General features: G+C 73.0%; 40 protein-coding genes and 1 pseudogene (1 of these 41 running past the window's edge). 24 read left to right on the top strand and 17 right to left on the bottom strand.

The genetic code is table 11. The features are described 5' to 3' along the window. Positions 1 to 492 (top strand): cellulose binding domain-containing protein (locus K7640_RS00005; RefSeq protein ID WP_222952551.1); only part of this gene is annotated, 492 nt, incomplete at its 5' end. Positions 493 to 592: 100 nt separating this feature from the next. Here K7640_RS00005 and K7640_RS00010 read toward each other — a convergent pair. The 4 genes from K7640_RS00010 to K7640_RS30920 form a co-directional block, all read right to left on the bottom strand. After that, the gene (locus K7640_RS00010) at positions 593 to 1,030 is read right to left on the bottom strand and encodes a glutaredoxin domain-containing protein (RefSeq protein ID WP_308042364.1); all 438 of its coding nucleotides are present in this window, start codon (positions 1,028 to 1,030) and stop codon (positions 593 to 595) included. Continuing rightward, positions 1,027 to 3,822 carry an FAD-binding and (Fe-S)-binding domain-containing protein gene (locus K7640_RS00015; RefSeq protein ID WP_222952552.1) on the bottom strand — a complete coding sequence of 932 codons (2,796 nt, stop codon included), beginning with the start codon at positions 3,820 to 3,822 and terminating at the stop codon, positions 1,027 to 1,029. The genes K7640_RS00010 and K7640_RS00015 overlap by 4 nt, the downstream gene beginning before the upstream one ends. 96 nt (positions 3,823 to 3,918) lie before the next feature. Beyond that, positions 3,919 to 6,375, bottom strand: coding sequence for a M14 family zinc carboxypeptidase (locus K7640_RS00020; RefSeq protein ID WP_222952553.1), 2,457 nt, complete (start codon positions 6,373 to 6,375; stop codon positions 3,919 to 3,921). Between the two features lie 111 nt (positions 6,376 to 6,486). Next, positions 6,487 to 6,624, bottom strand: coding sequence for a putative leader peptide (locus tag K7640_RS30920; RefSeq protein WP_374198039.1), 138 nt, complete (start codon positions 6,622 to 6,624; stop codon positions 6,487 to 6,489). A 154-nt stretch (positions 6,625 to 6,778) separates the two neighbouring features. Between K7640_RS30920 and K7640_RS00025 the strand changes: the two genes are divergently transcribed. Continuing rightward, positions 6,779 to 8,656 (top strand): Xaa-Pro dipeptidyl-peptidase, encoded by a 1,878-nt coding sequence (locus tag K7640_RS00025; RefSeq protein WP_222952554.1) that lies wholly within the window; start codon positions 6,779 to 6,781, stop codon positions 8,654 to 8,656. Positions 8,657 to 8,762: 106 nt separating this feature from the next. Continuing rightward, complete coding sequence (dinB, locus tag K7640_RS00030; protein ID WP_222952555.1) at positions 8,763 to 9,950, top strand: DNA polymerase IV; 1,188 nt, start codon at positions 8,763 to 8,765, stop codon at positions 9,948 to 9,950. Between the two features lie 106 nt (positions 9,951 to 10,056). Here dinB and K7640_RS00035 read toward each other — a convergent pair whose 3' ends face one another. After that, complete coding sequence (locus K7640_RS00035) at positions 10,057 to 11,280, bottom strand: multidrug effflux MFS transporter (protein WP_222953095.1); 1,224 nt, start codon at positions 11,278 to 11,280, stop codon at positions 10,057 to 10,059. A 196-nt stretch (positions 11,281 to 11,476) separates the two neighbouring features. Between K7640_RS00035 and K7640_RS00040 the strand changes: the two genes are divergently transcribed. Together K7640_RS00040 and K7640_RS00045 are read left to right on the top strand one after the other, a co-directional pair. Next, positions 11,477 to 12,241, top strand: a complete 765-nt coding sequence (locus tag K7640_RS00040; protein WP_222952556.1) for a DUF427 domain-containing protein — start codon at positions 11,477 to 11,479, stop codon at positions 12,239 to 12,241. A gap of 448 nt (positions 12,242 to 12,689) precedes the next feature. After that, entirely contained in the window at positions 12,690 to 13,202 is a 513-nt protein-coding gene (locus K7640_RS00045; RefSeq protein WP_222952557.1) for a winged helix-turn-helix domain-containing protein, read from the top strand. A gap of 107 nt (positions 13,203 to 13,309) precedes the next feature. Here K7640_RS00045 and K7640_RS00050 read toward each other — a convergent pair whose 3' ends face one another. Further along, positions 13,310 to 17,716 (bottom strand): S8 family serine peptidase, encoded by a 4,407-nt coding sequence (locus K7640_RS00050; protein WP_222952558.1) that lies wholly within the window; start codon positions 17,714 to 17,716, stop codon positions 13,310 to 13,312. Positions 17,717 to 17,847: 131 nt separating this feature from the next. On the opposite strand from K7640_RS00050, the gene K7640_RS00055 reads away from it, so the two are divergent. The 6 genes from K7640_RS00055 to K7640_RS00080 all read left to right on the top strand — a co-directional run bounded on the left by K7640_RS00055 (position 17,848) and on the right by K7640_RS00080 (position 23,513). After that, a complete protein-coding gene (locus K7640_RS00055; protein ID WP_255607686.1) occupies positions 17,848 to 18,531 on the top strand; it encodes a winged helix-turn-helix domain-containing protein in 684 nt (227 codons plus the stop codon). A 154-nt stretch (positions 18,532 to 18,685) separates the two neighbouring features. Then, complete coding sequence (gene chvE / locus K7640_RS00060) at positions 18,686 to 19,825, top strand: multiple monosaccharide ABC transporter substrate-binding protein (protein ID WP_222952559.1); 1,140 nt, start codon at positions 18,686 to 18,688, stop codon at positions 19,823 to 19,825. Positions 19,826 to 19,918: 93 nt separating this feature from the next. Further along, positions 19,919 to 21,457, top strand: a complete 1,539-nt coding sequence (gene mmsA / locus K7640_RS00065) for a multiple monosaccharide ABC transporter ATP-binding protein (RefSeq protein ID WP_222952560.1) — start codon at positions 19,919 to 19,921, stop codon at positions 21,455 to 21,457. Further along, complete coding sequence (mmsB, locus tag K7640_RS00070) at positions 21,454 to 22,704, top strand: multiple monosaccharide ABC transporter permease (protein WP_222952561.1); 1,251 nt, start codon at positions 21,454 to 21,456, stop codon at positions 22,702 to 22,704. The genes mmsA and mmsB overlap by 4 nt, the downstream gene beginning before the upstream one ends. A 121-nt stretch (positions 22,705 to 22,825) precedes the next feature. Then, on the top strand, positions 22,826 to 22,987 hold the full coding sequence (locus K7640_RS00075; RefSeq protein WP_222952562.1) for a cadherin-like beta sandwich domain-containing protein: 162 nt from the start codon (positions 22,826 to 22,828) through the stop codon (positions 22,985 to 22,987). A 277-nt stretch (positions 22,988 to 23,264) separates the two neighbouring features. Next, a complete protein-coding gene (locus K7640_RS00080) occupies positions 23,265 to 23,513 on the top strand; it encodes a hypothetical protein (RefSeq protein ID WP_222952563.1) in 249 nt (82 codons plus the stop codon). Here K7640_RS00080 and K7640_RS00085 read toward each other — a convergent pair. Beyond that, positions 23,489 to 25,888: a family 43 glycosylhydrolase gene (locus K7640_RS00085; RefSeq protein WP_222952564.1), complete on the bottom strand. Its 2,400-nt coding sequence runs from the start codon at positions 25,886 to 25,888 to the stop codon at positions 23,489 to 23,491. The two genes, K7640_RS00080 and K7640_RS00085, sit on opposite strands and share 25 nt — an antisense overlap. 881 nt (positions 25,889 to 26,769) lie before the next feature. Here K7640_RS00085 and K7640_RS00090 point away from each other — a divergent pair. Then, the gene (locus tag K7640_RS00090) at positions 26,770 to 28,881 is read left to right on the top strand and encodes a PQQ-dependent sugar dehydrogenase (RefSeq protein WP_255607687.1); all 2,112 of its coding nucleotides are present in this window, start codon (positions 26,770 to 26,772) and stop codon (positions 28,879 to 28,881) included. 17 nt (positions 28,882 to 28,898) lie between these two features. Beyond that, complete coding sequence (locus K7640_RS00095; RefSeq protein ID WP_222952565.1) at positions 28,899 to 29,849, top strand: sugar phosphate isomerase/epimerase; 951 nt, start codon at positions 28,899 to 28,901, stop codon at positions 29,847 to 29,849. A gap of 163 nt (positions 29,850 to 30,012) precedes the next feature. On the opposite strand, the gene K7640_RS00100 is transcribed toward K7640_RS00095, so the two are convergent. Both K7640_RS00100 and K7640_RS00105 read right to left on the bottom strand, forming a co-directional pair. Further along, positions 30,013 to 30,852: an alpha/beta fold hydrolase gene (locus K7640_RS00100; RefSeq protein ID WP_222952566.1), complete on the bottom strand. Its 840-nt coding sequence runs from the start codon at positions 30,850 to 30,852 to the stop codon at positions 30,013 to 30,015. Further along, the gene (locus tag K7640_RS00105) at positions 30,849 to 31,433 is read right to left on the bottom strand and encodes a TetR/AcrR family transcriptional regulator (protein ID WP_222952567.1); all 585 of its coding nucleotides are present in this window, start codon (positions 31,431 to 31,433) and stop codon (positions 30,849 to 30,851) included. Before K7640_RS00105 ends, K7640_RS00100 begins: the two co-directional genes overlap by 4 nt. A gap of 235 nt (positions 31,434 to 31,668) precedes the next feature. On the opposite strand from K7640_RS00105, the gene K7640_RS00110 reads away from it, so the two are divergent. The 5 genes from K7640_RS00110 (at position 31,669) to K7640_RS00130 (ending at position 39,598) form a co-directional block, all read left to right on the top strand. Beyond that, positions 31,669 to 33,507 (top strand): long-chain fatty acid--CoA ligase, encoded by a 1,839-nt coding sequence (locus K7640_RS00110; RefSeq protein WP_222952568.1) that lies wholly within the window; start codon positions 31,669 to 31,671, stop codon positions 33,505 to 33,507. Positions 33,508 to 34,136: 629 nt separating this feature from the next. Then, complete coding sequence (locus K7640_RS00115) at positions 34,137 to 36,854, top strand: arabinofuranosidase catalytic domain-containing protein (protein ID WP_222952569.1); 2,718 nt, start codon at positions 34,137 to 34,139, stop codon at positions 36,852 to 36,854. A gap of 119 nt (positions 36,855 to 36,973) precedes the next feature. Beyond that, on the top strand, positions 36,974 to 37,726 hold the full coding sequence (locus K7640_RS00120) for an N-acetyltransferase (protein WP_308042368.1): 753 nt from the start codon (positions 36,974 to 36,976) through the stop codon (positions 37,724 to 37,726). Positions 37,727 to 37,852: 126 nt separating this feature from the next. Then, positions 37,853 to 39,052 carry a low temperature requirement protein A gene (locus tag K7640_RS00125; protein WP_222952570.1) on the top strand — a complete coding sequence of 400 codons (1,200 nt, stop codon included), beginning with the start codon at positions 37,853 to 37,855 and terminating at the stop codon, positions 39,050 to 39,052. Positions 39,053 to 39,208: 156 nt separating this feature from the next. After that, positions 39,209 to 39,598, top strand: coding sequence for an iron chaperone (locus tag K7640_RS00130; protein WP_255607775.1), 390 nt, complete (start codon positions 39,209 to 39,211; stop codon positions 39,596 to 39,598). 4 nt (positions 39,599 to 39,602) lie between these two features. On the opposite strand, the gene K7640_RS00135 is transcribed toward K7640_RS00130, so the two are convergent. Together K7640_RS00135 and K7640_RS00140 are read right to left on the bottom strand one after the other, a co-directional pair. Next, on the bottom strand, positions 39,603 to 40,328 hold the full coding sequence (locus K7640_RS00135; protein WP_222952572.1) for an MBL fold metallo-hydrolase: 726 nt from the start codon (positions 40,326 to 40,328) through the stop codon (positions 39,603 to 39,605). Positions 40,329 to 40,397: 69 nt separating this feature from the next. Beyond that, positions 40,398 to 40,898, bottom strand: coding sequence for a GNAT family N-acetyltransferase (locus tag K7640_RS00140; RefSeq protein WP_222952573.1), 501 nt, complete (start codon positions 40,896 to 40,898; stop codon positions 40,398 to 40,400). A gap of 60 nt (positions 40,899 to 40,958) precedes the next feature. Here K7640_RS00140 and K7640_RS00145 point away from each other — a divergent pair, with 60 nt between their 5' ends. The 3 genes from K7640_RS00145 to K7640_RS00155 all read left to right on the top strand — a co-directional run bounded on the left by K7640_RS00145 (position 40,959) and on the right by K7640_RS00155 (position 43,247). Beyond that, positions 40,959 to 41,378, top strand: a complete 420-nt coding sequence (locus tag K7640_RS00145) for a MarR family winged helix-turn-helix transcriptional regulator (RefSeq protein WP_222952574.1) — start codon at positions 40,959 to 40,961, stop codon at positions 41,376 to 41,378. Positions 41,379 to 41,412: 34 nt separating this feature from the next. After that, positions 41,413 to 42,243 carry an alpha/beta fold hydrolase gene (locus K7640_RS00150; protein ID WP_222952575.1) on the top strand — a complete coding sequence of 277 codons (831 nt, stop codon included), beginning with the start codon at positions 41,413 to 41,415 and terminating at the stop codon, positions 42,241 to 42,243. A gap of 122 nt (positions 42,244 to 42,365) precedes the next feature. Continuing rightward, positions 42,366 to 43,247: an SGNH/GDSL hydrolase family protein gene (locus K7640_RS00155; RefSeq protein WP_222952576.1), complete on the top strand. Its 882-nt coding sequence runs from the start codon at positions 42,366 to 42,368 to the stop codon at positions 43,245 to 43,247. 58 nt (positions 43,248 to 43,305) lie between these two features. Here the strand turns inward: K7640_RS00155 and K7640_RS00160 are convergent, their stop codons facing one another. After that, positions 43,306 to 44,061: an SDR family NAD(P)-dependent oxidoreductase gene (locus tag K7640_RS00160; protein ID WP_222953099.1), complete on the bottom strand. Its 756-nt coding sequence runs from the start codon at positions 44,059 to 44,061 to the stop codon at positions 43,306 to 43,308. 346 nt (positions 44,062 to 44,407) lie between these two features. On the opposite strand from K7640_RS00160, the gene K7640_RS00165 reads away from it, so the two are divergent. Then, positions 44,408 to 44,815 (top strand): YciI family protein, encoded by a 408-nt coding sequence (locus K7640_RS00165; RefSeq protein ID WP_222952577.1) that lies wholly within the window; start codon positions 44,408 to 44,410, stop codon positions 44,813 to 44,815. 4 nt (positions 44,816 to 44,819) lie between these two features. Here K7640_RS00165 and K7640_RS00170 read toward each other — a convergent pair whose 3' ends face one another. Further along, positions 44,820 to 46,175, bottom strand: a complete 1,356-nt coding sequence (locus K7640_RS00170; RefSeq protein ID WP_308042369.1) for a serine hydrolase domain-containing protein — start codon at positions 46,173 to 46,175, stop codon at positions 44,820 to 44,822. 179 nt (positions 46,176 to 46,354) lie between these two features. Here K7640_RS00170 and K7640_RS00175 point away from each other — a divergent pair, with 179 nt between their 5' ends. Both K7640_RS00175 and K7640_RS00180 read left to right on the top strand, forming a co-directional pair. Next, positions 46,355 to 53,875 (top strand): LamG-like jellyroll fold domain-containing protein, encoded by a 7,521-nt coding sequence (locus tag K7640_RS00175; protein ID WP_222952579.1) that lies wholly within the window; start codon positions 46,355 to 46,357, stop codon positions 53,873 to 53,875. A 68-nt stretch (positions 53,876 to 53,943) separates the two neighbouring features. Then, positions 53,944 to 54,492: a hypothetical protein gene (locus K7640_RS00180; protein WP_222952580.1), complete on the top strand. Its 549-nt coding sequence runs from the start codon at positions 53,944 to 53,946 to the stop codon at positions 54,490 to 54,492. A 12-nt stretch (positions 54,493 to 54,504) separates the two neighbouring features. Here K7640_RS00180 and K7640_RS00185 read toward each other — a convergent pair whose 3' ends face one another. The 4 genes and pseudogenes from K7640_RS00185 to K7640_RS00195 form a co-directional block, all read right to left on the bottom strand. Then, on the bottom strand, positions 54,505 to 55,410 hold the full coding sequence (locus K7640_RS00185; RefSeq protein WP_222952581.1) for a siderophore-interacting protein: 906 nt from the start codon (positions 55,408 to 55,410) through the stop codon (positions 54,505 to 54,507). An 18-nt stretch (positions 55,411 to 55,428) separates the two neighbouring features. Further along, a complete protein-coding gene (locus tag K7640_RS29815) occupies positions 55,429 to 56,406 on the bottom strand; it encodes an iron chelate uptake ABC transporter family permease subunit (RefSeq protein WP_308042370.1) in 978 nt (325 codons plus the stop codon). A 106-nt stretch (positions 56,407 to 56,512) separates the two neighbouring features. Then, a pseudogene (locus K7640_RS29820) lies at positions 56,513 to 57,508 on the bottom strand (iron chelate uptake ABC transporter family permease subunit); the annotation flags it as partial. Continuing rightward, positions 57,505 to 57,671 carry the 3' end of an iron-siderophore ABC transporter substrate-binding protein gene (locus K7640_RS00195; protein ID WP_222952582.1) on the bottom strand. It continues 814 nt past the right edge of the window, so the window shows 167 of its 981 coding nt (coding positions 815-981); its start codon lies off the right edge, out of view; its stop codon occupies positions 57,505 to 57,507. The gene K7640_RS00195 and the pseudogene K7640_RS29820, both read right to left, overlap by 4 nt.

The raw sequence follows: 57,671 nt of genomic DNA on the forward strand, positions 1-57,671 counted from the left end.
ACCTGGGGGGTCCGGGACAGCGACTCGTGGCGCGGCGGGGACAACGCGCTGCTGTTCGACTCCGGCGGCAACAAGAAGGCGGCGTACACCTCGGTGCTCAACGCGCTCAACGCCGGCGGCACCACCACCCCGCCGACCACGACGCCGCCGCCGTCGAGCACCACCCCGCCGCCGCCGACCACCACGCCGCCGCCCTCGGGCACCGGCTGCACCGCCAGCGTGACGACGAACTCGTGGACCGGCGGATTCGTCGCCACCATCAAGATCACGGCGGGCGCCGCAGCGGTCAACGGCTGGACCGTCCGGGTCTCGCTGCCCGGCGGCACCGCGATCACCAACACCTGGAGCGCCCAGGCCAGCGGCACCACCGGCACGGTTGACTTCCGCAACGTGGACTACAACCGGCAGATCCCCGCCGGCGGCAGCACCGAGTTCGGCTACCAGGCCAACGGCGTCGCCCCGTCCGGCACCCCCACCTGCACGGTGGGCTGACCCGTGCGCGGCCCGGTCCCATGACGCGGGGCCGGGCCGCGCCGCCCGGGGGCCGGTCGTCGTCGGCCCGGGGGCCGGACCGTCGGCACGGCCGTCGGCGCTATCCGGTCAGCCGCCGCCGTAGCCAGGCCGGCTCCGGGTTCACCACCGCGTCGCCACCCGCCACGACCGTCGGCACGGTCTCGTCGCCGCCGGTCACCGCCCGGACCGCCGCCGCGCCGGCCGGGTCCCGCCAGATGTCCACCCAGTACGCGCGGTGCGCGAGTCGACCGACCCGCAGCCGCAGCCGCAGGCAGTAGCGGCAACCCGGTCGCCAGTAGACGATCGGCCGACCGTCGGCGGCGCTGCGGCGCTGCGCCTGCGCGGCGGGCAGTGACCTCGGGAAGGCCAGGGGCGAGAACAGGAACCCGAGCACGGCGAAGACCAGAAACTCGACGACGGCCACCCCGGTCCGGTCCGCGCCGGCCGCGACCAGCGCCCCGCAGGCCAGCATCAGGCCGGCCCACGCCCACCGCCGCACCTCGCCGGCCGCGCTCACGCGGTCGCCTCGGCGAGGAGTTCGAGCAGGTGCCGGTACGGCTGGCCGGTGGCCCGGGCCAGGCCGATCTCGCAGGTCCGGTTCACCGAGGCGTACCCGGCGAAGGACCGCTCGGCGACCGCGCGGGCCTCGGCGCGGGTGGCCGAGGCGGTCAGCTCCGGGTGCAGCAGCCCCCGGTCGCCGGCGAACCCGCAGCACTGCCAGCCGTCCGGCACGACCACCTCGTCGGCGACGGCCCGGGCGACGCCGAGCAGCGCGTCGTCCAGCCCCAGCCGGGTCGACGAGCAGGTGGGGTGCAGCGCGAGGGAGGCGAGCCGGCGCCGCACGGTCAGCCGGGGCAGCAACCGGCTGGCGGCGTACGCCACGGCGTCGACGACGGGCGGGCCGCCGGCCTCCGCGGCCAGCTTGGCGAAGCCCTCGGTGCACGAGGCCGCGTCGCTGACCAGCGGCAGCGCGCCGTCGCGGGTGGCCGCCCACAGCGCCGGTGGCACCCGGTCGCGCACCGCCCGGTAGCCGGCGGTCAGGCCCTTCGACGACCAGGGCGTGCCGCAGCACAGGGCGGCCACCCCGTCCGGCACCAGCAGTCGCACCCCGGCCCGGTCGGCGAGGGTGAGCAGCGCGGCGGCGACGCCGGTGCCGCCGGGCGCCGGCGCGAAGAGGGTGCCCAGGCAGGACGGGACGAAGACCGCGTCGGGGTCGTCGACCGGGTGCGGCCGGCGCACCGTCCCACCGCCGGGCAGGTCACGCCGCCACTGCGGGACCCGCTCCGGGCCGAGCAGCGCGCGGGCCGCCCGGGTGGCCGCCTCGGGCAGGGCGGGCGGCAGGGCGCCGGCCAGGTCCAGGCCCCGGGCCATGCCCCGGGTGGTGGCGGCCCAGCGGTGGGCGGCGCCCCGCCACCCGGCCTGCGCGGCCCGGCCGTGGCGCTCGGCGCGCAGCCGTCGTACCAGGTCGCCGGTGTTGATCAGGACGGGGCAGGCGGTGGCGCACATGCCGTCGACGGCGCAGGTGTCCACCGCGTCGTAGTCGTACGCGCGCTCCAGCTCGCCGGCCAGCGCCAGGTCACCGTCGGCGCGGGCGGCGGCGATCTCCCGGCGCAGCACGATCCGCTGCCGGGGCGTGGTGGTCAGGTCGCGGCTGGGGCAGACCGGCTCGCAGTAGCCGCACTCCACGCAGCGGTCCACCTCCTCCTCGACGGTCGGCACCGTCTTCAGGTGTCGCAGGTGGACGGTCGGGTCGTCGGCGAGCAGCACGCCCGGGTTGAGTACCCCGCCCGGGTCGCAGAGCGTCTTCAGCTCCCGCATCACCGCGTACAGCTCGGCGCCGAACTGCCGGCGCACGTACGGGGCCATCACCCGGCCGGTGCCGTGCTCGGCCTTGAGCGTGCCGCCGCGACCGAGCACCAGGTCGACCAACTCCTCGGTGAAGTCGGCGTAGCGGGCCGGCGCCGCGCCGTCGGCGAACCGCTCGTTCAGCATGAAGTGCAGGTTGCCGTCCTTGGCGTGGCCGAAGATGACGCTCTGCTCGTACCGGTGCCGGGCGAACAGGTCGGCCAGCGCCGCGCAGGTGTCGGCGAGGGCGGCGACCGGGACGGCGACGTCCTCCAGCAGCGCGGTGGTGCCGGCCGGGCGGGCGCCGGCGACGGCCGCGTACAGGCCCTTGCGGATGTGCCAGAGCGCGGCCCGGGCGGACGCGTCGCCGGTGAGCCGGGCCGGCCCGGTCAGCGGCAGCTCGGCCAGCGCCGGGCGGGCCTCGGCCAGCCGGGCCGCGAGGGCGTCCGGGTCGGCCTCCTGCCACTCCACCAGCAGCGCGGCGTGTGCGGAGACGGGCAGGCCGCGCAGCGCGGCGTCGGCCTTCGGGTCGGTCTGGGCGACCCGCAGCGCGGCGGCGTCGAGCAGCTCGATCGCCGCCGGCCCGGCGGCCACCAGCGCCGGCATGGCGGCCATCGCGGTGGCCAGGTCGGCGAAGACGAGCAGGCCGGTGGCGGCGTGCCGGTGCGCGGGTACGGTGCGCAGCGTCGCCTCCGCCACGAAGGCGAGGGTGCCCTCGCTGCCCACCACCAGCCGGGTGAGCAGCTCCGCCGGGGTGTCGTGGTCCAGGAACGCGTTCACCCCGTACCCCATGGTGTTCTTCATGGCGTACTGGGCGCGGACCCGGCGCACCGAGTCGGGGTTGCCGCGGACCCGGTCGCGCAGCCGCAGCAGGCCGGCGTGCAGCTCCGGCTCGGCGGCGCGCAACCACTCGTCGGCGTCGGGAGCCCCGGTGTCGAGCACGGTGCCGCTGGGCAGCACCAGTCGCGCCGACTCCAGCGTGCGGTAGGTGTTGAACTCGGTGCCGCAGGTCATCCCGCTGGAGTTGTTGGCGACCACCCCGCCGACGGTGCAGGCCGACTCGCTGGCCGGGTCCGGGCCGAGCTTGCGGCCGTACGGTGCGAGCCGGGCGTTGACCTGCCGCAGCACCACGCCGGGCTGCACCCGCACCCGGCGGCCGTCGTCGAGGACGGTCAGCTCGCGGAAGTGCCGGCGGGTGTCCACCAGCAGCCGGTCGGTGACCGCCTGCCCGCTGAGGCTGGTGCCGCCGGAGCGGAAGGTCAGCGGGGTGCCGGTGCGGCGGCTGTGCCGCAGCAGCGCGCCGACCTGCTCGGCGTCGGTCGGGGTGACCACGGCGCTGGGGTGCAGCAGGTAGTGGGAGGCGTCGTGGGCCAGCCGCAACCGGTCCGCGGCCCCGGTCCGCACCCCGCCGGGCACCGCCGCCTCCAGTGCGGCCAACGCGGCCCCGCTCAGTTCCGGCGTCATCTCACCTCCCCCGGCTCACCCTAGCCAGGTGGGTCGGGGGAGGTGCGGGCCCGGGCGGACGTCCGTCCGGGCCCGCACTCACCTACCGCGTGGCGCTCAGGGCTGGGCGGCCCAGAGCAGCGCCCGGCCCAGCTGCGCCTGCAGGCCCTTGGGGTGCAGGCGGAACGTCGGGTCGGTGCCGAAGAGCACCACGCCGTTGCCGCCGTCGCTCACCCGGCGCACGACGCTTGCCTGGTTCGCGGCGGCGGCCTGTCCGTTGGTCCCCGCACCGGACGCCGCCCACCAACCGGACAGCAGCGGGTCGGCGGCGTACGACTGCTCGATCGTCACGCCGGCGCCGAGGTGGGTGAACCACACCGGCTGGCTGATGAACGAGTGCGGGACGGCCCCGGCGGTGACCGGGCCACCCCGGTTGACGACGTTGGCGACGCCGCTGGCCAGCGACGGGCCGGCGGTGGCGGTGACGGTGAGCAGCGACGCCGCGTTGCCGAAGTTCGCGCCGGCCGTGCCCAGCCCGACCACGCCGCCGCCCCGGGCCAGGAACGCCTCCAGCGCCGCACGGTTCGACGCCGTCAGGGTCGACAGGTTGAGGTTGCTCGCCACCAGCAGCACGTCGACGTCGGCGGTGAGCGTGTCGGCCAGCGTCGTCGGGGTGACGGCCCGGGTCGGGAAGCCGAGGTCGCGCAGCGTGTCGCGCTCCTCGACGGTGCCCAGGTAACCCACGACAATCTCGTCCAGCGGGGTCCCCCGCCAGCCGGCCGGGGCGCGTTCGAACGTCACACCGTGCGCCCGCACCTCGTCCTTGAGCAGCTGGCGGCTGCCCGGCACCGCCGGGATCGCCACCGACCCGTCGGCCAGCCGGTGGACCCGGAGACCCTTGCGGATCAGCGAGTTGACCACCAGCAGGTCGGCGGCGTCCTGGAGGTCCAGCCGCAGGTCGCCGTCGGCGGAGGGCAGGCTGCCGGCGGCCACGCCGTCGTAGACCCGGGTCAGCTGCACGTCCGGCAGGTCGTCCCAGAGGGTGTCCACGGTGGCCCCCCAGGTCAGCCCCTGGCTCCACGCGGCCGGACCGGCGTAGAGGTCGCCCACCCGGTCGGTGATGTCGGCGCCCGGCTCCAGCAGCGAGTTGACCAGGCCCCGCTTGGGTTGGTGCAGGTCGACCACGTATGACCCGGCCGGGTAGGACCGGCCGTCGGCGCGGAAGTCGTGCTTGGCCCGCCACACCCGGCCGCCGCTGCCGATCAGCAGGTCGACCAGCCGGGCGGCCGCCGGCTCCGAGTGCTGTCCTCGTCCACTCGGGATGACGTACGAGCGGGGAAAGACCGTCCGGTAGTTGTCCTCCGGTCCCCAGCCCGGCACGTAGCCGTCGGGGATGTCCCGCAGCGGCTCGCCGGCCCAGCCGCGCCGGTAGACCTCCGCCTGGTCGTGCAGCACCTCGGCCCGGTGGTCCTGGATGTAGCGCAGCGACGTCTTGATCGCCACCTCGTGCACGTCGGTGTTGATCCCGGAACGGCGGACCCGCTCCTGCGGGGTCAGGTTCCCCCCGCGCGGGTTGAGCGGCGCCTCGATGGTGTACGGGATGCTGCTCTGCAGCATCGCGAACGAGGGCACGTAGATCGGTGGGAAGTCGTCCCAGACGCCCGGCGCGTCGTCGCGGAACGGGATCCGGGCCCGCTGGGTCTCGGCGTAACCGAGGGCGCGCAGGTCCTCCTCGATCGCCAGCGCGTTCGGCAGGCCGTGCTTGATGTAGAGGTCGTACTCGTTGTTGACGTTGTGCGGCGGGGTGCTCGGGTGCAGCAACGTCGGGTTGACGTACCCGTGCAGGTCGAGGGTGATGATCGGCTTGGTGTCGACGATGAGTTCGCGGATCAGGTTCGTCTCGGGCTGCGAGACGATGGTGAGATCCCGGTTGAGGTCGTAGCCGGCGTCGTTGGCGCGGGTGCCGGCGACCCGGCCGTCGGGGTTGGCGGTGATGTTGAAGACCAACCGGTTCCGCGCCAGCAACCGGGTGACCGCCGGGTCGGTGCTGGTCGCGTACTCCTCGATGACCCGCAGCGCCGCGTCGGTGCCTTCCCACTCGTTGCCGTGGATGTTGGCGTTGACGAACAGCGGCGTCTTGTAGTCGGCCAGCAGCCGGGGGTCGGTACGGGCCCGGACCGGGTCCTCCTCCAGCAGGCGCTTCCATTCCTCCTGCTGGCGGGCCTCCTGACGGGTTTCGGGGGCGGTGACGGTGACGGCGTACAGGTCGTAGCCACCGCTGGACCGGCCGGCCACCCGGGCGGAGACCCGCTTGCTGGCAGCCTGCAGGCGGTTGAGCTTCGGGGCGATCTCGTCGTAGGGAGTGACGCCGATCGGGATGGATGCGTCGGTGGGGTTGTCGGGCCAGACCGGCAGCACGTTCTGCCGGGGGTAGCCGGTGATCTCGTTGGGGCCGGCGGCAGCCGGCGGCACGGCCGGCAACGCCGAGGCGTGTGCCGGCGCCGTCCAGGCCACCGTGCCCGTCAGGGCGGCCGTGAGCACGGCCGCGGTCAGGCGTACGGATGTCTTGCGCACGAGGAACAGCTCTCCTGTCGGGAGATCGGGGATGCCATGCGTGGCGAGGCCGCCGGGCCGGAGACCGGTGGCGTGGGAACGCCCGCAGCGGGCGGAATCAGGAACCCGGCGTCAGACGCGGGGTCGACAGGCAGCGCTGGCGACGCGCAGGAGGTCGATGTGACCTCGCTTGGTGAGATAGGCGCTTCGCACGACAAGATCCTCATCGAATCGGCCCGCCGTGTCAACAAGTACGCTCCGGCGTCTCACGGGCTGACCGCCGGTGGCCGTCCCGGGCTCTCCGCTCGGGGCGCAGCCAGCCGTTCCACCAGGTCATTCCGCACCACGCGGACCATCGACCCTGGACACCGGCGCCACTAGCATGACGGGCTCGGGGAGATCCCCCACCCTTCGGAGGACATTCATGCGCCAAGGCAGACGCCGTTTGCTTCTCACCGCCACCCTCACCACCACCTCGCTCCTGGCCGTCTCCACGGCACCCGCCGCCGCCGAGCCGGCGCCGACACCGGGGATCGTCGTCCAGAACGGAATGACCCAACCGGTGTTCTCGTTCGCCGACGCCGTCGAGGAACGGGTGTGGGTCGAGACGACCCTCGACACCGACCACGACGGAAAGCTCGACCGGGTCGTGGCCGACATCTCCCGCCCCCGGGAGACCGCCACCGCCGGGCTCAAGGTCCCGGTGGTCTTCGAGCACAGCCCCTACCGCAAGGGCACCTGGGGCAGCGTGCCCTACCCGAGCGTGCTGGTCGACGAGCTGCCGCAGAACGGGCTCAGCCGCTCCGCGCGGGCCCAGGCGGAACAGCAGATCGCGATCCAGCGGGCCAGGCCCAACCTGCCCGGCACCCTGGACGACTACTACGTCCCCCGCGGCTACGCGGTGGTGCTCGGGCAGAGCGTCGGCACCGGCGACTCCGACGGCTGCCCGACCAGCGGCGACATGGCCGAGACGCTCGGCACGAAGGCCATCATCGACTGGCTGGGCGGCCGGGGCAAGGCGTACAACGCCGCCGGCGAGCCGGTCACCGCCGACTGGACCACCGGCGCGGTCGGCATGACCGGGGTGTCCTACAACGGCACGCTGCCCAACATGGTGGCCACCACCGGGGTACCGAACCTGAAGACGATCATCCCGGTCTCCGCGATCAGCAACTGGTACGACTACTACCGGGCCAACGGCCTGGTCGTCGCGCCCGGCGGCTACCAGGGCGAGGACGCCGACATCCTGGCGATGTACACCGCCGGCCAGGCCCGCGCCCAGGGCCGGTGCGCCGACGAGATGGCCCAGATCACCGCGGAGCAGGACCGGGTCACCGGCGACTACACCGACTTCTGGCGGGACCGGGACTACCTGCCCGGAGCGAAGAACGTGACCGCCAGCGTCTTCGTCGTGCACGGCCTCAACGACTGGAACGTCAAGACGGAGAACTTCGCCGGCTGGTGGGACCGGCTCGCCAAGCGGGACGTGCCGCGCAAGATCTGGCTGCACCAGGGCGGGCACGGCGGCCCCGGCAACACCGCGACGGTGGCCCTGCCCGACGGCCAGGCGTGGACCTACAAGCAGACCGAGAACCGCTGGTTCGACTACTGGCTGTGGGGCGTGCAGAACGGCATCATGGACGAGCCCACCGCCGTCGTGCAGCGGGAGAACCGCGCCTACACCACGTACGCCAACTGGCCGGACCCCGCCGCCCGCGAGGTGCCGCTGCGGTTGACCGCGACCAGCCCGACCGAGCCCGGTGGGCTGATCAGCCGCGGCCCGGCCAACCAGCGCACCGAGCAGTCCTTCGTGGACGAGGGGCGCACCATCAGCCCGCGGACGCTGGTGGCCAACCCCGACGCGGCCAGCGAGAACCGGCTGGTCTACCGCTCGCCGGTGCTGACCCAGGACGTGCGCATGTCGGGGCGGCCCGAGATGCGGTTGCGGATGTCGATCGACAATCGCAACGACGCGAACCTGACCGTGCACCTGGTCGACTACGGCGCGCCCGGCGCCACCGCGGCCCCGGTCGTGGTCACCCGGGGCTGGCTGGACCCGCAGAACCGGACCGGCCGGTCGCACACCACCGCGGTCCAGCAGGGCGTCATGTACGACTACACCTGGACCCTGGAGCCGAAGGACTACGTCTTCCCGGCGGGACACCGCATCGGGGTGGTCGTGCTCTCCAGCGACCAGGACTACACCCTGCTGCCGCTGGGTGGCACCCGGCTGACCGTCCAGCCGGGCGCGAGCAGCCTCACCGTGCCGGTGGTCGGCGGCCGGGACGCCCTCGGCTTCTGAGTCTGGTCCGGCCCGGACGGTCTGATGGACCGTCCGGGTCGGCCCGGACCGGCGCGTTCCGCCAGGTCAGTGGCGCCTGGTCGAACACCTGTGCGAAGATGTGGCGGTGCCGCCGGACGCCACGATCCTGCACGCCGACCTCGACGCGTTCTACGCCTCGGTCGAGCAACGCGACGACCCGCGACTGCGCGGCCGGCCGGTGATCGTCGGCGGCGGGGTGGTGCTGGCCGCCAGCTACGAGGCGAAGGCCCGGGGCGTGCGCAGCGCCATGGGTGGCCGGCAGGCCCGCCGGCTCTGCCCGGACGCGATCGTGGTGCGCCCCCGGATGGCGGCCTACACGGCGGCCAGCCGCGCGGTCTTCGAGATCTTCCGCGACACCACCCCGCTGGTCGAGGGGCTCTCCATCGACGAGGCGTTCCTCGACGTCGGGGGCCTGCGCCGGCTCGCCGGCCCCGCGCCGGACATCGCCGACCGGCTGCGCCGGGAGGTCCGCCGGCGGGTCGGCCTGCCGATCACCGTCGGGGTGGCCCGGACGAAGTTCCTCGCCAAGGTGGCCAGCGGGGTGGCCAAGCCGGACGGGCTGCTGGTGGTCGATCCGGGCCGGGAGCTGGAGTTCCTGCACCCGCTGCCGGTCGAGCGGTTGTGGGGCGTCGGCCCGGTGACCGCGACGAAGCTGCGCGAGCGGGGCATCCGCACCGTCGGCCAGGTCGCCCGGCTCGACGAGGCGACGGTGGTGTCGCTGGTCGGCGCGGGCGCCGGCCGGCACCTGCACGCGCTGGCGCACAACCGGGACCCGCGCCGGGTGCAGGTCGGCCGCCGGCGCGGCTCGATGGGCGCGCAGCACGCCCTCGGCGGCGCCGGCACCACCCCCGGCGACCTCGACGCGATCCTCGCCGGGCTGGTGGACCGGGTGGCCCGGCGGATGCGGGCGGCGCACCGCTGCGGCCGGACGGTGACCCTGCGGCTGCGCTTCGCCGACTACAGCCGCGCCACCCGCTCGCAGACCGTGGCGAAGGCGACCGCGCAGACCGGCCCGCTGCTGGGCACGGCGCGGGCGCTGCTGCGGGCGGCCCTGCCGGAGATCGACCGGCGGGGCGTCACGCTGATCGGGGTGTCGGTCGGCAACCTCGGCGCCGGCCACGTGCAGCCGCCGCTGCCGTTCGCGCCGGACCCGGGCGTCGACCTGGACGCGGCGGTGGACGCCGTCCGGGACCGGTTCGGCTCGACGGCGCTGACCCGCGCGGTGCTGCTCGGCCGCGCCCCCGCGCTGGAGATGCCCCGCCTGCCCGACTGACCGCCACCCGGCAGGGCTTTCCCCTTCGGGCGGGGCGGGTCATGCCGGCGGGCATCGGAGAGGTGCTGCCGATCCCGGCCGTCGTCGATCGCGGCGCGGCGGGCCGTCAGTGGGGGGCCACCGGGACCACGGCCGGCTCGACCTCGGGCAGCCGACCCGGCCGGGCGACGGCGAACAGCAGGACGGTCGCCGCGGCCATGCCACCGGTCACCACCACGGCCATCGCCACGCTGCCGTTGCCGAGCACGCCCACCAGCGGCGCGGCCAGCGCGCCGACGCCGAACTGGACGGCGCCGAGCAGCGCGGCGGCGGTGCCGGCCGCCTCACCGTGGCGGGACAGGGCCAGCGCCGGGGCGTTCGGCAGGGCGAGCCCGGCGGCGGCGAGCACCACCCACAGGGACGCCAGGATGCCGGCGAGGCCGCCGACGCCGGTGGCGGCGAAGGTCAGCAGCACCAGCCCGGCGGCGGTGCCCACGCCCAGCGCGGTGACGAGGATCCGCTGCGGTGAATATCGGCGCAGCAGGCGCACGTTGAGCTGGGTGGCCGCGATCAGGCCGACCGCGCCGGCGCCGAAGGCCAGCCCGAACTGCTGCTCGTCGAGCCCGTACTGCTGCTGGAAGACGAACGAGGAGCCGGACACGTACGCGAACAGGGCCGCCATGGCCAGGCCGGTGACCAGGACGAGCCCGAGGTAGGTGCGGTCGCGCAGCAGCGCGCGGTAGTCCCGCAGCACCGCGGGCACCCCGCCGCGGCGGCGCCGCTCGGGCGGCAGGGTCTCGGCGAGCCCGAACGCGGCGACGACGGTCAGCACCAGGCCGAAGCCGGCGAGGACCACGAAGACGCCCCGCCAGTCCGACCAGCGCAGCACGCCGCTGCCCAGCGTCGGGGCCAGGATCGGCGCCGCGCCCATCACCAGCATCAGCCGGGAGAAGAGGGTGGCGAAGGCGGCGCCGCTGAACAGGTCGCGGACGACCGCCGTCGCGACGACGGCGGCGGCGGCCACCCCCAGCCCCTGCAGTACGCGCAGCACGCCGACCAGCCCGACGTTCGGCGCGACCACGCACAGCGCCGAGGCCACCACGTGCAGCCCGACGCCGGTGAGCAGGGGCAGGCGGCGCCCGAGGGCGTCGGAGAGCGGGCCGATCAGCAGTTGGCCGAGGGCGAGACCGGCGAGGGTGCCGGTCAGCGTCAGCTGGACGGCCGCCGAGGTGGTGTGCAGGTCGGCGGCGATGGCCGGCAGGGCGGGCAGGTACATGTCGATGGTCAGCGGCCCGATCGCGATCAGCGAGCCGAGGACGAGGACGAGGCGGAGCCGTTGCCGGGGGCTCATCAGCTCACCGGGCAGTCGGGTCGGGGCGGGCGCGTCGGTCAGCTCGGCTGCGGATGTCACACCTGGCAGCAAATCGCCGGCAGGCCCGCGCATTCCCCGCATTGACACGAAGGTGCCCCAGCTCACACCCGGGCGTGAACGGTGGGGCGGCCCGCTCGTTGAACCGGTGACCGGCATCCGGAGGCGAGGAGGACAGGTGGCGGACTACCCGAAGGCGATCGCTCCGGTCGACCACGTCGAGCCGGTCCCCCGGCGGGTGCGGGCCTTCCTCGGCGGCGAGCTGGTGGTGGACACGACCCGGGCGTCGTACGTGTGGGAGTGGCCGTTCTACCCGCAGTACTACCTGCCCGCCGCCGACGTGCGGCGGGAGCTGCTGGTCGACGAGGGGCGCACGGAGCGGTCCCGGCGCGGCACCGCGCGGTGGTACGGGCTGCGGGTCGGCCCGACCGGGCACGCGTCGTGCGCACGCTGGTACGGCGCCGACGCGCTGCCCGGGCTGGCGGACACGGTCCGGTTCGACTGGGCGGCGCTGGACGGCTGGTTCGAGGAGGACGAGGAGGTGTTCGTGCACCCGCGCAATCCGTACTCGCGGGTGGACGCGCTGCGGTCGTCCCGGCGGGTACGGGTGGAGCTGGACGGGTTGCTCCTGGCCGAGTCGGTCGCGCCGGTGCTGGTCTTCGAGACCGGCCTGCCGACCCGCTACTACCTCGACCGGACGGCGGTGGACTTCCGGCACCTGGTGCCGTCGGCGACCACGACCGCCTGCCCGTACAAGGGGCGGACCAGTGCGTACTGGTCGGTGCGGGCCGGTGCCGCGGTGCACCCGGACCTGGCCTGGTCGTACGGTTTTCCCACCGCCGCCCTGCTGCCGATCGCCGGCCTGGTGGCGTTCTACAACGAGAAGGTGGACCTGATCGTCGACGGCGAGCGGCTCGCCCGGCCGCGTACGCACTTCTCCTGAACGCCGGGCGCACGGGCGGCGACCGCGCGGCGGTTACTCATTGGTAATTGCCGGAATGGAACCGATCGCCCCGGCGGAACGTTGCCCGGGACATCGAAGGGCACTACTATACCAATCGTTCGACGCCGGCCGGCACGAGCCGGAAGCGAACGCCCGCAGGCATTTGACCGACCACCGCCGACCACAGGGAAACAGTTCCGACACCGGTCAGAAACACGCGGACCTGCCCGGACGGACCCGGTGCCGAACTACACAATGACCAGACCAGAATTGTCGGCAATCCGCTTTTCTTTCCGTGGCGGACGAGGATCACGCCTCAACCTCGTCGACCCGGAAACCGCTTTCGCCAGACGTACCCCGATCCATTCTTCATCGGACCGTCACCACCCGGGAGCGCCGTGATCCGGCGTAGCCCGGCCACCGTGGTGCGCAACCAGAGGGGGTGGGGATGCGGGGTGTCCCGGCCATGTCCCTGACCATCGGCATCGCCTCGTCGCCGGACGAACGGCAGCGGCTTGCCCAACTGCTCGGCGGGACGGACGCCGTGCTCATCGTGTCGACCGTCGAACAGGCCCGGCAGTTCCTCGACGCGACCCGCGCGCCCGTGGCCGGGCCCGCCGCCGGCGTCGAGCCCGACAGCGCCGCGCCCTCCGGCGCCGCCCCCACTCCCCCGCCGTCGAGCCTGAGTGTCGACTCGGGCCGGCGGGTGCTGTGCTGGCGGGACCGGGAGGTCGAGCTGACCCGGCTGGAGCACGACCTGCTGCGCTGCCTGGTCGGCGAGCCCGGGCAGGTGTGGACCTATGAGCGGCTGCACCTGACGGTGTGGGGCAACGCCCATCTCGGCCGCGGCTCCGACCTGCACTCGGTGGTGCGCCGGGTGCGGCGCAAGCTCGTCCGGCTGGGCGCCGCCGCCACGATCGACGCCGTACGCGGGGTCGGTTTCCGGCTCGCCCTGGCCTGACGGCCGCCCGGTCCCCGGGCCCGGACCGGGCGGGGCGGACGGCCCACGCGACGCGGATCCGGCCCGCCCGGTCGACACCAGGCGGGCCGGATCGGTTCACTCGGCGGTCAGCAGCGCGTCGGGGTCAGGGTGAAGTCCTCGACCCGCGGGGCGTTGGTGCTGATCGTCGTCTGCCGGGTCTGGGGCTGCCAGCCGTCCTTGGCGACGATCAGGGTGAGCGGGTTGTGCTTGCGGTCCAGCCAGTAGGCGTACCTGCCCTGCCCGTCGGTGGTGAAGGTCCACCCCGCCGACTTGGCGTTGACCTGGACCAGCGCGCCGGCCAGCGGCGCGGTCGCGCCCGAGCAGCTCTTGCCGGAGACCGTACCCGTCAGCTTGCCCCAGGTCTTGGGGGGCTGCGCCGTCATCGTGACCGGCACCGGCGCCACCGTGTACGGGGTGTTCTCCTTGATCGCGACCGAGGCGGTGTAGGTGCCCGGCTGGTCGACGTCGGCCGTCATCCGCACGGTCACCGTGACCTTCGCGCCGGGCGCCAGCGTCGCCGACGTCTTGTCGATCGTCAGCCAGCTGACGTCCGCCGGGCCCTCGGCGCACTCCTCCAGACCGGGCAGCACCTCGCTGTCCGGGGTGGCGGTGAAGTTTCCGGACGAGCCACCGATCTTGTAGAAGCCGCACGCCGCGCCGCCGCGGTATCGGGCGGTGTTGGCGTTCGGCAGGCTGGACCAGGAGCCGCCGGCCGGGTCGTAGGCGAAGCCGGCGTTGGTGATGGCGCCGCCCTGCACGCCGCCGACCACCAGGAGCTTGCCGCCGGCGACGGCGAACGAGCTGGCCCAGCTGTCGACCGGCGCGTCGGCGATCGCGGTCCAGGTGTTGGCGCCCGGGTCGAAGGCGTAGCTGGCCTTCTGCGCGGCGGCGCCGTCGTTGCCGCCGGTGCAGTAGACGACGCCGTCGATGCCGCCGCAGGAGGCGAAGGCCACCGACTTCGGGTAGTTGGGCAGGGTCTCCCAGGTGTCGCCGGCCGGGTCGTACCGGACGACGGAGTTGCCCATCGGCGTGCAGGACGCGGTGGTGCACCCGCCGACGGCGTAGAGCTTGCCGTCGACGACGGCCTGCCCGGCGGCGGCGCGCGGAGCCGGGTTGTCGGCCTTCTTCGTCCAGGCGTTGGCCGCCGGGTCGTACGACCAGGTGGTGGCGTCGGGGCCGGACGCGCCCCAGCCGCCGGTGGCGATGATCCTGCCGTCCAGGACGCCCACCGTCATCGCGTTGCGGGCGGCGGGCAGGTCGGCGATCGGCGCCCAGGTCTGCCCGATCGGGTCGTAGACGTAGTTCTTCGCGCTCGACGCCGATCCGTTGCCGCCTGCGATCGAATACACCTTGCCGTCGAGGTTCACCACCCGGTTGTCCATCACGTTCGCCGGGTAGGCGGGGATGCCGGTCCAGGGCTCGGCCTGCGGGCCGGCCACCGCGGTCGCGGTGTCCGTCTTGCCGCTCGCCCGCGCGGCGAACGAGGTGGGCACGGTGAGCCGCTGCTCTGGTGCGCCGTCGGCGCCGAGCACCTGCTGCCTGCTCACCCGGGATCCGTCGGCGCGCAGCAGCGTGAAGCCGCCGTCGCGCTCGCTGAACTGGACGTCGACCGGCGCGCCGCCGGTGTTGGTCACGGTGAACGACCTGGTCACCGTGCCGCCCGGCATCTGGGCCGTACCGGTCACCTCGGTGGGCTGGATGGACAGCCGGCCGGCGGCGAGCTGGAACGTCGAGGCCGTCGCGCCGTGGTTGGCGACGTCGACCTGCCGGGTCTGGCTCAGGTAGCCGCCGGCGGTGGCGGTGAACGGGTGCGCGCCGGTCAGCGACGAGAACATCCAGAAGAAGCCGTCCGGCAGGTCCGGGTCGTCCGGGGTCGGCGCGGTGGTGGCCCGCTCGGTCGGGCGGTCGTCGCTGGTGACGGTCGCGCCGTTGACGTAGCCGTCATCGTTCTTGTCCTGCACGTGGCCGAGGACCAGGCCGCCGTCGAGCGGCCGGCAGACCACCTGGCTGCCGATCAGGACGTTGTCGACCTGCCACCACCACGCCCACGCGGCGTCGTAGTAGTGGAACCGGACGCGGGTCTGCGCGTTGCCGGCCGCCTGCGGGATCTTCACCTCGGTGACCAGCGGGCCGCGGACGTTGGCGCTCTGCCGCAGCACGTTGGTCCAGGTGGCGCCGCCGTCGAGGCTCAGGTCGACGTCCGCGCGGTTGGTGCCCAGCTGCCGGAAGTCCTGGTTGAACCGGATCACCGGGGCGGCCACGTCGGTCAGGTCGACGACCGGGCTGACCAGCGAGGCGTCCTGCCGGTTGCCGCTGCCGTACTTGTCGCTGTCGATGATGGCGAAGCTGCCCGCGCCGCCGGTCAGGTTGCCCCGGTTGCCGGGGTCGGTGAACTGCCAGCCCTGACCGTTGCCCTGGTGGTCGACAAGCGACCAGCCGGCCGGCACGGCGGTGCCGTCGAAGGTCTCGTACACGCCGTCGGATCCGTTGCGGTAGCCGGGCGCCGTGGTGCAGGAGTTCGCGGCGACCGGCACGGCCACGTCCTGCGTGACGTTGCCGGAGCCGACCGCGACCTCCCTGGTCACCGTCTGGTAGCCGGGGTACCGCGCCTCGACCTTGAGGGTGTACGTCGCCTCGCTGGGCAGGGTGAAGCTGTAGCGACCGTTGGTGGGCGTGGTGTGGTCGGACACGCCGGACGGGCCCTCGACGCTCACCTTGGCGTAGAGCGGCCAGCCCTGCCCGGACCCGTCGGTGACGGTTCCGCTGACCGTGACGCTCGGCACCCGGGTCAACGCGACGTTTGTGGTCGTGGTGGTGTCCTTGGTGATCGTCACCGGCACGGTCCGGCTGGCGTAGCCGAAGGCGGAGACGGTGGCCTGGTACTCGCCGACCGGGAGCAGCGACGAGTACCGGCCGTCGCTGCCGGTGCTGAGCTGGCGGGTGGCCGGACCGGTCAGCGCCACCGTGGCGCCGCCGATCGGGGCGCCGCCGGCGGCGTCGGTGACGGCGCCGGCGACGGTGCCGGTGTCGCCGATGGGTGCGTCGCCGAGCAACGCGAGCGCGTCCAGGCGACCCTCGCCGTAGACGTTGTTGTTGGCCGCGGTGCCGCCGCACTGGGCGTCGGCCTTGTCGACGGCCGTGGTGTTCAGCAGCGCGCGGGTGGCGGGGATGTCACCGACGAGCGCCGGCGCCGCCGACCAGAGCAGGGCGATCGCGCCGGCGAGGTGTGGGGCGGCCATCGAGGTGCCGTTGTAGCTGGCGTACCCGCTGCCCGGGATGCTCGACCGGACGTTGACGCCGGGGGCGGAGATGTTCGGCTTGATCGTGCCGCCCTGGCCGGCGCCGCGCGCGGAGAAGCTGGCGACGGTGTTGTTGATGTCGTACGCGCCGGCGGAGTAGTTGCTGGTCAGGCTGCCCGGCGAGCCGCTGGTCTGGCAGTTCGGCCCGCTGTTGCCGTTGGACCAGACCCCGAAGATGCCGGAGGCGGTCCAGGCCAGCGTCACGTCCTCCATGAACGGGTCGTTGGAGGGCAGCGTCGTTCCCCACGAGTTGTTGATGATGTTCGGCCGCTTGCTGGCGTCCGGGTTCTGGCCGTTGAGGTCGCGCGGCTCCAGCATCCACTGTCCGGAGGTGATCAGCGCGGCGTCGGTGGGGCAGCAGCCGTTGGCCGCGATCCACTTGACCTCGGGGGCGACGCCGATCTGGTTGGCGCCGTCGGAACCGGCCATGGTGCCCATCGTGTGGGTGCCGTGGCCGTTGCTGTCGCACGGGGCGGCGGCGCAGGTGCCGGCGGCGTTGAACCAGTTGTAGTTGTGGTTGAAGGTGCCGTCGCCGTTGTTGCCGCGGTAGGAGTTGACCAGGGCCGGGTGGTTGAACTGGACGCCGGTGTCGATGTTCGCCACGGTGATGCCGGCGCCCTTGACGCCGTACTGCGACCAGACGTCGTCGGCGTTGATGTTCGCGATGCCCCACTCCAGGGCGTTCGGCGTCTTCTCGTCGGTGCCCTTGGTGATCTCGGGGACCTTGTACTCGATCGGCGCGTACAGGCCGTCGACCTCGGCGTGCGCGGCGACGTTCTGGACCAGGTCGGATGAGCCGCCGCTGACCTTGATGGCGTTGGTCGCCCAGAAGGTCTGGTACTTCACGCCGGCGGCGTCCAGCTCGGCCCGGATCTTGGCCTGGCTCTCCTGCGCGGTCTGTCGCAGCGCCTCGGCGACGGCGGTGCCCCGCTTGTTCCAGTCCTTGATGGCGCTGGCCTTGCTCAGGTCGGCCTGCTGGGCGAAGTGGATCCAGAAGTCACCGTCGTTCTTGGTCTGGAACTGCCGGGCGAGCTCGGGACGGATCTTGTCGGACGGTGTGGCGGCATCGGACCCGGACGGTGCGGCCTGTGCGCCGGCGCCGCCGGTGGCCAATCCTGCCGCGGCGAGCGCGATCGCCGCGGCGGCACCGACCAGCGATCTGGCCAGGCGCCTCCGGTGTGGACTTCTCAACATGTGCTGCCTCCTCCGACCCAGAGTTGATCGAGGTGAAGGTGCGGAGGCCCGCGCGAGTGGATGGACGCGATCGGCGAACCTCGTTGCCCCCGGGCGGCGAACGGGTCACGGCGACCGCCCGATTGGACACTATGATCGACATGAATGGCCGATCAAGGACGCTACGTCAGCAACTCGTCACCAAGGGTTGCCTGGATGTCAGCACGTCTGACAATTATCGTCACGGGCAGGCCGACGACGGGCAAATTTCGCCCGCCCAGCTCCGGGGGTGGCACCTGCTGACCGATCAGGACGATCCCGGCCCGGCCGGGGACGAGCCGCGCCCGCTGGTGATCGCGGTGACGGCGTCGCCGGCCGAGCGGATCGCGCTCGCCGAACGCCTCGCCGGCGTGGCGCCCCTGCTGCTGGTCGCGGACCTGGCGGAGCTGCGTCGGCTGATCGCCAGCGGGCCGCACCCCACCGACCCCCCGCCCTCGCCCGACCGCGCCGACGGCCGGGAGCCGGCCGGTCGCCTGCTGATCGACTCGCGCCGCCGCACCGCCCGGCACGGCGACCGCGAGGCGGACCTGACCCGGCTCGAACACGCCCTGCTGAGCTGCCTGGCCACCGAACCCGTGCGGGTGTGGAGCTATGCCGAGCTGCACCGGTCCGTCTGGCGGGCCGAGGGGCCGCGCCACCGGGCGGACGTGCAGTCCCTGGTGAAGCGACTGCGGCGCAAGCTGCACGGGCTCGGCACCGGCGTCACCATCGACGCCGAGCGCGGGGTCGGCTTCCGGCTGACCGAGCACGGGCCGCCCCGGGTCGGCGACGGATGACGCCGGGCCGGACCGCACCACCGCTGAACAGGGCGCCCCCCGCCGTTACAGGAGTGTTACGACCGGGAGTGCGTCGAGGTGTTGACGGCAATCTTGTTAGCGCTAACACTTCTCGATGCGCGGGAAGCACGAGTTCCACAGAGGGGAGAGCTAAGTGAACAGAAGGTTTTTGGCTGCTCTCGGCGGCGCCGTGCTGGCGCTCAGCCTGGCGGCGTGCAGCGGTGAGGGAGCGGGCGGCGGCTCCAGCACCGGCGACAAGAAGCCGTCCTCCCTCACCATCGCGGTGTCGATGCCGACGCAGACCTCGGAGCGGTGGATCGCCGACGGCAACGCGGTCAAGCAGAAGCTGCAGGCCAAGGGCTACAAGGTGGACCTGCAGTACGCCAACGACGACATCCCCACCCAGTCCCAGCAGGTGGATCAGATGATCACCCAGGGCGCCGACGTGCTGATCATCGCCGCGATCGACGGCACCGCGCTGAGCAGCCAGCTCCAGGCTGCCGCCGACGCGAAGATCCCGGTGATCTCCTACGACCGGCTGATCCGGGACAGCAAGAACGTCGACTTCTATGTCAGCTTCGACAACTACAAGGTCGGCGTCGCCCAGGGCACCGCCCTGCTCGTCGGGCTGGGCCTGCTCAACAAGGACGGCTCGAAGGGTTCGGCGAAGGGACCGTTCAACATCGAGCTGTTCGCCGGGTCGCTCGACGACAACAACACCCGCTACTTCTTCAACGGCGCCATGGACACGCTCAAGCCGTTCCTGACCGACGGCACGCTCGTGGTCAAGTCCCGGCAGACCAAGCTCGAACAGGTGGCCACCCTGCGCTGGCAGCAGGAGACCGCGCAGAAGCGGATGGAGGACCTGCTCACCTCCTCCTACAACGACGGCACGAAGGTCAACGGCGTCCTGTCCCCGTACGACGGGATCTCGCGGGGCATCATCACCGCCCTGCAGAACGCCGGCTACGGCCCGGCCGCCAACCCGCTGCCGCCGGTGACCGGCCAGGACGCGGAGATCGCGTCGGTGAAGCTGATCAACGACGGGGTGCAGAACTCGACGGTGTTCAAGGACACCCGCCTGCTGGCCGAGCAGGCGGTGACCGCCGCCGAGGCGTTCCTGCAGGACAAGGAGCCGACGGCGAACGACACCGAGACCTACGACAACGGGGTCAAGGTGGTGCCGTCGTACCTGCTGCCGGTGGAGACGGTCTACAAGGACAACATCAAGCAGGCCCTGATCGACTCCGGTTACTACACCGAGGCGCAGGTCGCCTCCGGTCAGGTCAAGTAACGCCGGGTGGGGCCCGGCGGTGGGCCACCACCGCCGGGCCCCACCACTTCCGTACGACGGGTACCGGGACCGAGACGACGAGGACTCGCAGCCATGGCCGACACGCTTCTCGAGATGCGCAGCATCACCAAGACCTTCCCGGGCGTGACCGCGCTGGAGGAGGTGTCGCTGACCGTCCGGCGCGGGGAGATCCACGCCATCTGCGGCGAGAACGGCGCGGGCAAGTCCACCCTGATGAAGGTGCTGTCCGGGGTCCACCCGACCGGCAGCTACGCCGGCGAGATCCTGTTCGACGGCAAGCCGGTGCGGTTCAACGGCATCCGGGACAGCGAGTCGGTCGGCATCGTGATCATCCACCAGGAGCTGGCGCTGGTGCCGTTCCTGTCGATCGCGGAGAACATCTTCCTCGGCAACGAGCGGCGCGGCGCCGGTGGCCTGATCGACTGGAACCGCGCCAACGCGGAGGCGGGCACGCTGCTGGCCTCCGTCGGCCTGAACGAGAACCCGGTCACGCCGGTCATCCAGCTCGGCGTCGGCAAGCAGCAACTGGTGGAGATCGCCAAGGCCCTGGCCAAGGACGTACGGCTGCTGATCCTCGACGAGCCGACCGCCGCCCTCAACGACATCGACTCGGCCCACCTGCTCGACCTGCTGCGCACGCTGCGCGAGCGGGGAATCACCTGCATCATGATCTCCCACAAGCTCAACGAGATCACCGCCATCGCCGACTCCACCACCGTGCTGCGCGACGGGCGCACCGTGGAGACGCTGGACATGCGCGACGGCCAGGTGACCCAGGACCGGATCATCCGCGGCATGGTCGGGCGCGACCTGACCAGCTTCTATCCCGACCGGGAGTCGGCACCGGGCGCCGAGGTGCTGCGCGTCGAGGACTGGACGGTGCGGCACCCCGTGCAGGACCGCAACGTGGTCGAGGGGGTGACGCTCCACGTCCGTGCCGGCGAGGTCGTCGGCATCGCCGGGTTGATGGGCGCCGGGCGCACCGAGCTGGCGATGAGCGTGTTCGGCCGCTCCTACGGCCGTGACGTCACCGGCCGGGTGTTCATGCACGGCCGGCAGGTCCGCACCCGCACGGTGGCCGAGGCGATCGCGAACCGCATCGCGTACGTCACCGAGGACCGCAAACGGTACGGCCTGAACGTGATCGCCGACGTCTGCCGCAACATCTCGGCGGCGGCGCTGGGCAAGCTGTCCCGGGCGGGCTGGGTCGACGGCAACGAGGAGATCAGCGTCGCCGAGCAGAGCCGGCGGAACATGAACATCAAGACGCCGAGCGTGATGTCGGTGGTGGGCAAGCTCTCCGGCGGCAACCAGCAGAAGGTCGTGCTGTCCAAGTGGCTGTTCACCGATCCGGACGTGCTGATCCTCGACGAGCCGACCCGGGGCATCGACGTCGGGGCGAAGTTCGAGATCTACACGATCATCAACCGGCTGGTCGCCGACGGCAAGGCCGTCATCCTCATCTCGTCCGAGCTGCCGGAGCTCATCGGCATGTGCGACCGCATCTACGCGCTCTCCGCCGGCCGCCTCACCGGTGAACTCGCGGTGTCCGACGCGACCCAGGAAAACCTCATGGCGCTCATGACGAAGGAGAAGGAGCCCGCCCGATGACCAGCACCAGGCCCGCCCCCGAGCCGGACACCGCGTCCTCGGCGAGCGCTCCGGCCGCCGCGTTGCACACCGGCACCAGCGACCCCCGTACGCTGATCATGCGCAACCTGCGGCAGAGCGGCATCTATGTCGCGTTCATCGTCATCGTGGCGCTGTTCGCGATCCTGACCGACGGGGTGTCGCTGAGCCCGGGCAACATCACGAACATCGTCCTTCAGTATTCGTACATCCTGGTCCTGGCCATCGGCATGGTCATCGTGATCATCGCCGGGCACATCGACCTGTCGGTGGGGTCGGTGGTCGCGCTCACCGGCGCGGTCTCCGCCGTGCTGGTGATCCAGCAGGGCCAGCCGTGGTGGGTCGGGGTGCTCGCCGCGCTGGCGGTCGGCGTGGCGGTGGGCGCCTGGCACGGCTTCTGGGTGGCCTACGTCGGCATGCCGGCCTTCATCGTCACCCTCGCCGGCATGCTGCTGTTCCGCGGCCTCACGCTGCAGGTGCTGGACAACATCTCGCTGTCGCCGTTCCCGGCGGAATACCAGCGGGTGGCCAACGGCTTCCTCAACGGCCTGCTCGGCGGCCAGGGCTTCGACGCCTTCACCCTGCTCATCGCGGCCCTGGCGGTGGCCGGTTACGCGGTCAGCGAGTTCCGTACCCGGGTCGCCCGGATCCGCTACCAGCAGCCGGTCGAGTCCTTCCCGCTGTTCGTCGCGCGGGTGGTGCTGGTCGGCGCGGTCATCATGTTCTTCGGCTGGCAGCTGGCCCACGCCCGCGGCCTGCCCATCGTGCTGATCATCCTGGCCGCACTGGTCATCGGCTACGGGCTGGTCACCCGGCGGACGGTCTTCGGGCGACAGGTCTACGCGATCGGCGGCAACCTGTCGGCCGCGATGCTGTCCGGGGTGAAGGTCCGTACGGTGAACTTCTGGATCTTCGTGAACATGGGCTTCCTCACCGGCGTCGCGGGGGTCATCTACTCCTCGCGGGCCAACGGGGCGCAGCCCGCCGCCGGCAACATGTTCGAACTCGACGCGATCGCGGCGGCCTTCATCGGCGGCGCGGCGGTCTCCGGCGGGGTGGGCACCGTCGTCGGCGCCATGGTCGGCGGGCTGATCATGGCCGTGATGAGCAACGGCATGCAACTGATGGGGGTCGACCAGTCCACCCAGTCCGTCATCAAGGGACTGGTGCTGCTGCTCGCCGTGGCGTTCGACATCTACAACAAGCGGCGGGCGGGTACCAGCCGCTGACGTCCGGGCCGGGCGCGGCGCCGGGCCGGGGTGGCCGGCCACCCCGACCTGCCCGAGCAAATGACGCCACCGGGCCGTGGAACCGCTTCACGCGGGCTCGGTGGTCCATTGTGCGCGCGCGATGTCAGGATCGCGCGAAAAATGCCTGCGCGTCGGCGACAAGGAACTCGCCGGCTTCTCCCCGACCGTCCTGCGCTACAACGCCCTGGTGCCGGCCGGCACGCAGACCGTGGCGACGGTGACGGCGGTCGCCAACGACCCCGCCGCCACGGTCCGGATCTAGCAGGCGGCCACCCCCACCGGGCAGGCGCAAGTCACCGTCACCAACGGCGAGGCGTCGTCCACCTACACGGTCGACCTGAACACCACCCTCACCGGCAGCGACGATTTCACCTCCGAGGAGCTGGGCCCGCAGTGGCGTTGGGTACGGCCGGACGCCAGCCGGTCGCGCCTCGCCGACGGGTCGCTCGTCATCACCGCCCAGCAGGGTGACCTGCAGGCCGGCGCGAACACGGCGCGCAACGTGGCGCTGCAGGACGGCGCCGATCAACAAGACCCGGGTGGTGGTCATCCGAGAGCAGAACGGCGCGATCTCCACCACGCAGATCACCGGCGCCGACGCGCAGCGGATCGTCGGCGTGGACGGCGCCATCTGGCTGCGGATGTCGCATAGCCGTTTCCCACCGAAGGAGAGCAGCGATGAGAGTTCGGTACGAGCCGGTTTCCTGTTCGTGAACGACGGTGGCGGCCCGGCGCTGCCGGGCCGCCACCGTCCCCGTACTGATCAGCCGCAGGCGCGAGCGTCGTAGGCGGCCCGGTACGAGGCCGTCACCGGCTCGCCGTCCACCGTGGCGGACGCCGTCACCGTCACCTCACCGGCCGGCACGCTCGCCGCGCCGGTGGGGAACGAGCGGAACTTCTCCTGCCCCGGCGGCACCGCCCCGAAGGGCCGGGTCCCGTACGCGGACTCGGCCGACGCCGACACGTGGATCGGCTCGTTGTTCGTCGCCCGCACCGTCACCATCACCTTCTCGCCGACGCACCGGGTGCCCGCCGTCACGGACAGGTCCAGCGCCGGCACGGCCTCGAACGCCCAGGAGTCGAGCTCGAAGAGGTCCTCGCCGGCCGGGCCGCGGTAGGTGAAGTAGACGTCGTGCACCCCGCTGACCCCGGTGAGATCGGCGCTCACCTCGGCCCACTCGCCGGTGGCGGTGTCGACCGGGACGGTGCCGACCACCGGGCCGGCCACGTCGTCCAGCCGCACCTCGATGGTCCCGCCGGCGGTGAGCGCGCGTACCTTGGCCGTCACGCTGCGGGCGCCCTTGCCGAAGTCGACCGACGACAGCGCCGTCCAGTCGCCGTCGTCGATGTCGCGTACCACCAGGTTTGGCACCGCGGTGCCGAACTCGGCGGAGGCGCCGTCGACCTTGCCGGTGGCGATGCCCTTGCTCCAGCCCACGGTCTCGGCCTCGAACACCCGGTAGGGGTTGAAGTCACGCACCTGGTCGACGCCGGCGTAGGTGCCGACGACCTGCTGGATCGTGCCGTCCTCGTTGAAGGCCAGCTCCTGGATGTGCGGGCTGCGGTAGCCCTGGGTGGTGTTGCCGTTGATCCGCTTGTTCAAGGTCGGGGCGTGGTACGTGAAGTAGTACTTACCCTCGAACTCGAACACCGACTGGTGGTTGTTGCCACCGGTGCCGGTGCCGAAGAACTGCGACTGGTTGGGGAAGAGGACCCCGGCGTAGGTCTCCTTCGGCCACGACATCGGGTCGTCGGAGATCAGGTAGCCGATCTGGCCGCCGCCGGGGTAGCCGGGCACGCGGGGCTGGTTGCCGCCGAAGTCGTTCCCGCCGAAGTGCGAGGAGTAGGAGAGGTAGTACTTGCCCTCGCGCTTGAACACCTGGGCGGCTTCGAAGGCCACCGGGGCGTCCACCACGGCCGCCGTACCCTGGGTCGACACCATGTCGTCGCCGAGCTTGATCGCCCGGATGTTCTTCGGGTTGTTGAAGCGCTCGACCGCCGGCATGCTCGTCGACGCGGGACCACCTCCGAAGTAGAGGTACGCCGCGCCGTCGGAGTCCACCAGCGGAGCCGGGTCGAACTTCCAGGCGACCGTCTCGGCGCCGGGAGTGCGGCCGTCGATCAGCGTGCTGGTGCGCTCGCTGGTCCACGGGCCGAGCGGTGACTTGCCCGTGATCACGTTGCTCGAGCCGCCACCGTTGGCGTAGTAGAGGAAGAACTTCTCCTCGCCGTTCACGACCTTCTTGGCCATGCCGGGCGCCCAGGAGTTGCCGGTGAACGGCGCGACGCCGTTCGGGCCGGCCACCTGGACCTCGCCGTGGTCGGTCCAGTTCACCAGGTCGGTGGAGGAGATCACGGTGATCTGGTTGATGTCGCCGTAGTTGATGCCCGGGGAGACGCCGGTGGCCGGGTTGGGGGCGTAGCCCTGGGTGTCGTTGGTCATGTAGAGGTAGACCCGGCCGTCGTGCACGAAGCCGAACCCGTCGGCGCCGAACTTGTGCCCGATGAGCGGGTTGTGCTCGCCCGGGAGCTTGCCGACGACCTCGATGGTCTTCGACACCACGTACTCCTGGAGGGTCACGTCGTCGACCTTGAAGTCCATCAGGTGGGTGTCCGGTGCGGTCGACGGGTTCGAGGTCCACGGCGTCTCGACGAAGATCCGCGCGGTGCTGACGGTCTGTCCGGCGGGGATCGTGAAGGTGCCCTGGATGAGCCCCCACTGGCCGCGGGGCACCGTCACGGTGCCGAGGTTGGTGTAGGTGGAGCCGCCGTAGTGCATGGTGACGAAGAACTGCTTGGTCGACGGGCTGTTCGGGTTCTCGTACTTGACCCGCGCGGTGACCAGGTAGGTCTTGCCGGCCTGCACCTTGCCGGAGAGGGTCTGCATCGGGCCGGACCCGGTGGTGGTCCGGTTGGTGACGAGCAGGGCCCCGGCGCCGGAGTAGGCGTCCGTCGTGGGTGACAGGGTGGCGCCGTCCGCGGCGTTGCCGTTGTTCGGGAACCAGCCGGCGAGCCCGTCCTCGAAGCCGCCGTTGACGATGAGATTCCCGCTGGCCGCCTGGACGGGAGCCGCCGCGACAGCGGCGGACCCCGCGACCAGGGTCAGGGCCGCCGCGACCGCGGCGAACCGTCGTCGGGTCGCGTGACGCAAGCGATGGTGCACGACACTTCCTCCTTGCTGGGTGAGGTGAACCGGGGTCGGTTCACTCGGTGCCCGAGGTCGGTTGCGGTGCGGCCCGGAGCGGATCGGGGTGCGCGATCGGGTCGGGTTGCGGCCCGGCTCGACCGGGACCGCGGGGCGGGTTCCGCCGCGCCCTGCGGTCGTCTCTCACGCGGGTCGCTGGCTCACCCGCTCGCCCGGGGAGATGGCTGTCCCGGTCATCGTGACCGGCGACGGCGTGTCGCGATCGGATCAGCGGCCGGCCGGGTGACCAGCGGATACGCCCGTCGATTGCCCACGACGTTCTCCCTTGTTAACGTTAACATCGCGCGGTGAGGTATTGAAACATTCATGACACGTGATCGTCAACGACGGGTGACCCCGCCCTCCGACTCGTCACCGGCGATCCCGTGCGGCACCGCCACCACCCCTTTTGGACCGACTCACCCCTGAGGCACCACCTTCGCAGCGCCCTATGGGGTTGGACGAGCGGGCCCACCAGGGGTTTTCCACACGATCGATCCCCCGACCGTCCGTCGACAGTGATCCGGCCGGGGTCGACCGAGATCCGGCCGGCCGATGGAAAGTGCACTCCTCGACGCAGACTTTCGTTGGTCGTTAAGAAAGTCTGGCCTTCTGCGCCGGAAGGTATGGACACATGGACACTAGTTTTATAGCGTCGCCCGGGTGGCGAGGTGTTTCGTCGAGGTTAATCGATCCACGCGGCTCCGTCATGCCGCGCTCGGTGCCGGCACCACAGTCGACGGAGCGCGGGCAACGCCGCCGGCCGTCGCCTCGCCACCCCACGGCACCTGAAGAGGAGGACCACAAGCCGTACGTCCCCGACCTGCCCCGCACCACCCCTCGAGAGAAACGAGAGGCAGTTGAAGAGACGACTCACGCTCGCCATGGCGGGCCTGATGACCACGGCGCTCGTCGCCACGCCCACCGTCTCGCAGGCCGCGCCCGGTGCGGCCGCCGCGCCGTCGGAGAGCGACTTCCAGAAGGTCACCCTCAACGACCACCCGGGCGAGCCGATGGACCTGGCCGTGCTGCCCGACCGCCGGGTGCTGCACGTGACCCGCGCGGGCGAGGTCTGGATGCACCACCCGGACAGCGGTCGCAACACTCTCGCCGCGACGCTCGACGTCTACCGGCACGACGAGGAGGGCCTGCAGAACGTCGCCATCGACCCAAACTTCGGCAAGGGCGGCAACAACTGGGTCTATCTCTACTATTCGCCGCCCGGGAACACCCCGGTCGACGACCCGTCCACCCCGGACGTCAACGAGGGTGACGCGCCGACCACCGGCACCGCCGCGGACTTCGCGAAGTTCAAGGGTGCCCTGCAGCTGTCCCGGTTCCGGCTGGTGAAGGACAAGCTCGACCTCTCCACCGAGCAGAAGATCATCGAGGTGCCGGTCGACCGGGGCATCTGCTGCCACGTCGGCGGCGACATCGTCTTCGACTCCAAGGGCAACCTGTACCTGTCCACCGGTGACGACACCAACCCGTTCGAGTCCGACGGCTACGCCCCGATCGACGAGCGGCCCGACCGCAACCCGGCGTTCGACGCGCAGCGCACCTCGGCCAACACCAACGACCTGCGCGGCAAGGTGCTGCGGATCAAGCCGGGCGCCAACGGCGGATACAGCATCCCGGCGGGCAACCTGTTCCGGCCCGGCACCGCGAAGACCCGTCCCGAGATCTACGTGATGGGGCTGCGCAACCCGTTCCGGATCGAGCTGAACCGCGCCAACGACGAGCTGTACATCGGTGACTACTCCCCCGACGCCGGCCAGCCGAACCCGCAGCGCGGGCCGGCGGGTCAGGGCCGGTGGATGGTGGTGCGCAAGCCGGCCAACTTCGGCTGGCCGTACTGCGTCACCCCGGACCAGCCGTACGTGGACTACGACTTCGCCACCCGCCAGTCGGGGGCGCCGTTCAACTGCGCGGCCCCGGTCAACGACTCGCCGCACAACACCGGCCTGCGGGAGCTGCCCCCGGTCGCGCAGCCCGACATCTGGTACGGCTACGGCCTGTCCCCGCAGTTCCCGGAGCTGGGCACCGGCGGCATCGGCCCGATGGCCGGGCCGGCGTACCAGTTCGACCACCGCACCACCCGGGGCCGCACCGCGATCGGTTGGCCGGCGTACTACGACGGCAAGCCGCTGTTCCACGAGTGGACCCGCGACTACGTCAAGGCCTTCACGCTGGACGCCAAGCGCAAGGTGACCCGGATCGAGTCGGTCCTGCCCTCGATCGTCTTCGACAACCCGATGGACCTGGAGTTCGGCCCGGACGGCGCGCTCTACGTCCTCGAGTACGGCGACGGCTACTTCAGCGAGAACCCCGAGGCGCAGCTGGCCCGCATCGACTACACCGGCTGGACCGGCAACCACACCCCGATCCCGCAGGTGTCGGCCGAGCCGACCAACGGCAACACGCCGCTGACCGTCACGTTCTCCAGCGCCGGCACCAGCGACCCCGACGGCGACCGGCTGAAGTACGCCTGGGACTTCGACAACGACGGCAAGGTCGACTCCCGCCAGCCGAACCCGACCTACACGTACACCAAGAACGGCCAGTTCGACGCCACCCTGAACGTGACCGACCAGGCCGGCCTGTCGGCCTCGGCGTCGGTGCAGGTCGTGGTCGGCAACACCGCCCCGGTGGTGGAGCTGGTCAAGCCGGCCGAGGGGCAGACCTTCCGCTTCGGTGACGCCGTCCAGTTCGAGGTGCGGGTGACCGACGACCAGCCGGTGGACTGCGCCCGGGTCACCGTCACCTACATCCTCGGCCACGACGAGCACGGTCACCCGCAGACCACCGCCAGTGGTTGCTCCGGCACCATCCAGACCACCCTGCCGGGCGGTCACGACCCGGAGAACGACAACCTGACCGGCGTGTTCGTCGCCTCCTACACCGACCCGGGCGGTGACGGCCTGCCGGCCCTGAGCGGCTCGGACCAGGTCGTCCTGGTGCCGGTCGCATAGTTTCCGAAGGAGTCAGCATGTGTTACGGATTCGACGGGGACGCCGCGCTGCGGCGGTCCGTCACGGACCGGCGGAGCCTGCTGCGCGGCTCGCTCGCCGCGGTCGCCGGCCTCGGGCTCGCGGCCTCGGGGGTGGGCGCGACGGCGGCGACCGCCGGCGGCCAGCACGGCCACGGCCGGCGGCCCGTCCCGCCGGGCAAGATCAGCATCCAGCTCTGGACGATGCGTGACGCCCTGCAGGGCTCGCCGGGGTACGACGCCACGCTCAAGCAGCTGGCCCGGATCGGCTACCCGAGGGTGGAACTGGCCCTCGGCTACTTCGGACGCACCGCGGCCGAGCTGCGCCGGTTCCTGGACCAGATCGGGATCAAGGCCAGCTCCAGCCACGACGGCATCAGCGAGAACGCCGACGCGCTGCGGCAGAAGATCCAGAACGCGGTCACCCTCGGCCAGTCGTACCTGGTGGTGCCGTACCTGTACTCGGAAAACGCCGACGACTGGAAGCGCTGGGCGCAGCAGATGAACGTCGAGGCCGCCGCGGCGGCCCGGGCGGGGCTGCGCTACGGCTACCACAACCACGCCCACGAGTTCACCATCGACCTGGGCGGCGGCAAGCGGCCCTGGGACATCCTGACCGCGGAGCTCGACCCCCGGCTCGTACACCTGGAGGTCGACATCTACTGGGCGGTCACCGGCGGCATCAACTCCGGTGACGGGGTGGCCGACCCGGAGGGCTTCACGCTGGACGTCATCCGCCGGGCTCCGCAGCGGGTCCTGCAGTACCACGTGAAGGACCGGAGTGCCGTCGACGGCGACATGGCCGACCTGGGCACCGGGACGATCGACTTCGCGCGCATCTTCCGGGGCCACCAGGTGCAGGAGTACATCGTGGAGAACGACACGCCGGACGTGACGCCGCAGCAGACCGCCGAGATCGGCTACCGCTACCTGCGCCGGCTGCGGTTCTGACCGGCTGACGGGCCTCCGGGGCCGGCGGCGTTCCGCGGCTGTCGACCCCGGTGACCCGGCGAGGCGCCAACGGTGGCGGTCGGAGAGCTTCTCTCCGACCGCCACCGGCGCGTACCGGTCCGGGCGTCGCGGGTGCCGGGCGGTGTGGTGAGCCCCGGGGCGGCTACGCCGACACCTCGGCGAAGAACTGGCGCAGGGTGTCCGCGACCAGCGCGGGTGCCGTCGCGGTCACGAAGTGGGACTGTCCCGGCCAGCTGACGTTCCGCGCCCGGGGGATGGCGTTCGCGAGGGCATCCATCGTGCTGGGCATCGGCTCCCAGGTGTCGGCACCCCGCATCAGCAGGGTCGGCACCGTGATCGAGGACCAGCGGGCGAGGTCCGTGTCGTCCTGGGCGAGCGCTTCGAGATCGTGCAGCCAGCCGAGCGCCGCGCGCCGGGCCTCGACCGGGTCGGGCGTCCGGTCACCTGCCGCGGCGGCGAACGCGGCCACGATCTCCGCCGGAACCCGCGTCACGTCGTTCAGCACCGCGGCCATCGCCCGGTCGTCGTCCCGCTCGAAGGCGGCGCGGTAGCGATCGAGCAGCGCTGCGATCCTCGGCCCGGCCGCGAAGAGCGGGGGCTCGAAGACGGCCAGGGACCGGAGGTCGCGCGGCTCCGCCGCCGCGGTGTGCAACGCCAGGGTCGCGCCGTAGGAAGCGCCGACCAGATGCACGGGCAGGCCCGCGGACTCCGACGCCGCCCGGAGGACCGCGGTCAGGTCGGCCGTCTCCTCCTGGAAGGACTTGATCCCCGACGGGACGTCGCTGGGGCCGTAGCCGCGCCGGGCCGGCAGCCACACCTCGTAGCGCGGGCCGAGCCGGTCGGCGACCGTGGCCCAGGAGTGCAGGCCGCCTCCCGAGCCGTGCACCAGGACCACGGGGTCGCCGGAACCCGTGCGCCGGACCACCAGGCGGGTGCCGTCGGCCGACCGGACGTGCTGATCGCGGGGCTGGTGACTGTTCACTCCTGCTTCCCTCTCCCGTTCGGCCAGTGCCGCAGCGCGGTGTGCAGCGCGTCGACGATGCTTGCCCATGAGGCGTCGACATCGCGGGGATGCCCGAATCCATCCACGGTTTCCAGACTCGCGAAGCCGTGGACGGTGCTGCGCACGAGCCGCACGGCATCGGTCAGATCCGGTTCCTCGAGCCCGTACCCGCGCAGCATCGCGTAGCTCAGCTCGATGATCCGCAGATGTCCCGTCGAGCTCCGGCCCACCTTTGGCGGGAGCTGTAGTTGAGTCGCGGCGTACTGCCCGGGGTGCGCCAGCGCGAATTCCCGCCAGGCGGTGGCGAACCCGCGCAGCGCCGGCCCGCCGGCGCGACCGGCCACGGCGAGCGCGAGCTGGTCGGCGAACGCCGCTGCCGCCCGGACGGCGACCTGTTCGACCAACGCGTCGCGACTGCGGACGTGCGCGTACAGGGCGGCGTCGGAGACGCCGAACCGCCGCGCGACTGCCGCGACGGTCAGGCGCGACAACCCGACCGCGTCCGCCAGCTCGGCCGCGGCAGCCGAGACGCGCTCACTCGTCAAACCCTGTCGTGGCATACCGAACCTTCGGGGCACTAATTTTAAACTTAGGGTCCCTAAGCTAGCAGCGGTGGGCCACGGCCGCCAGCCGTCACCGGCCGGCACGGCACTCTTCGACGGGCACTTTTTCACGTTTGCCCAGTTCACCGGCGGGCAATCGCGGGGCTGAGCAGCCGGTGGGGACCGCCGGCCGGGCGGTTGCCCGGTCCGCGGTCCGGCCGGGTCGCGCGGGAGGGCCAGGGAGCGTACGGGCATGCGGCGAAGCGGCACGACGACCAGGCCGGCGGCCACCCCCGTCGAATCGGCGGGGCTGGCCGACCGGGTGTGGGACAACGCCCACCGCTACCCGGACGCGGTGCAGTTCCTGCGGCCGGACGCCGACCCCGGGTCGTGGCCGGTCCCCCGTTCGGCGGCCGAAGGGGCGGCCGAGGTGACCTGCCGGCAGTTCCGCGACGACGTGGCGGCCCTGGCGCGCGGCTTCACCGCCGCCGGGGTGGAGCCGGGAACCCGGGTGGGATTGATGAGCCGCACCCGGTACGAGTGGACGCTCGTCGACTACGCGTTGTGGGCGATCGGGGCGGTGACCGTCCCGGTGTACGACTCGGCCAGCGCCGATCAGGTGCGCTGGATGCTTGCCGACTCCGGCGCGGTGGGCTGCGTGGTGGAGACGGCGGAGCACGCCGCGCTGCTGGCCGGGCTCCGCGACGGGTTGCCCGAGCTGGGCCACGTGTGGCGGATCGACTCCGGGGACCTGATCGGGCTGGCCGAGCGGGGCCGCACCGTCGACGAGGCGGTGGTGCGGGCGCGCCGGGCCGCGGTGTCCGGCGGCGACCTGGCCACGATCGTCTACACCAGCGGGACGACCGGCCGGCCGAAGGGCTGCGTCCTGACGCACCGCAACATCGACCTCGACGTCGGCAACGCGGTCGCGGTGCTGCCGGAACTGTTCAACGAGGGCGCCTCGACGGTGCTGTTCCTGCCGCTGGCGCACGCGTTCGCCCGGATGGTGCAGGTCGGCATGGTGCGCACCAGGGCGACCATGGTGCACAGCGCCGGCATGGGTGGCGTGCGCGACCAGCTGCGCCGCTACCGGCCGACGTTCATCCTGGCGGTGCCGCGGGTGTTCGAGCGGGTGTACAACTCGGCCCGGCAGAAGGCCGACGCCGGGCACCAGGGCTGGCTGTTCACCGCCGCCGAGTGGACCGCGGTGCGCTACAGCCGGGCGCTGGACACCGCGTCCGGGCCGGGCCCCCTGATGCGGCTGGCCCGGCGGGTGGCCGACCTGCTGGTCTACCGGAAGCTGCGGGCGGCGCTGGGCGGGCGGTGCCGGATCGCGATCGTCGGCGGCGCCCCGCTCGGTGAGCGGCTCGGGCACTTCTTCCGCGGGGCGGGCGTCACCGCGCTGGAGGGCTACGGGTTGACCGAGACCTCGCCGGCCCTGGCGGTGAACCGGCTCTCGGCCATGCGGATCGGCACGGTCGGGCTGCCGCTGCCCGGGGTGGAGCTGGCGATCGCCGACAGCGGCGAGGTGCTGGCCCGCGGCGACGTGGTGTTCCCGGGCTACTGGAACGATCCGGCGGCCACCGCCGAGACCTTCACCGCCGACGGCTGGTTCCGCACCGGCGACCTGGGCAGCCTCGACGACGACGGCTTCCTGCGCCTCACCGGCCGGACGAAGGAGATCATGGTGACCGCGGCGGGCAAGAACGTCGCCCCCGCGCCCATCGAGGACCGGGTACGCGCGCACCCGCTGGTCAGCCAGTGCATGCTCGTGGGCGACGGCCGGCCGTACCTCGCCGCCCTGATCACGATCGATCCGGCGGCCTGGTCCCGGTGGCAGGCCGCGCACGGACGGCCGGACGCCTCGGTGGCGCAGTCGCGCGACGATCCGGCGCTGCGCGGGGAGATCCAGGCGGCGCTGGACCACGCGAACGCGGCGGTGTCGCACGCCGAGGCGATCAAGACGTTCCGCATCCTGCCCGACGACTTCACCGAGGCCGACGGGGAGCTGACCCCCACCTTGAAGATCAAACGAGACGTGGTGCAGCGACGCCGCGCCGCCGAGATCGAAGCCCTCTACCGGGGGCACTGAGCGCAGGTGAACGCGACGGCCTCCGGCCGCCAGCGCCGGGCAGGAGCGCGGCGACGGTCCACCGTGACGTCGATTCGGCCGGTCACCTCGATTGACACTGATGCGTCCGCGATGTTTCAATGCCTTAGCCGACAAATGTTTACGTTAACATTGCCGTAGATCCCGACCGGCGCCGCTTACCGCCCCCGCTCCGCCAGGTTGCTTCACCTCCGCGCGTGGACGCTTGACGGGATGATCTGATCGGTATGGGTTAGCGCTAACATGCCGGCGGCCGGCACCTGCGCCGAGGAGAGTGATTCTCGATGCGCCATCGCCCGTACCCATCTCTGCCAGCACGGCGGCCGGGACCGAGCTCGCCCCGGGGACCGCCCCGACGAAGCACCGCACCCTCGACGGCGTCCATTCCGTACGTCGGCACCGGCGGCTTCGGTGCCGGACCCTCGCCACCTCCTGAACCGACGACACGAGTTGGTGAGCGGCTGTGCCGCGGGCGCAGCCGCCACCGAGCCGTGGGCGGCTGCCGGCCAGCCGTGTCCGGCGCACACCTTCGCGGATGAGCGCCACCGTGCCCGCCACCGGGCGTCCCGGCTCCACAGTCGACCCGCACCGACCCACAGGAGCTGACCACCATGTCTCGTCCCCCCAGACCGTCTGCTCGCGGACGCACCCTCGCCGCTCGTGCCCTGCTCGCGCTCACCCTGGTCGGCGCCACCTTGACGGTGGCGCCACCGGCACAGGCGACGAAGCCGCTCCCACCGCCGAGGCCGGCGGGCCCGTGTGACATCTACGCCGCCGGCGGCACCCCCTGCGTCGCCGCGCACAGCTCCACCCGCGCGCTGTCCTCGTCCTACGACGGCCCGCTCTACCAGGTCAGGCGTACGTCCGACAACGCCGTCAAGGACATCGGCCCGGTCGCACCCGTCGCCGTGCCGTTCCCGGACGCGGGCGGATACGCCGACGCGGCCGCCCAGGACGCCTTCTGCGCCGACACGCTGTGCCTGATCACCGTCATCTACGACCAGTCCGGCAAGGGCAACCACCTGTACCAGGCCCCTCCGGGCACCTTCCGCGGTCCGGACGTCGGCGGGTACAACACCCTCTCGATCGCGGACATGGCACCGATCACGGTCGGCGGGCACCCGGCGTACGGCGTCTACATCATGCCGGGCATGGGGTACCGCAACAACGACGCCGCGCACCTGGCCAAGGCCGACGAGCCGGAGGGCATCTACATGGTGTTCGACGGCACGCACTACGACAGCGGCTGCTGCTACAACTACGGCAACACCTCGACGAACAGCCGGGCGGTGGGCACCGGCACGATGGAGACGGTGTACTTCGGCACCGCCACCGCCTGGGGGCGGGGCACCGGCCCCGGCCCGTGGATCATGTCGGACATGGAGGCGGGCCTGTTCACCGGGTACAACGCGCGGCAGAACGACGGCGCGCCGACCATCGACTCGTGGCGGTTCGTGACGGGCGTCGTGAACGGCGGTGGCGGCAACCAGTGGGACCTGCGCGGCGGCAACGCGCAGGAGGGGCCGCTGAGCACCTACTACAGCGGCATCCGGCCCGGCTCGCTCACCAACAGCAGCTACTTCCCGATGAACCGCAGGGGCGGCATCCAGCTCGGCAACGGCGGCGACAACGGCAACGGTTCGGCCGGCACCTTCTACGAGGGCGTGATGACCACCGGCTACCCGGACGATGCCACCATCGACGCCGTCCAGGCCAACATCGTGGCCGCGAAGTACGACGTACGGCGGCTGGGCCTGTCCCGGGCCACGACGTTCACTCCCGGCTCGACCCAGGACGTCACCGAGACGTTCACCAACACCACCGGGTCGACCGCGGTGGGGGTCAAGGTGAGCCTGTCCGCGCCGGCGGGGTGGTCCGCCGTGGTGGCGGGCACCGACGACACGTCGGTGACCTTCGACGATCCGGTGCCGCCGGGCCAGAGCGTGAGCGTGACCTTCACGGTCACCTCGGCCGCGACGACCGGCGCCGGCTACCTGACCGGCACGGCCGAGTGGACGAACCCGACGCGCGGTGGCCGGAAGTCGACGACCACCTCGCAGGCCGTGCGCAACGTCCTGCCCGTCAGGGTCAACGAGGTCCGCTTCCGCACCAGCAGCAACGCGACCGACCAGTTCGTCGAGCTGTACAACGCCTCCGCCGACGAGGTCGACCTCTCGCACTGGACGCTGACGAACACCCCGAGCGGTTCGGCCCCGGTCACGCTGGCGACGATTCCCGCCGGCACGAAACTGGCCAGCGGCGCCCACTACCTGCTCGGCCTGTCCGCTTCGGGCCTGGCGGCGCCCGCCGGTTCGGGCACGACGACCGTCAACGTCCGGAGCACGGCCGGCTTCGCCCCCGGCCAGCAGATCGACATCGGCGCGGGCGCCGGCCGGGAGACCCGTACCGTCGTCGGGGTCGGATCGGCGGCCACCGCGGCGACCACGCTGTTCGTGCCCGTCACCCATGGCTCGATCACGGTTCCCGCCGGCTCGACCAACATCCCGGTCACCAACGCGGCCGGCTTCGCCGTCGGCCAGCGGATCGGGATCGACACGGGCGCCGGATACGAGCAGGCCACCGTCACCGCGGTCGGCAGGGCGGCCACGCAGACGACGCTGTCGGCGCCGGCCGCCGCGGGCGCGACCAACATCAAGGTCGCGGCCAACGCCAACCTGACCGTGGGTGACACGCTGACCGTGGACGCCGGCGAGTACAAGGAGACGGTCACGGTCGCGGCGGTCGGCACCACCGGCGCCAACGGCACCGGCGTCGACCTGGCCGCGCCGCTGCGGTTCGGCCACCGGTCGGCGGTCGACGTGGCCGGCCGCGGGACGGGCATCAGCTTCCAGCCGGCGACGAGCCGGCCGCACGCCAGCGGCGTGTCGGTGCAGGCGCTGGGCAGCGGCATCACCCTCGACCAGCCGTTGGCCAACGACCACCCCGCCGGCGCGGCGGTGGTCAACCCACTGGTCACGACGGCGGGCTACCAGGGCACGCCGGCGCCCGACCAGTGGTTCGGCGGCAGCCTCTCGGTCAGCGCCGGCTCCATCGCGCTGCGGGACGCCGGTGGCGCGGCGGTCGTCGACGCGATCGTCTACGGCTCCCAGCAGAGCAGCTCGAGTGGTAACGGCACCATCACCAGTCCCGAGCTCGCCGTCCTGGAGGCCGAGCAGGGCGGTGGGGGCTGCATCGCGGTGGTGGCCGGCGCGGCCGCCAACCCCGGCCGGAGCAACGCCCGCTGGCCGGACGGCGCCGACACCGACAGCCTCTGCCGGGACTTCGTCACCAGCACGGTGCCCACACCCGGGGCGGCCAACGCCAGATGAGGGATCGCTTCCGGTGCCCGTCGCGGGAGGGCGGGCACCGGAGGGCGGTGTCCGCCCTCCCCCGTGCCGGTCGGGAAATCCGGGTGCGCGTCGCGGCTCCGGGCCCTACGGTTCCCGCCGTGACGATCGACATCGCGAGCCTGGCCGAACGCCCCGACCTGGCACCGCTGCTCGACGAGGGCTTCGACGGGGCGTGGCCGGAGTTCATGCTCTGGGATCCGATGGGCGCCGTGTATTACGGCGTCGCCCAAGACCTCTACCCGGAGTTCGTGTTCGCCGCCGTCGACCCGGCCGACCCGGGTCGGGCCGTGGCCCGCGCCTACGCCGTGCCGCTGCGCTGGACCGAGGACGACCTACCCGACGGGGGCTGGGACCGGATGATCCAGCGGGCCACCCTCAACCGCCTCACCGGCACCACCCCCACCATCGTCTCCGCGCTGGAGATCTGCGTCCGGCCCGACCGGCGCGGCAGCGGGCTGTCCGCGCTGATGCTCGCCGCCATGCGCGAGGCCGTCGCGAAGTTGGGCTACGACACGCTGGTCGCGCCGGTGCGGCCCAGCGGCAAGCACGCCCGGCCCGACCTGCCGATGACCGAGTACGCGACGCGGGTCCGCGACGACGGGCTGCCGGTCGACCCGTGGCTGCGGGTGCACGTACGCGCCGGCGGCACCGTCGAACGCGTCGCCGGCCGGTCGATGACGATCAGCGGCAGCCTCGCCGACTGGCGTCGCTGGACCGGGTTGCCGTTCGACCGCAGCGGGCCGGTGCGCGTGCCGGGGGCGCTGGTGCCCGTGCACTGCGACGTCGCACACGACCACGCCGTCTACGTCGAGCCCAACGTGTGGGTGCGGCACCGGTTGCCGGTTTCCTGAGTCCCGCCCGGCCGACGGGTCACCAGGCGCCGCCCGGGTCCGGCGAACCGTCCCTCCGGTGGTCGCCCCCGGGTTCAAATGGCAGGCATGGGTGTCGGCGACGGGCCAGCCAGTTCCGGTCGAGGAATGGGGCTGCTGCGCGGGCGGGGTAGCGACCCGCAGGCCAGTTTCGTCGAGCTCTTCTTCGACCTGGTGGTGGTGTTCGCCCTCAATCGCCTGGTGACGACCACCGTGCGCGGGCTGCAGGGCGGCTCGCCCGGCCACCGGTGGACGACGATCGTGCAGGCGATGCTGCTCATCCTGCCGCTGGTCTGGGTCTGGACGATCACGGTGTACGGCACGGCCCGGTTCGACCCGCGCCGCGCCGGGGCACGGGGCGTCATCCTCGCCACCGCCCTCGGCGTCCTCCTGCTGGGTGCCGCCGCACCGCAGGCGTTCGACTCCACCTCGGTGGTCTTCGCCGGGCTCTACGTGGCGCTCCAGGCGGGGCGCGCCCTGGCGCTGAGCCTGGCCCTGCGCCGGCATCCGCTGCGGCAGCTGTTCCGGGGCGCCTTCGGCTGGTTCTGCGTCTCGGCGGTGCCCTGGCTGGCCGGCGCCTTCCTGCACGGATGGCCGCAGCTCGTGCTCTGGTCGAGCGCCGTCGCCATCGACTACGGGTCGGCGCGGTTCGGGTGGCCGCTGCCCGGGCTGGGGCGGGAACGGGTCACCGCGTGGGCCACGGCCGCCGAGCACCTGGCCCACCGGTACCGGCAGCTGTTGATGATCGCGCTGGGTGAGGGGATCCTCGCGGTCGGCATCGCGTTCACCAACGGGCCCGGCTTCGGCAGCCTGGCCGCCACGCTCGGCCTGCTGGTCGCCTTCCTCACCATCGTGCTGTTCTGGCAGCTCTACATCTACAAGGCGGGACTGTTCATCGGCACGGCGGTCGGGATGGCGCGGGACCCGGCCCGCCTCGGTCGGGTGGCCGCGACCGCCCACGTACTCATGATCATGGGGATCGTCGCCACCGCGACCGGTCAGGATCTGGTGCAGCACCGCAGCGGCGGTCAGACGTACCCGACGTGGCTCGCGGTGATGCTGGGCGGGCCGGCGGTGTTCCTCGGCGGCCGCGCGCTGCTGGAGTGGGTGGTCTACAGCCGGCTGTCGGTGCCCCGGCTGCTCGGCGCGGGGGCACTGCTGCTGCTGAGCGTGCCGCTGGCCCTCGCACCGCCGCTGGCGGTCGTCGCGGCGGTCCCGGTGGTGCTGATCGTGATCACCGTCGTCGACCTCCAGCGGGCCGCCGGGAAACCACCCGAGGCGCCCGCGCCGCCCGGACCACCCGCCTGATCAGGAATCGAGAAGCAGCGGGGAGGCCGCCCGGCCTAGCCTTCTCCCAGACCGCCGGCAGCCCGCCGGCGTTCCCGACGGGAGGGGAACCCGACAGTGACCGCGAAGAACTCCACCACCGAATCCGCGGGCTTCAGCGCCGCCGAGCGGGCCGCGATGAAGGAACGCGCCGCCGAGCTGCGCGCCGAGGGCAGGAAGGGCGCCAAGCGGGCCGACGAGCTGCAGGCGCTGCTGGACCGGATCGCGCAGATGGCCCCGGCGGACCGGGCCCTCGCCGAGCGGGTGCACGTGGCGGTGACCGCCACCGCCCCGCAGCTGTCGCCGAAGACCTGGTACGGGATGCCCGCCTACGCGAACGCGGACGGCAAGATCGTCCTGTTCTTCCAGGACTCGGGCAAGTTCAACTACCGGTACTCGACGCTGGGCTTCCAGGATTCGGCCAACCTCGACGACGGCGACCTGTGGCCGGTGGCGTACGCGCTGCGGAACTGGAGCCCCGCGGTGGAGCAGCGGGTGGTCGCGCTGGTGCGGGCCGCGGTCTCCTGACCGCTCAGCCGGCCCCGCCGGCGAGCAGCCGGCGCAGCGCCTCCCGGGGCTTCGGGTGGTCGTGGCTGTCGACGAACCAGTCGTAGTCGTCGTAGGTCTCGGCCAGCCGGCGGATCAGCCGCACGTCGACGCCGTCGTCCGGGGCCCGCAGGTGCAGCGGCGGCGGATAGCAGCAGTCGCCGACGAGTAGCACGCCGGAGTCGGGCACCGCGACCACCGTGGAGTCCTCGGCGTGCCGGCCGCCGACATGGCGCAGCCGCACTCCCCCGGGCAGGTCGAGGGTGTCGGCGAACTCGACGTCCGGCGGGACGACCCGGAAACCCTCCCAGCCGCGCATCGCGCGGGCCCGGGCGGCGAGACTCGGCGCCAGTCGAGGGTTCGCGTCGGCCTGCTCGCGCAGGTACGCCTCGCTCCACGGCCGGTCGGCCTCGGCCGCGAGGATCCGGGCTCCGGTGGCGTGCCCGATGATCTCGACGCCCGGCCAGGCGCAGGCCCCCCACGTGTGGTCCCAGTGGTGGTGGGTGTAGACGAGCCGGGTCGGCAGCGGCAGCCCGGCGGCCCGGACGGCCGCGCGGATGCGCCGCGCCGCGGTGGGACTGTTGCCCGCGTCGACGAGCAGCGTCCCGCCGGCGTCGGCGACGACGGCCACGCAGCCCTGCACCGTCGCCGGGTCCTCGTCGTGCGGCCACAGCCAGACCCGGCCGGCCAGGTGGCGCAGCGGAGGCGACATGCCGGCAGGATACCGCCGGGGTGCCGCAGCCGGACCGTCCGGAACCGGCACCCCGGCCCCGGGGCACGGTCACCGCACGCGCTTCTCGTAGCGCCGGCAGGCGACGGTGACGGTGGCTCCGGCAGCCGTTCCGGCTTCGGCGGGGTAGTCGAGGGCCGCCGCGTCGCGCCAGCCACAACGGGCGTAGAACCGGCGGGCCCGGGCGTTGCCGACCGCGACCGCCAGCCAGGCGGCGTCGAACCGTTCGGCCACCGCCCGCTCGGCGGCGGCGAGCAGCGCGTCGGCCACGCCGGTGCCGCGGGCCGACCCGGCGACGTACACCTGCTCCACCTCGTCGTCGCGGACGGTGACGAAACCGACGAGCCGCTCGCCCAGCGTGGCGACCGTGGTGGTGGGCAGACGGGGCGGCACCCGGTCGCGGAAGTCGGCGAGCCGGCGGTGCCGGTGCAGCTCGGCGGGGACGTGCCCGGCGTGGCCGTCCCGCCAGCCCTGGTGCCACAGCGCGGCGATCGCCTCGGTGTCGTCGGGATGCGCCGGGCGCAGTACGAGATCGGTGCGGTGCTCCGTCACCTCGACCCTCCCCACGAGATGGGACTTGCATTCCTAACTTAGGGCTCTAAGATACTCCGCATGAACCATCCGAACAACCTCGGGCTGGAACTGCACACGCTGGTGTCCCGCCTGGAGCGTGCCGGTGACCGCATCCTGCGCGCCGGCCACGGCCTGTCCTACCGGCGGTTCATGGTCCTCGTCACGGTCGGCGAGCTGGGCGCGTGCACCCAGCGGGCGCTGGCCGACAGCCTGGCCGTGACCGAGCCCTCGGTCAGCCGGATGATCGCCGCCCTCGCCGGCACCGGGCTGCTCACCGTGACCCCCGACCCGGCCGGCGGCAACCGGCGACGGATCGCCCTCACCGACTCCGGCCGGCGGCTGGTCGACCGGGCGGGCACCGAGCTGATCGGACGGCTCACCGAGCTGGTCGAGTCCAGCGGCGTGCCGTTCGACAGCTACCTCGCCCACACCCGGCGGTTGAACGCCGCCCTCGCCTGACCCACCCACCCCGGATCACCGTGCGGAGTTCGCCATGCTGACCACCCCCGCCACCCACACCGTCCGTTCCGCCGACGGCACCACCATCGCCTACCACACCACCGGCACCGGCCCGGATCTGCTGATCGTCCCCGGCGCGCTCAGCGACGCCGCCGACTTCGCCACCCTGGCCGAGGCGCTCGCCGACACCTTCACCGTGCACACGGTGCAGCGGCGCGGCCGCCGGGGCAGCGGCCCGCTCGGACCCGGGTACGGCATCGAGGCCGAGTGCGCCGACCTCGCCGCGGTCCGGGCCGCCACCGGCGCCCGCTACGTCTTCGGCCACAGCTTCGGCGGCCTGGTGGCGCTCGAAGCGGCCCGCCGGGACCACGACATCAGCAAACTGGCCGTCTACGAGCCCGGAGTCAGCGTCGACGGGCTGATCCCCACCGACTGGATCCCGCCGGCGCGCCGGTTCCTGGCCCAGGGCCGCCCGATCGACGCGTTCGCCACGTTCTCCATCGCCACCGGCCCGCGCGCGGCACGCCGCAACCCGCGCTGGCTGATGGCCGCCATCCTGCGGCTGGCCTTCCGCGGCGAGAAGCGGGCGAAGGTCGTCGAGCTGCTCGACCCGGCCCTGCACGAGCACGCCGAGGTCGGCCGGCTCGACGACAGCTACCCCCACTACCGCGAGATCGCCGCCGACGTGCTGCTGATGACCGGCGGACGGAGCGACCTGGCCCACGTGGGCGCGTCCACGGCCCGGCTCACCGAGGTGCTCCCCTCGTCGCGGGTGCTCACCTTCCCGAAACTGGACCACTTCGGACCGCACCACAAGGGCGAGGCGGCGGTCGCCGAGGCGCTCACCACGTTCCTGCTCACCTGATCCGCGCACCCCCGTGCCGGCCGTTCCCGCCGAACGGTCGGCACACTCATGTTCGTGGATATTGACGGCGGCCACTGCGACGGAAAGAATCACCGCACCCCTGATCCCCGCTGGGAGGCGCAATGACCCGTCCCCGCCTGCCGTTCGCCCGGGCGGCCACGATCGTGGCCGCCATCACCGGTGTGCTGCTCGCCGCCACCTCACCCGCCAGCGCGGCCGTACCCACCGGACGGTACGTCGCCCTGGGCGACTCGTACACCGCCGGTCCGCTGATCCCCACCCAGACCGACCTGAACTGCCTGCGCTCCAACCGCAACTACCCGTCCCTCGTCGCCGCCTCCGCCGGGTCCTCGTCGTTCGCCGACGTGAGCTGCTCCGGCGCCACCACCAACGACATCCTCAACGGCGGCAGCGGCCAGCTGGGCATCTCGGTGCCGCCGCAGGTCCGGGCGGTGACCTCGAGCACCGCGCTGGTCACCGTGCAGATCGGGGGCAACGACATCGGCTTCTCCGGCATCATCAGCGAGTGCGCGGAGGCCAGCCTGGACAGCCCGCTCGGTTCGCCCTGCAAGAACAGGTACACCGCCGGCGGCACCGACCAACTACAGGCCCGGATCAACGCCACCGCGCCGAAGGTGACCGCCGTGCTGCAGGCCGTCCGCGCGGCCGCCCCGGGTGCGCGGATCGTGGTGCTCGGGTATCCGGCGATCCTGCCGGACAGCGGCTACGGCTGCTGGCCCGTGGTCCCCATCGCCTACCAGGACGTGCCGTACCTGCGGACGGTCGAGAAATCGTTGAACGCCATGCTGGCCAGCGTCTCCGCCGCGAACAACGCCACCTACGCCGACGTCTACACCCCGTCCATCGGCCGGGACGCCTGCAAGGGCAGCGGCACCCGGTGGGTCGAGGGGTTGATCCCGCAGAACTCCGCCGCACCGTTCCACCCCAACGCCGCCGGTGAGCAGGGCATGGCCACCGCCCTGCTGGCCACCCTGAACCGCTGACCGGGCGAGGGGCCCCGCCGGCAGCCGGCGGGGCCCCTCGGCCAGCCGACGCCGGCAGCTACCGGACCGGCAGGCGCAGGCCCGACATGCCGCCGTCGACGGCGACCGAGGTGCCCGTCACCGCGCCGGCCGCCGGCGACGCGAGATAGGCCACCGCCTCGGCAACCTCCGCCGCGGTGACCAGCCGCCCCATCGGTTGGCGGGCGGCGAGCCGGCGCTTCTCGGCCGGCGGGTCGGCCGCGCCGGCGAGCAGCCGGGCCACCCACGGGGTGTCCACCGTCCCGGGCGCGACGCAGTTGACCCGGATCCCCTCGCCGACCAGGTCGGCGGCCATGGCCAGGGTCAGCGCGTGCACCGCCCCCTTCGACGCCGAGTAGAGGGCCCGCTGCGGCAGGCCGGCGCCGGCCGCGATCGAGGAGATGTTGACGATCGCCGCCGCCCGGGACCGGCGCAGGTACGGCAGCGCCACGGCGGTGGTCCGGGCCACCCCGGTCACGTTGACGTCCAGCACGCGGGCCCATTCCGCGTCGTCGTTGTCCTCGACCGTGCCGACGGCGGAGATGCCCGAGTTGTTGACCAGGATGTCCACCCCGCCGAACGCCTCGGCCACCGAGGCCATCGCCGCGGTGACCGAGGCCCGGTCGGCCACGTCGGCCCGTACCGCGTGCAGGCGTGGGTCCGCCGGCGTCCGGGCCGGGTCGAGGTCGAGGATGCCCACCCGGGCGCCGCGGGCACGCAGGGCCGCCGCGCAGGCCCGCCCGATCCCCGACGCGCCGCCGGTCACCACCGCCACCAGGCCGTCGAACACGGAAATCCCCTCCTTCGGCTGCGCGCCGCGTACGCCGGCGGCGCCCAACTGGATCGTCGGACCCGGCTCAAGCCCGTCTCAGTGGCGTCCGTTGCCGGCCGAGGCCGTCGATCTCGACCTCCAGTGGCTCGCACGCGCCCACACCGGGGATCGGTCGACCGGCCGCGTGGCGGCCGGCGGTCCGACCGTACCCCGGCGTCGGCCGCCGGTGGCGCCGGTGCGGGCCGGGCCCGGGCCGGCCGGGCCGGCACTCGATCCGGCCGACCCGCCGGGCGTGTCGAGAACCGGGGTGCGGCTCCGTCCCAGGGGTGGCGGTGGCCAGAATGGGTCACCCGGCACCGAGGAGAACCAGATGGCCAAGTACCTGCTGCTCAAGCACTACCGGGGCGCGCCGGCTCCGGTCAACGACGTGCCCATGTCCGAGTGGACGCCGGAGGAGTTCTCGGCGCACGTGCGGTACATGAACGACTTCGCGGCCCGGCTGGAGCGCACCGGCGAGTTCGTCGGCGAGCTGGCGCTCGCCCCGGAGGGCACGTTCGTCCGGTACGACGGCGAGGGACGCCCGCCGGTCACCGACGGCCCGTTCGCCGAGACCAAGGACCTCGTCGCCGGCTGGATGGTGATCGACGTCGACAGCTACGAGCGGGCCGTCGAGCTGGCCGGCGAGTTGTCGGCCGCGCCCGGCGCCGGCGGGCGGCCGATCCACGAGTGGCTCGAACTGCGCCCGCTCCTGAGCGCGCCGCCCACCATCACGGAGTGACCGGTCAGGTCGGTCGGAGTCCGGCGGCGACCGCGTCGGCGACGGCAACGCGGATCGGGTCCGGGTCCGACCAGCTCCAGTTGGGGTGGGCCCGGTTGGTCAGCAGCACGAGCACCAGTTTGCGGCGCGGATCGACCAGCAATGAGGTGCCGGTGAAGCCGGTGTGGCCGAACGTCGCCGGCCCGGCGAGGTCGCCCATGAACCACGGCTGGTTCAGCACCACGCCGAGGCCGTGGTCGGCGGGTCGGCCGGGACGGTCCGGGTCGTAGGCCCGCCTGCCCCGGTTCGCGTTGCTGAGCATCCGGTCGACGACGGCCGACGACAGGATCCGCCGGCCCTGGTAGGTGCCGCCGTTGAGCAGCAACTGCCCGATGACGGCGACCTCCTCGGCGGTGGCGAAGACGCCGGCGTGTCCGGCGACGCCGCCGAGGAGGGCGCACACGTCGTCGTGCACGGTGCCGCGCAGCAGCCCGCGTGACGTCCGGGCGTCCGTGGCCACCAGCCGGTGCGCCTTCGCCGACGCGGACAGCCACGTCAGTGGCCGGAAGCCGGTGTCCCTGAGGCCCAGCGGGGTGGTCAGTCCGTCGCGCAGGGCCCGGTCCAGGGAGGTGCCGGTCAGCTGCTCCACCAGCTGGGCCAGGACCATCAGGCCGACGCTGGAGTAGCGGAACGCGTCCCCGGGTGTCGCGCCGGGCAGCAGCGGGGTGCCCAGCACGGCCGCGCGGCGGGCGGCGTCGCCGGACAGGCCCCGCACCTTGGCCCCGACCGGCAGCGCGCCGGTGTGGGCGAGCAGCATCGCCACCGTCACCCGCTCCTTGCCGGGCCCGCTGAAGCCGGGCAGGTACGCCTGCACCGGCGCGGCCAGCTCCACCCTGCCCTGGTCGACCAGTTGCAGGACCAGGATGGCGGTGTACACCTTGGTCAGCGAGGCGAGGTCGAAGATCGAGTCCGGCCGCATCGGCACCCGCTGGCGTGCCGGCAGTTCCCGGGGGCCGGCCGCGTACCGCAGCGCGTGACCCACCGCGGTGTGCATGGTGATCTCCCCGTCCACCATGGCGAGAGCGACCGCGCCCGCGTATGCCGGGTGTCTCGGGTGCGCCGGGGTCGGCTTCAGGTGGCGGGTCAGGATATCCGTGACGCGCTGCGCGTACGGCGCGGGCCCGGCCGCCCGGGGGGTCGGGGTGGCGGACGTCGGTGCCGCCACCGGCGCGCTGGCCGCGACCCGCCCCGGCACGCCGGTGCCGCCGGTCGGTCCGGTCGCCCCGGGAGCGGGCCGGGCGGGGCGGTCGGCGCAGCCGGTCAGGGTGGCGGTGGTCGCGGCGAGGCCCGCACCGAGCAGGGTACGGCGGGCGAGGTGCACGCGTGCATGGTGCCAGAGTCGTCCGGTGGCCGGAAGACCGGCCCGCCGGTCCACAAGGGACATCCGGTTGACAAGATCATCGATGCGGTGATCGAAGATCGCCTATCCGGGTGATGTCCGCGTGATCACTCTACCCGTACCTTGCTGGCGACTCGTGATCGGACGAACGGGGGTTGGTCGTGGCCGACGAACGTGGGCAGCTGTTCAGCTCGTGGAACGAGGGGTGGCGGCACGCCTGGATCAGGCGGCTGTGCCTCGGCCTCATGCTGCTGCTGGTGGTGACGGTCGCCGAGGTGCCGGCCACCCGCCGCCCGGCCGCCGCGGCGCCGCAGCAGGCCGCCGCGAAGCCGCGGTGCCCGGCCGACCGGCCGGACGTGACCTCCGCCGCGGTCGCGGCCAAGCTGTGCGGCGACCGCGTGGAGGCGCTCGACCGCCGCACCGAGACCACCCAGGTCTTCGTCAACCCGGACGGCACCCGCACCGAGGAGCGCGCGCTGGCGCCGGTGCGGGTCCGCGCCGGTGACCGGTGGGACGACGTCGACCTGACGCTGGTCCGCCGCGCCGACGGGACGGTCGCCCCGCGGGTGCACCCCCGCAACCTGCTGCTGTCCGGGGCGAAGACGACCCAGGGCGAGCACGAGGTGGTGTCCCTCGGCGCCGGCGCCCAGCGCACCAGCATCGCCTGGACCGGCCGGCTGCCCGAGCCGGTGCTGGACGGCCGCACCGCGACCTACCCGGACGTCCTGCCCGGTGTCGACCTCCAGATCGTCGCCCACTCCACCGGCTACGAGCAGTACTTCGTGGCCCGGGACCGGGCGGCGCTGGCCCGCATCGAGAAACTGACCCTGCCGATGACCACCGGCAAGCTGACGGCGGCCGACGACGGCGCCGGCGGCCTGGTCTTCAAGGACGCCAAGGGCACCCCGGTCGGCCGCGCCCAGGCGCCGGAGATGTGGGACGCCAAGGTCTCCCCGATCTCGCAGGAACACGTCAACCGGGCCCGGGTCGGCCTCCGCACGGTGCGCAAGAGCGCCGGCAGGGCGGTCATGGAACTCACCGCCGACGCCGACTTCGTCGACCGGCCGGACCTGACCTTCCCGGTCACCATCGACCCGCCGGCCTCCCTGCCGGTCGCCTTCGACGCGTTCGTGCAGACCGGCTACTCCAGCGACCAGTCCGGTTCCGCCGACCTCAAGCTCGGGTACGTCGTCGACGGCAGCGCCTACACGGCGCGGTCCTACCTGCGCTTCGGCACCACCGGCCTCTGGGGTTCCCGGGTCACCTCGGCCAAGCTGCGGCTGTGGAACTACCACTCGTACTCCTGCACCGCCTCCTCGTGGGAGGCGTGGCGCACCGACCGGGCCGACACCTCGGTCCGCTGGACCGCCCAGCCCACCGCGCGGGAGAAGGTCGGCACCTCGACCGAGACGAAGGGCTACAACTCGTCCTGCGCCGACGGGTACGTCTACATCGAGGTCGGCAAGGCGCTGCAGTCGGCGGCCGACAACAACTGGAACGACGTCACCGTGATGCTGCGCGGGACCAGCGAGAGCGACACGAGGAGCTGGAAGCGGTTCGACTCCGCCGAGGGCGCGCGCCCGCCGCTGCTGAGCATCACCTACAACGCCGCGCCCGGCGTACCGACCGCCCTGGCGGTGACGCCCTGCTACTCGGCCTGTGGCGCCGGCGCACGCACCTCGTCGCTGCGGCCGACGCTGTCGGCGAAGCTGTCCGACGCCAACGCCGGGCAGGCGCTGCGCGCCAGCTTCGAGATCCGCAACAAGGCCACCGGCGCCACGGTGGCGACCTCCGGCGTGCTGACCGGCAGCCCCGGCTGGACCAACGGCTCCACCGCCTCCTGGCAGGTCGGCACCAACCTGGTCAACAACACCACCTACCAGTGGCGGGTCAGCGGCCTGGATCCGTACGCCACCGGCACCGCGAGCGCCTGGACCGACCTGACGGTCGACACCGACAAGCCGCTCGTGCCCTTCGTGTCGGCGACCATCTACCTCAACGACGGGCAGCCGCACGGCGGCGCCGGCCAGTCCGACACGTTCACCCTGACCCCGGCGAACGGGACCACCGACCTGGCCGCCTTCGTCTACCGGCTGGACACCGACGCCGCCGCGACCACCGTCGCCGCCACCGGCACCACGACGGTGACGCTCAGCCCGCGTGACGGCCAGCGCACCCTCACCGTGCAGGCCAAGGACCGCGCCGGCAACCTATCCGACGCCAACGTCTACACCTTCTCGGCGGGCAACGCCGCGCTCGCCCAACCGCTGCCCGGCGCCACCGTCGTCAAGCGGACGAAGCTGCAGATCACCACGCCGGTCAGCGGCTACACCCGCGCCTACTTCGAATACCGGCGCGGACCGGGCGGCGCGGTGCTGCCGGTGCCGTCGGCCAACCTGACGTCCGCGACCGGCGCCCCGATCGTCGCCACGGCGGCGTCCCCGGTGACGCTGAGCAGCCTGGGCGGGCACGCCGTGTGGACCGCCGCGGACACCCTCGGGGCGGTCGGCGGCGTCGTCGAGGTCCGCGCCCGGATCTACACCGCGACCTCCACCTCGCCGGTCTACGACACCGCGTGGGTACGGGTCACGGTGGACTCCAACGGCGACGGCAGCGCCTCCGAGGAGGTCGGCCCGGGCGAGGTCGACCTGCTCAGCGGTGACCTGAGCCTGTCCGCCACCGACGCCGACGAGCTGGGCCTGACCGTCTCCCGCTCCGCGTCGTCGCGGACCCCGACGGACGGCTACGTGGCCATGCCGCAGAAGCTGACCGCCAACCAGCAGCAGGTCTCCACCGACCTCACCGGGTTCACCGTCCCCGGCACCGCCACCGCGGCGAGGGTGACCAGCCGGGGGCAGGGTGAGATCACCCCGACCGACTCCCTCGAGATCACCCCGGCGGCCTCCGGCACGAGCAACGACACCTACGTGGCGGTCGGCGGCGACAACGGTGGCCTGCGGCTGGGCATGCAGCCGGGCCGGACGTACCGGATGACCGGCTGGATCTTCGTGCCGGCCGCCACCGGCCTCGCCCCGGCGTACGCCGACCGCGGCCTGCGCATCGTCGGCTTCCACCGCACCGGCACCACGTACACCGCCGTGGCGTCGCCGATGGCCGCCTTCACCGAGGGCTGGCAGGAGCTGTCGGTCGACATGACCGTGCCGGCCGGTGCGACCGAGGCGCTGTTCCGGCTCTACAACGGCAACGTGGCCGGCAGCGGGCGCAAGGTCTACTGGGACAACCTGTCGGTCACCGAGGTGGTGGCCCCGTTCGGCCCGAGCTGGACCGGCGGCGCCACCGGCGGCGCGGCGGAGAGCGACTACACGTCGCTGTCCTTCCCGCAGCCGTCGGTGGCCCGGGTCACCACGAGCGACGGCGGCTGGATCACCTTCTCCCGCAACTCCGCCGGCGCGGAGAGCTTCACCCCGGAGCCCGGCAACGAGGGTCTGGTGCTGAGCCGGCCGGACGCGGCGACGTACCGGCTGCGCGACGTCGACGGGACCGTCAGCGAGTTCACCCAGCAGAGCGGCCTCTGGACGGTCACCTCGTCGTGGACCGACGAGGGTCACTCCACCACCCGCTACGTGTACGACACCACCGGCGGCCGACTGCTGCTCAAGCGGGTCGTCAACCCCACCGAGCCGGGGGTGGACGACGCCGGTGGCTGCACCGGCACGACCCCGGCGCGGGGCTGCGAGGTGCTCGAGTACGTCTACGCCACCAGCACGACGCCCGGGCTGAGCCAGACCGTCTTCGGCGACGTCACCGACCGGGTCACCGCCGTGCGGATCTGGAACTGGGACCCGCAGGCGGGTGCCGTCAACGCCGTCGAGGTGGCCCGGTACGCGTACGACAACCTGGGCCGGCTGCGCGAGGTGTGGGACCCGCGGATCAGCCCGGCGCTCAAGACCGCGTACCAGTACGACGCCGCGGACCGGGTCGTGCGGAGCACGCCGCCGGGCGAGCTGCCGTGGAGCTTCGACTACGCCAACCCGGACGTCGGCTCGGCCGCGCTGCGCTGGGACCTGGACGGCAACGCCACGGACAGCTCCGGCGCCGGCCGCAACGGCACCGTCACCGGCGGGACCTGGGCCGAGGCGAACGACCCGACCAACCCGGGTGACCGGGCGGTGGCCTTCACCGGCTCCGGCACCCAGCAGATCGTCGCCAGCGGCACGCCGTTGTCGAACACGACCGCGTTCACCGTGGCGGCCTGGGCCCGGATCACCGACACCACCGCCAACCGGACGATCGTGTCGAAGGACGGCACCCGGACCAGCGGGTTCTTCCTGAACTACGTCGCCGCCGACAACAGGTGGGCCTTCTCCCGGACGACGGCCGACTCGGACAGCTCCACCGCCGTGCGGGCCACCTCCAACGTGGCGCCGACCGTCGGGCAGTGGACCCACCTCGCCGGTGTCTTCGACCCCGCCTCCGGGCGGATGAAGCTGTACGTCAACGGCGTGCCGCAGAACACCACGGCGGCCACCTCCGGCGCCTGGAACGCCAGCGGCAACTACGTGGTGGGCCGCGCCAAGTGGGCCGGCGCCAACGCCAACCCGTGGATGGGCAGCATCGACGACGTCCGGATCTACGGCGCGGCGCTCACCGACGCGCAGGTCGCCGACCTGGCCGGGGACGAGAACACCGGCCGGCTGATGCGGGTCCGGCGGGCGGCGTTGCAGCCGGGTAGCAAGACCGCCACGGACGGCGAGACCGCGACCAACCTGGTCTACAACGTGCCGCTGAGCCAGGCGGCCGGCGGGCCGCACAACCTCGGCGCCGCCACGGTGGCCAGCTGGGGCCAGACCGACGTGCCCACCGACGCCACCGCGGTCTTCGACCCGGAGGAGGCGCCGGCGCGCAACAGCGCCACCGCGGCGTCGCCCGGTACGGCCGGTTACCGCTACGCCACCGTGCACTATCTCAACGCCCACGGCCGGGAGGTGAACACCGCGTCCCCGGGCGGGCACCTGGACACCCAGGAGTACGACCGGTTCGGCAACGTGGTCCGTACCCTCGAGGCCACCGACCGGGCCCTGGCCCTGGGCACGCTGCCCGGCGGCGACGCCCAGCTGGCCGCGCTCGGCCTGCTGGACTCCGACAGCGCGGCGCGGGCGTTGGCCCTGTCCACGGTGAACAGCTACAGCACCGACGGCCTGGACCTGTTGGAGACCGTCGGCCCGACCGGCACCATGGTGCTGGAGAACCCGCTGGCCGATCCGGACGGCGCCGGGCCGCTGCAGGCCGTCGCGCGGGGCGAGGTCGTCATCGGCCGCTCCCGCACCGTCAACCGCTACGACGAGGGCAAGCCGGACGGCGCGACGTACCACCTCGTCACCACCACCACGAAGAGCGCCCAGATCGACGGCTACCCGCCTGCGGACGTCCGGGTCAGCCGCAAGGGCTACGAGGCCGAGCACGGTGGCGTCTCCGGCTGGGTGCTCAAGCGGCCCACCAAGGTCGTCGGCGACGCCGGCGGCGCCAACGTCACCAGCTACGTCGTGCACGACACGGCCGGCCGGGTGCTCAAGTCGTGGGGTGTCGGCTCCACCGGCGACGACGCCCGGGCGGTGGAGAACATCTACTACACCGCGGGCGCGAACAGCCGGGACGCCGCCTGCGGGGGCCGACCGGAGTGGGCCGGCGAGGCCTGTGTCACCCGGTCCGTCGGCGCGGTGACCGGCCACGACCCGAACCGGATGACAACCGAGCTGCCGGTGCGGCGGATCCTCGGCTACAACCGCTTCGGTGACACCACGTCGACCGCGGAGAGCGCGGCCGGCAAGACCCGGACCACGGTCACCACGTACGACACGGCGGGCCGCACCACCAGCGTGGCGGTGACCGGCGGCGAGGGGGTGGCGATCCCCGCCCAGGGCACCGGCTACGACCCGGCCTCGGGCAGGACGGCGCAGACCACCGCCGGCTCGGCGAGCACCAGCTCCGAGTACGACCAGCTGGGCCGGCTCGTCCGGTACGTCGACGCCGACGGCGGGGTCACCTCGACCGAGTACGACCGGTTCGGCCGGCAGTCCAAGGTCACCAACCCGACCGGCGCCACCACCTTCGCCTACAACCGCACCCTGGAGCCGCGCGGCCTGCTGACCAGCAGCACGGACAGCGTCGTCGGCACCTTCTCGGCGAAGTACTCCCCGGACGGGCAGCTGGTCGAGCTGAAGTACCCGGGCGGGCTGACCCGCACCGACCGGCTCGACGCGAACCTGCAACCGGTGGAGCGGGTCTTCACCCGCGACTCCGACGGCGAGACGGTCTACGCCGAATCGGTGCGGGAGAACAGCCACAGCCAGTGGGTCGAGCACGAGTACACCGGCGGCACGAAGACGTACTCGTACGACGGGCTGGGGCGGCTGACCCGGGTGCGCCACGACAGCGCGTCCCTCGACGGCTGCGTGACCCGCGCGTACGCCTACGACACCCGCACCAACCGCACCGGTCGCACGGTGTACGACCCCGACGGCGAGGGGGCGTGCGACACCAGCACGGTGAGCGAGTCGTCGACGCACACGTACGACTCGGCGGACCGGCTGACCGACGCGGGTTACGTCTACGACGCGTTCGGCCGGACCGTCCAGGAGCCGGGCGACGTGACCACCCAGTACCACGTCAACGACCTGGTCCAGCGGCGATCCATGGACGACGCCCGGACGACCTGGACGCTCGACCCGGCGCAGCGCTTCCGTGGCTTCACCGAGGAGAGCCTGGTCGACGGGGTGTGGACGGCCACCGCGTCGAAGCTCAACCACTACGGCGACGACTCCGACGAACCCGCCTGGATCGTGGAGGACACCGCCACCGGGGCGAGCACCCGGATGGTGGAGGGGCCGGACGAGGGGCTGGTGGCGACCGCCGGGAGCAACGGCGAGATCCGGCTCCAGCTGTCGAACCTGCACGGCGACATCGCCATGACCATCGACACCGCGCTGTCCGAGCCGGAGGTCTACGACAACGACGAGTTCGGCGTGCCGCTGCCCGGGCAGTCGGCGCAGCGGTACGGGTGGCACGGCGCCGCGCAGCGTTCGGGTGAGGCGCCGGCCGGCGTCATCCTGATGGGCGCCCGCTTGTACAGCCGGGCTCTGGGCCGGTTCCTCCAGGTGGACCCGGTGGCCGGCGGCAGCGCGACGGCGTACGACTACTGCAACGCCGACCCGGTCAACTGCAGCGACCTGGACGGCAAGCTGCCGCGCTGGATGAAGAAGGTGGGCCGGCATCTCAAGGACAACTGGCGCTCGTACGCCGTGGGCGCGGTCTGCATCGTCGGCAGCGTCCTGGCCTGTGGCGTCGCCTCGGCTATCAACATCGGCTACAACGCGTACCAGTCGAAGAAGCGGACCGGGCGGGTGGACTGGCGCGGCGTCGCCTTCGATGCCGGTCTGACCCTGGTCGGCGGTGGCATCGGCCGCATGATCGGTGGTGGGATGCGCAGCGGCGCGGTCACCCGGGCCTGGCGCAACCCCCGCTGGCGAGCGTCCAGTCCGTCGTACGGGCGGTGCCGCTGCACGGGTCCCCGCCACCGGGTGGGTGCCCGGCACCGGGCCCGGCCGCAGCACCGGAAGGTCCGCTACACCCGGTGGAAGTCGACCCGCCGTAACCTGCGCTGGAACGTGGCGGTGACCGGCGGCGGCGCGTACGCCTCCTACTATTACAACAAGCATCGATGACGGTGTCGCCGGGCCGGGCGAGCAGCGCCCGGCCCGGCGACCACGGCACGCGCACGACGGGAGGGCGGATGGCGGTGGAGACGGCCGGCAGCCGGCAACGGGACATCGATCTGCATCGCGGGAGTGAGCGGCTGCTGTTCCGGCTGTTGCTGCTCGTCGCCGTGCCGGGTGTCACCTGGGCCCTCGCCCAGCCGGGACTGACGTCCTGGTGGGAGGACGCCGGGTTCGCCGGGTTCGCGGCGGTGTTGTGCTGGGTGATGTTCCGGGCGGGCTTCCGGACCGGGGTGGTGGCCCGGGCCGGGCACTTCTCGGTGACCAACTTCGTCAGCACGCACGAGGTGCCGTACCGCGACATCGAGGACATTACCGTCGACTGGTTGTCCCTCCGGTTCACCCTCCGCTCGGGCGGGCGCGTCCGGGCCTGGGGCCTGCCGGAGTCGTTCCTGACCTCGCGGGGGGACCGGGCGCTCGACCTGGTGCGCCGGCTTGGCGCGATCGTCGAGCAGCGCGCCGGAGTCGGCGCCGACGCCGCCCGGCGCCGGTTCCTCGCCGACTGGTGGGTCCTGGTGGCGCTGCTGGCGCTGTTCGCGGCCGCCATCGGCTTCGGCCGCGGCTGACCGGGTCGCGGGTCAGGCGGGGTCGGCCCGGCCGAGTCGCCAGTAGCCCATGAACGCCACCGCCCGCCGGTCCAGGCCCCGCTCCCCCACCAGGTGCCGCCGCAGGTCGCGGATGACGCCGGCCTCCCCCGCCAGCCACGCGTACAGCGGTGTCGGCGCGGCCTCGGCGGGCACCTCCCAGAGGACGTCGGCGTCCACGTCGACCTCGGCGACCGGCGGGGCGGCCGGCCGGGTCCGGCCGTCGAGCAGGTCCGTCGCGGCGGCGGCCAGGGCGGGCACCAGCCGGCTGCCGTGGCCCGCGCCGCCGCGAGGCAGCCAGGTCACCGCCATCCCGGGCGGCGCGGTGAGCGGCAGCGCGTCGCCGGCCTCGGGCACCTCCAGCAGCACCCGGCCGCGCGCGTCCGGCGGCAGCCGCTCCAGGATCGCCCCGATCGCCGGTACGGCGGTCTCGTCGCCGGCCAGCAGCAGCTGACCGGTCGACGGCGGCCGGAACTCCGCGCCGCCGTGCTCGCCGGGATAGCCGGCATCCGGGCCGACGACGGCGATCCGGTCGCCGGGGCGGGCGCGGCGGGCCCACCGGGTCGCCGGTCCGCCGTCGCCGTGCAGGACCAGGTCGACGTCGACCTCGGCGAGGTGCGGGCGCACGGCCCGGACGGTGTAGGTGCGCACCGGGTTGCGCCGGTGCTCCGGCAGCGCCCGCCACCGCGCGTACCAGTCCGGGCCGGCCGGCATCCGCACCGTGTGCTCCCCGGGCAGCGGCAGCGCGAGCTTGATCCGCTGGTCGTAGCCGTTGTCGGCGAACCGGTCCAGGTCGGGTCCGGTGCCGGTGACGCGGACGAACGACGGGCTCAGCCGGCGTACCGCCCGCACCTCGACGTCGAACAGGCGCCACGGCGCGATGGGCAGGGTCTCGGTCATGGGTGTCTCCGGTGGACGCTAGCGGGAGGCGGCCGCCACGGCGCGGGAGCGCCACAGCAGCCAGACCAGGTACGGGGTGCCGATCAGGGCGGTGACCAGGCCGGCGGGGACCTGGGCGGGGGCGATGACGGTGCGGCCCAGGGTGTCGGCGACGCTGACCAGCGCGGCGCCGACCAGCGCGGCCACGGGGAGCACCCGGGCGTGCCGGCCGCCGACCAGCGCTCGGGCGATGTGCGGCGCGACCAGGCCGACGAAGCCGATGACGCCGACGGCGGAGACCGCGGTGGAGGTGAGTACCGCCGCCGCGCCGAGGGCGACCAGCCGGGTGCGTTCCAGCCGGACGCCGAGCACCCGGGGGGTGTCGTCGTCGAGGGCGAGCAGGTCGAGTTCCCGCCGGGCGGCGGCCACGGCGGGGGTGAGCAGCAGCAGGGCGATCGCCACCGGCAGCACCTGACCGGCGGTGCGGCCGTAGGTGGAGCCGGAGAGCCAGGTGAGGGCCTTGCCGGTGTTCCACGGGTCGAACGCGACGATCAGGAAGGTGATCACGGCCAGGCCGCCCTGCCAGGCGCCGAAGCCGATGAGGACCAGGCGGTCCGAGTTGAGCCCGCCACGCCAGGCCGCGCCGTAGACGAGACCGAAGGCGAGGACGGCGCCGAGGCCGGCGGTGCCGGAGACGGCCCACACGCCGGCCAGCGGGACGAAGGTGAGCAGCGCGACCGCGCCCAGGCCGGCGCCGGCGGTGATGCCGAGGATGCCGGGCTCGGCGAGCGGGTTGCGGCAGACCGCCTGCACGGTGCTGCCGGCCACCGCGAGGGCCGCGCCGGCCAGCACGGCCGCCGTGACGCGCGGCCACCGCTGGTCCAGCACGAAGGTGTACGCGGGCCCGGTGCTGCCGTCGAGCCAGTTGACGATGTCGCCGACGAGCATCCACGTGTCGCCGGCGAGCATGCCGACCAGCACGGCGCCGGCGGTGACCGCGGCGGCCACCGCGACCACGCCGCGGTCCGTTCGGCGGGCGGCGGGTGGGGCCGGCGTCGCGGTGACGGCGGGCCAGCCAGATCAGCACGGCGGCGCCGAGCAGGGTGGTGACGACGCCGGTGGGGACGTCGACGCCGCCCTGCCCGCCCAGGACGGCGCGCAGCAGCACGTCGGAGCCGAGCACGACGAGCACTCCGGCGATGCCGGACAGCGGCAGCAGGACCCGGTGCCGGTGCACGGCGGGCAGCACCGGGGCGAGCAGCCGCACGATCACCGGGGCGCAGAGGCCGACGAAGCCGACCGGGCCGGTGAGGGTGACGGCGGCGGCGGCGAGCAGCACGGCCAGCAGGGTGGTGACCAGCCGGGTGCGCCGCACGTCGAGGCCGAGCACGGTGGCGGTGTCGTCGCCGAGGGCGAGGATGTCCAGCCGGTGGCCGAGCAGGACCAGCGCCGCGACGGCGGCGACGACGACCGGGGCGAGTTGGGTGAGCGCGACCAGGTCGCTCTGCACCAGCGAACCGTTGCCCCAGGCGAACAGCCCGATGGTGGCCTGCTCGAACAGCAGCAGGAGCAGCATGGTGACCGAGGCGAGGGCCAGGGCGGTGGCCGAGCCGGCGAGGATGAGCCGGGTGGTGCTGGCCTGCCCGCCGCCGGACATGGCCAGCACCAGGGTGGCCGCGGCGAGCCCGCCGCCGAAGGCGAGGCCCCCGGCGGGCAGCGCGGGCAGCGTGACGCCGAACGCGGCGACGGCGACGATCGCCAGGTGCGCGCCCGCGTTGACGGCGAGGGTGTCCGGGGAGGCGAGCGGGTTGCGGGCGACCGACTGCAGGGCGGCCCCGGCGCAGCCGAGCGCCACGCCGATGGCCAGGCCGGCGAGCAGCCGGGGCAGCCGGGCGGCGACCAGCACCCGGGCCGCCTCGTCGTCGCCGCCGGTGACCAGGCGCAGCAGGTCGAGGGCGCCGACGGCGGAGGTGCCCTGGGTGAGGTGCACCGCCGCGACGACGAGCAGGAGCAGGGCCGCGCCGGCGAAGACGGCGATGAGGCGGGGCGCGGCGGGGCGCCCGGCCGGAGCCGGCGCGACGGCCGGCTCCGGACGCGGCGGTGCGGTCGGCGCGCTCACCCCGCGTACGTCTTGACGAACTGGTCGACGTACTGCTGGCCGGAGAGCGGGCCGCCGAAGGTCCAGATGCCGTCGGGCATGCGGTGCAGGTTGCCCCGCTGGACGAAGGGCAGCGAGGTCCAGATGGCGTTGCCGGCGAGGCCGTCGGCGAAGACGTCGGTGC

Source organism: Micromonospora sp. PLK6-60 (genome assembly GCF_019890675.1).
In the GTDB taxonomy this organism is placed as follows: Bacteria; Actinomycetota; Actinomycetes; order Mycobacteriales; family Micromonosporaceae; genus Micromonospora.

Bases quoted from the DNA above. Each gene is read 5' to 3' on its own strand.
- K7640_RS00110 (WP_222952568.1), top strand. From the start codon at position 31,669: ATGCGGCGAAGCGGCACGACGACCAGGCCGGCGGCCACCCCCGTCGAA.
- K7640_RS00105 (WP_222952567.1), bottom strand. From the start codon at position 31,433: ATGCCACGACAGGGTTTGACGAGTGAGCGCGTCTCGGCTGCCGCGGCC.
- K7640_RS00035 (WP_222953095.1), bottom strand. From the start codon at position 11,280: ATGAGCCCCCGGCAACGGCTCCGCCTCGTCCTCGTCCTCGGCTCGCTG.
- K7640_RS00135 (WP_222952572.1), bottom strand. From the start codon at position 40,328: ATGTCGCCTCCGCTGCGCCACCTGGCCGGCCGGGTCTGGCTGTGGCCG.
- K7640_RS00075 (WP_222952562.1), top strand. From the start codon at position 22,826: ATGTCAGGATCGCGCGAAAAATGCCTGCGCGTCGGCGACAAGGAACTC.
- K7640_RS00155 (WP_222952576.1), top strand. From the start codon at position 42,366: ATGACCCGTCCCCGCCTGCCGTTCGCCCGGGCGGCCACGATCGTGGCC.
- K7640_RS00095 (WP_222952565.1), top strand. From the start codon at position 28,899: ATGTGTTACGGATTCGACGGGGACGCCGCGCTGCGGCGGTCCGTCACG.
- K7640_RS00045 (WP_222952557.1), top strand. From the start codon at position 12,690: ATGCGGGGTGTCCCGGCCATGTCCCTGACCATCGGCATCGCCTCGTCG.
- K7640_RS00150 (WP_222952575.1), top strand. From the start codon at position 41,413: ATGCTGACCACCCCCGCCACCCACACCGTCCGTTCCGCCGACGGCACC.
- K7640_RS00115 (WP_222952569.1), top strand. From the start codon at position 34,137: ATGTCTCGTCCCCCCAGACCGTCTGCTCGCGGACGCACCCTCGCCGCT.
- K7640_RS00130 (WP_255607775.1), top strand. From the start codon at position 39,209: ATGAAGGAACGCGCCGCCGAGCTGCGCGCCGAGGGCAGGAAGGGCGCC.
- mmsA (WP_222952560.1), top strand. From the start codon at position 19,919: ATGGCCGACACGCTTCTCGAGATGCGCAGCATCACCAAGACCTTCCCG.
- K7640_RS00185 (WP_222952581.1), bottom strand. From the start codon at position 55,410: ATGACCGAGACCCTGCCCATCGCGCCGTGGCGCCTGTTCGACGTCGAG.
- K7640_RS00055 (WP_255607686.1), top strand. From the start codon at position 17,848: ATGATCGACATGAATGGCCGATCAAGGACGCTACGTCAGCAACTCGTC.
- mmsB (WP_222952561.1), top strand. From the start codon at position 21,454: ATGACCAGCACCAGGCCCGCCCCCGAGCCGGACACCGCGTCCTCGGCG.
- K7640_RS00015 (WP_222952552.1), bottom strand. From the start codon at position 3,822: ATGACGCCGGAACTGAGCGGGGCCGCGTTGGCCGCACTGGAGGCGGCG.
- K7640_RS00165 (WP_222952577.1), top strand. From the start codon at position 44,408: ATGGCCAAGTACCTGCTGCTCAAGCACTACCGGGGCGCGCCGGCTCCG.
- K7640_RS00125 (WP_222952570.1), top strand. From the start codon at position 37,853: ATGGGGCTGCTGCGCGGGCGGGGTAGCGACCCGCAGGCCAGTTTCGTC.
- K7640_RS00025 (WP_222952554.1), top strand. From the start codon at position 6,779: ATGCGCCAAGGCAGACGCCGTTTGCTTCTCACCGCCACCCTCACCACC.
- K7640_RS00050 (WP_222952558.1), bottom strand. From the start codon at position 17,716: ATGTTGAGAAGTCCACACCGGAGGCGCCTGGCCAGATCGCTGGTCGGT.
- K7640_RS00180 (WP_222952580.1), top strand. From the start codon at position 53,944: ATGGCGGTGGAGACGGCCGGCAGCCGGCAACGGGACATCGATCTGCAT.
- K7640_RS00145 (WP_222952574.1), top strand. From the start codon at position 40,959: ATGAACCATCCGAACAACCTCGGGCTGGAACTGCACACGCTGGTGTCC.